Below are 54,991 nucleotides of genomic sequence, written 5' to 3' on the forward strand. Positions count from 1 at the left end.
GTCCGCGAATGTGTTTATAACGAGAGGGGCGGGGGCGCTTAAAGCGCGCGACGGTGCGGGTAACCGCGCTCTACTAAAGCCCCTCTCGGGCCGCTTCGCGGCCACCTCTCCCCCGCTTCGCGGTGGGCGAGGAACCCAGGTCTTGAGAAGTCGGCGGGACAGCACCCCCTGCCGGCCATCTGCCCCTGCAAGGGGAACGCGCGATCACCCCGCGTCGCAGAGGCGCGTTTCGACTATTTCGCACAAATGGTGATAAAGGCACAAATGCCCCTGCTGGATGATCGGCGTCGAGGTCGAGGGCACGTTGAGCAGGATGTCCGACAATGGCTTCAGCTTGCCGCCGGTGTCGCCGGTCAGGCTGATCACCGTCATGTCCATCAAGCGCGCCTGCTCTGCGGCGGCGAGGATGCTTGGCGAATTGCCGCTGGTCGAAATGGCGAGCAGCACCGCACCCGCCGAGCCGTGCGCCTCGACCTGGCGCGCAAACACCGTGTCGAAGCCGTAATCATTGCCCCAGGCGGTCAGCACCGCCGCATTGGCCGGCAGCGCGATGACGTTGTAGGCCTTGCGCTCCCTGAGGAAGCGGCCGACCAGCTCGCCGGCGATGTGGATGGCATCGCTGGCCGAGCCGCCATTGCCGGCTATCAGCAGTGCCTTTCCTTGCGAAAGCGCCGCGACCACGGCGCTCACCGCCCGCTCCATCTCACTGGCAAGGTCGCGCTCGATCATCGCCGAAATCGCGGCCGCCGAGCGGACCAGGTATTCGTTCAGTTCGGACATGAAACCCTCAGTTGCCGGCGCGCAATCTGCCGATGGTGCCGGTCGTGCTTTTGCCGGCGACGAGGTCGACCAGCACGACGCGCCCGCCCGCCTTCTGCACCACATCGGCGCCGACCACCTGATCGACCGTATAGTCGGCGCCCTTGACCAGTATGTCGGGGCTCAGCGCTTCGATCAGCGAAAGCGGCGTATCCTCCTCGAAGATGACAACGGCGTCGACCGAGGCTAGCGCGGCCAGCACGCAGGCGCGGTCATGCTGGTCGTTGACCGGGCGCCCCGGCCCTTTCAGCCGGCGCACCGAGGCGTCGCTGTTGAGGCCGAGCACCAGCCGGTCGCATTGGCTGCGCGCCGCATGCAACAGGCTGACATGGCCGGCATGCAGGATGTCGAAACAGCCATTGGTGAAGCCGACGCTCAAGCCCTCGTCCTTCCAGGCCGCCACCAGCCGTGCTGCGGCGGCGGCATCGAGGATCGCATCCTTGTGGGCAACCGGACCATGCGAGCGAAACAGCGCACCGGTGAGTTCCTCAATCGTCAGCCGCGCGGTGCCGCGCTTGCCCACCACCACGCCGCCGGCGGCGTTGGCGATGGACCCGGCCATGACGCGGTCGGCGCCTGCTGCCAGCGACAGTGCGAATGTCGCGATCACCGTGTCGCCGGCGCCCGAAACGTCGAACACTTCGCGCGCTTGCGTGGCGACATGGCGGGCGTCGTCCGGACCGACGACGCTCATGCCCTTTTCGCTGCGCGTCGCGACCACGAAATCCAAACCGTGCGCCGAAATCAGCTGGCGCGCCGCCGCCTCGATCTCGTCGTCGGCGAACACTGCGCGGCCGACCGCCTCGCCGAGCTCCTTGCGGTTGGGCGTGATTGCCGTCGCGCCAGCGTAGCGCGCATAATCGCTGCCTTTCGGATCGACCAGCACCGGCTTGCCCGCCGCGCGGCAGATCGAGATCAGCTCGCCGGCGACGCCGTCGAGCAGCACGCCCTTGCCATAGTCGGACAGGATGACGATGTCGGCCCGCGCCAGCGCTTCGCGGAAGCGCCCGACCAGCATCGCGCGCTCGGCATTGCCCAAAGGCTTGATTTCCTCTTCGTCGAAACGCAGCACCTGCTGGTTGAGCGCGCTGAAGCGGCTTTTGGACGAGGTCATGCGATCGGCATCCTGTGCCAGCCCGCCGATGTCGACGCCAAATTCGCCGAGCATGCGCATGAGGTTTTTGCCGGCCTCGTCAGCGCCGATCACCGAGACCGGTATCGCGGCAGCGCCGAGCGAAACGATGTTGGCGACGACATTGCCGGCGCCGCCCATCGCCAGCGTTTCGCCGCGCCCGTGCAGCACGGGGATCGGCGCTTCCGGCGAAATGCGCTCGATCACGCCATTGACGAAACGGTCGAGGATTAAGTCGCCGACCACCAGCACGGTGGCGTTGCCGAACCGCGAGATGGCGCGGTGAAGAGGTTCGGGAGGAGGCAGCTTGATCATGTCAACGCGCGGGAGAGCCGATTTCAGTGACAGGGAGACTCGATTGGCAGGGCCGACCATTCATGGCGATGCCGATATACCGCAATTTCAGCCAACGCAACGGCAGGGCAGCGGCAGATCGCGGCGGCGAGACAGTCCGTCAGCTTTTCTGCAACGCGACATGCACGCCTAGCCCGACGAGCACCGCACCGCCGGCGCGTCGCATCAGGCGCTGCGCCCGGCTCGAGCGCCGCAGCCTGGCGATCACCGCGCCGGCCAGCACCACGCAAACGATGTCGGCCGACGAGAACATCAGGTTGACGATCGTTCCAAGCACGACGAACTGCAGCCAGACCGGAAACGCTGCCGAGGCGTCGATGAATTGCGGCAGGAACGCCATGAAGAAAATCGCCGTCTTGGGATTGAGCACCTCGACGGCAACGCTCTCGAAAAAGGCACGGCGGGCGGATTTCGGCTGAATTCCCGGCAAGACGGCATCGCCTTGCGCCTTGGCGCGAAACAGCGAAACACCGAGCCAGATCAGATAGAGCGCACCCACCAGCTTGACCGCCATGTAAAGCACCGGCACGGCATGGAAAAGCACCGACAGGCCGACAGCGGCGGCGAAGACATGCACATAGCCGCCGAGATGGATGCCGAGCGCCGCCATCAGGCCGGACCAGCGGCCGCGCGCCATGGTTTGCGCGGCGGCATAGAGCATGGCCGGGCCGGGGATATAGGCGAAGATCGCCGTGGTGGCGAAAAAGGCGACAAGCAGTTCGGTTGACGGCATTACCTTGCTCCTGTCGCCGATCGGCCGGCAGGCCGACTGAAACGAGACCTTTGCGGCGCCACTATGGCGCTCACCCGGCCGCCCCGCCACCTCTTTGTCGACAGCCCGGCCCGCCTCCCCTATAAGGCCAGAATCCCACAAGGGCTACAATCGGCACAAGATACCAGAGGCTTTCATGATCATCGTCACGGGCGGCGCCGGCATGATCGGTTCCAACATCGTCGCCGCGCTCAACGCCGACGGTTTCAGCGACATCCTCGTCGTCGACGACCTCACCGACGGCCACAAGATCACCAACCTCGCCGACCTCGAGATCGCCGATTATCTCGACAAGGACGATTTCCTGGCGCGGATGGAGGCCGGGGACCTCGGCCGCATCGAGGCCGTCTTCCACCAGGGCGCCTGCTCGACCACCACCGAATGGAACGGCAAGTTCATGATGGAGGTCAACTACGCCTATTCGAAGCGGCTGCTGCACGCCTGCCTGGCGCTGCGCGTGCCCTTCCTCTATGCCTCCTCGGCTTCCGTCTATGGCGGCGGCGCCGAGTTCCGCGAGGAGCCGGAATGCGAACGGCCGCTCAACGTCTATGCCTATTCGAAAAAGCTGTTCGACGACTATGTCCGCCGCACCGTTTTCGATACCGACCATCCGCCGGTGGCGGGCCTGCGTTATTTCAACGTCTACGGGCCGCGCGAGGCGCATAAGGGCGCCATGGCCTCGGTCGCCTTCCATTTGTTCAACCAGGTCGAACGCGGCGAAAACCCGAAGCTGTTCGGCGCCTATGACGGTTTCGGGCCCGGCGAGCAGAGCCGCGACTTCATCCATGTCGGCGATGTCGCCGACGTCAATCTGTGGCTATGGAAACGCGGCTCGAGCGGCATTTTCAACTGCGGCACCGGCAAGGCCCAGCCGTTCCGCGCCATTGCCGAGACGGTGATCGAGGCGCTCGGTAAGGGCCAGATCGAATTCATCGAGTTTCCCGACCACCTCAAGGGCAGCTACCAGAGCTTTACGCAAGCTGATATGTCCCGCTTGCGCGCAGCCGGTTACAATGGCCAGTTCCGCACAGTGGAAACCGGCGTCAGAGACTATGTCGAATGGCTGAAAGCCCAACGATCCTCGTGATCGGCCCACGCTGGGTGGGCGACATGGTGATGGCGCAGTGCCTGTTCCAGGCGCTGAGGGAGCTTCATCCGGATGCCGCCATCGACGTGCTGGCGCCGGCCTGGGCAGCGCCGCTGGTCAAGCGCATGCCCGAAATCCGCCAGCAGATCGACCTGCCGCTGCAATCCGGCGCGTTCGAATTCCGCGTCCGAAGGCGCTTCGGCCGCCTGCTGCGCGGCCGCTACGACATGGCCTTTGTCCTGCCGGGAAGCTGGAAGTCGGCGCTGATCCCGTTCTTTGCCGGCATTCCACGCCGTGTCGGCCATCTCAAGGAAATGCGCTACGGGCTGCTGACCGACATCGTGCCGTTGCCCGATCGCCTGAAACGGCGCACCGCGCAGGCCTATTTCAGCCTTGCCCGGGGCGGCGCGTTCCAGGCGCCGAAGCTTGCCGTCGATCAAGCCAACCAGGCGGCATTGTTCGGCCGTTTCGGGCTGACGGCGGGGAAATTCGTGGCGCTCATGCCCGGCGCCGAATTCGGCCCGGCCAAGCGCTGGCCGAGCGAACACTATGCCGGGCTCGCCCGCGAGATGATGGCGAAAGGGTTTGGCGTGGCACTGTTCGGATCGAAGAACGACGCTGGGGTGACGGCGGAAATCGCCGCGCTGGCTCCGGGCGCCGTCGATCTTGCCGGCCAGACGCGGCTCGAGGATGCCATCGACCTGATCGCGGCGGCGAGGCTCGCCGTCTCCAACGACAGCGGGCTGATGCATGTCGCCGCCGCCGTCGGCACGCCGGTCGTCGCCGTCTACGGCTCGACCTCGCCGCAGAACACGCCGCCGCTCGCCGAGCGCCGCGAACTGCTCTGGCTCGGCCTGTCCTGTTCGCCCTGCCACAAAAAAATCTGCCCGCTCGGTCATCTCAACTGCCTGAAGACGCTGGAGGTCGAACGCGTCGTGGCGGCGGCGGAGCGGCTGCTGGAAATGCCGGCCGCCGCATGAAAGTGCTGATCGTCAAGACATCGTCCATGGGCGACGTCATCCACACCTTTCCGGCAGTCAAGGATGCGCGCCGCGGCCGACCGGATATCTCCTTCGACTGGTGCGTGGAAGAGGCCTTTGCCGGCATCGTCGCCTTGCATCCAGCCATCCAAACCATCCACAGCGTGGCGATCCGGCGCTGGCGCAGGAAGCTGCTTCAGCCCGGCACATGGCAGGAAGTGATCGGCTTGCGCCGCGCCTTGCGCGATTGTCGCTACGACCTCGTTCTCGATGCGCAAGGCCTGCTGAAATCGGCGCTGGTGGCGCGGCTGGCGGCAGCGCCGATCGCCGGTTTCGACCGTTCGAGCGCCCGCGAGCCTTCGGCGAGCCTGTTTTATGGCCATCGCTACGCCGTGCCGCGCGGCCTGCACGCCATCGAGCGCACGAGACGGCTGTTCGGGCTGGCGCTCGGCTACGAGCCGGATTTTTCCCGGCTTGACTCCGGCATCGCGCCGCCGGCCGCAAGATCGACTTTTGCCGGTGAAAAGACAGCCTTCCTGCTGCACGGCACCAGCCGCGAGGACAAGAAATGGCCGGTCGGTGACTGGATCGAAACCGCTCGCCTGCTGGTGGACAAGGGAATGACGCCGGTCACCACCTGGTCGGACGACCGGGAACAGGCGGTTGCCGAAGCGATCGCCGGCGCCGTTTCGCAAACCGTGGTGGTTCCCAGGTCGCCGCTTGCCGAGATCGTCGCCGTCATCGGCGGCTCGACGCTGGTCATCGGCGCCGACACCGGCCTCACCCATCTCGCCAGCGCTTTCGGCCTGCCGACGGTGGCGGTATTCCTCGCCACCGAGCCCGGCCTGACCGGCCCGCGCGGACCATTCTCATCGACGCTCCTGGCCGCGCCTGGGCGCATCGTCACGCCGGCGGAGGTAGTGGCGGAAGCCGAAAGGTTGCTGGCGCTTCGGGAGACTGGTCCGATCAATGTTGGTAGGGGCTGACCGGCAAGATTAGCGCTGCCCCTCATCTGGCTGCCGCCATCTTCTCCCCGTATGTATAGGGACGGGGAGAAGGACGCCTTCACCGAGGATTTCGCCAATCAGCAACGTTGCAGAAACAGCACCGACGTTGCGGCCAGCCCCTTCTCCCCGTCACTATACGGGGAGAAGTGCCCGGCAGGGCGATGAGGGGCAGCGCTAGCTGATGGAATTAAAGGCGCCCTTAAATGAACTGCACCTGGACGATCTCATACCCGCGCGCGCCGCCCGGTGCGTTGACCTCGATGGCGTCGCCGACTTCCTTGCCGATCAGGGCGCGCGCGATCGGCGACGAAATCGAGATGCGGCCGGACTTCACGTCCGCTTCCTGGTCGCCGACAATCTGGTAGGTCTTTTTCTCCTCGGTATCCTCGTCGACCAGCACCACGGTGGCGCCGAACTTGACCTTGTCGCCGCTGAGCTTGGTGACGTCGATCACCTCGGCTCGCGCGATCAGGTCCTCGAGTTCGTTGACCCGGCCCTCATTGAGGCTCTGTGCCTCTTTTGCCGCGTGATATTCGGCATTTTCGGAGAGGTCGCCATGCGAGCGCGCTTCGGAAATCGCCTCGATGATACGCGGCCGCTCCTGTTGCTGGCGCCAGCGCAGTTCTTCCTTCAATGACGCGAACCCCTCGCCTGTCATCGGGACCTTGTTCATAATGCCTGACCTTTCCTGCCGCCGCCCCCGCAATCGGGAGCGACCTTGTCGATGGTACAAAAAGAAAACGGTCCGGCAGCCTCGGGCTAACGGAACCGTCTCACCACAATTTCGCAAGATATAGCAATCTTCGCGGGTTTTTCACGTCCAAAAAGTCGGTTTTTGAAAAATCATCCACCGATGGCACGGTTGACCCAACGTCAAGCGGCGCTTCCAACATTACCGTGATGCCAAATCCCGGTTGGGGGCCAACATGTGCAGCCCAGCAAAAAACCGGCTGCGATTGCTCACAGCCGGTTATGAGGAGCGTTTCGGGGGTCGAATCAACTCCTCATGAAATGATCGATCTGCTCCGACAGCATGCCGTATTCGCGTGATCCCTTGCCCGCGCGCTTCTCGATCTCGCGGAGCTGTTCCTGGGCGCCGGCAAGATCGCCGATCTGCAGGTGCGCCTCGCCGAGATATTCGCGCACCAGCGTGTAATTCGGGTCGATGCGCAGCGCTTCCTCGTAATAGCCGAGGCCGACGGTGACGCGGCCGGAATGGCGGTGCGAATAGCCGAGATAATTGAGGATGCGCGGATCCTGCTTGTTGGCGGCGAGGCTGAGCACGGCGATCGCCTCGTCATAGCGCCCGGCCATCGCCAGATCGTGACCGGCATCATAGATGCTGTCGTCGTCCAGCATGCCTTGCTTCGGCGAGACGCATTTCTTCTGCTTCTTGTCCCAGACCTCCCCCTTCTTGCACTGGGTCTGGCTGCCGCCATTGCCTCCGCCTCCGCCGCCGCCACCTCCCCCACCCTCACCAGCCGAAAACGCCGGGGCCACAAACAGCGGCAGGGCGGCGATAGCCATGACCTGAATCAGCAGTCGTCTGCGCATCGAAGTCTCCTTTGAACCTGACAATGCAACATTAACGCCGGGCCAAAGCCGTTTCGTCCCGGAAATGTCATCCTATCCTACAAACGCCATCCATCCCAGGAACGCACGGCATCGGAAATCATGCTTCAACGATTAACGCCGACGCGCAAGATGACGTGACGAGCGCTGCAAATCCGCTATCATCCGGCAAACCGAGCACGAAGTAGGGAGAGCGCCGGTGCAGCAACGCCTTGAACGGGAATGGGAGCTTTCGATCGGTCCCGATACCGTGCGCCTGTTCATCCTCAAGGCGAAGGCGCTCAGCGCCGCCGTCAACGAAGACTATGCCGACGGCGCCGAGCACGAGATAGAGCTCGACGGCAACGCGCACGACAACCACCATCATGACGGCCTTGCCGAGGAAAGCTCCGAAAATCTCACCGAGGAAGAACTGCGCGAGCTGATCGACGACCTCAATGTCGACGAAGCGGCCGAGCTGATTGCGCTGGCCTGGGTCGGGCGCGGCGACTATGACGCGACGGAATGGACGGACGCGCTGACCGCCGCCCGCGAGCGCGCCAACAAGCGCACCGCAAAATATCTGCTCGGCATGCCGCTGCTGGCGGACTGGCTCGAGGAGGGCCTTGAAGCGATCGGCGCATGACAGCGCGGTTACCGATTGTGATCGGCAGCGCCCCTCGCCCAAAGCAACTTCCCTGCACGCTGGCCGTTGCGAGCTGATGGCGGCGTTTGGTTTTTCCAGATTGTGCAGACTGATGCTCGCCGTTGCGGCGGCGTCGCTGCTGGCCGGGTCCGTATCGGCCGAGGCGCCCAAACTACCGCAAACTGCACCCGTTCCCGAGTTCAACCAGGAAGCCACCCCGCCATCGCCGGCCGACATCCCGGTCCCCGAACCGCGCCCGGCCGCAGAGGCCGAGCAGCCCCAAATCGAGCAGCCGCAAAACGGGCAGCCGCAAAACGGCCAATCCCAAAACGGCCAGTCCCAAAACGGCCAATCCAAGACCGAGCAGCCTGAGCCGCCGGCGATCGCACCACTACCTCCTGAAAAGCCGGCACAGTCAGTGCCGCTGGCAAGCGCACCGGTCGCGCCACAAAACCCGACCGAAGCCGAGGACAAAAAGGAGGAGAAAAAAATCCTTCCAGATCCTCGATCGGCGGCTATTGCCGATAAAGAAATGCCGGACGAGGAGTTGGCCTGCCGCAGGCGGCTGAAGTCGATGGGCGTCGATTTCGAGGAGCGCAAGCCCGAGCAGGATGCGGCGGTCGGTTGCTCTATCCCCTACCCGATCGTGCTGAAGACGCTCGGCAAATCCATCGCCATCGGCCCCAAAACCGAGCTGAATTGCCAAATGGCCGAGGCCACCGCGCGCTTTGCCGCTGCCGTCATCCAGCCCGCGGCCAAGGCGGAGTTTGGCGAGGATCTCAAATCGATCGGCCAGGCCTCCGCCTTCGTCTGCCGGCCGCGCCACGCCGGCGGCAAACTATCGGAGCACGCCTTCGGCAATGCGCTCGATATCGCCAGCTTCAAGCTTTCGGACGGGAAGGAGATCGATGTCGGCCCGGCGCCGCCGCAGAAGGACGCGAAATTTCTGGACACGGTGCGCAAGGCGGCCTGCGGACCGTTCAAAACCGTGCTTGGCCCTGGCAGCGATGCCGATCATTCGCTGCATCTCCACGTCGACCTCGAACCGCGCCGCAACGGCGGTACGTTTTGCCAGTGACATCGAGCCCGCCGACATCGGGCGCCGCAATTTGGCCGCAGGCGTGAACGGCGCCGCTGATTTTTCCTTTACCCTTGGCGATTAAACTCTGTGCCATCTGGGGACAGGATACCTGCCGATGGCCGGAATATTTCGCGCTGCGCTTGCCGCCGCGCGGCAAACAAGGCGCGCGCGTATGGCCGGCAGGCTTGCCGCCATGCTTGCCATTGCGGGGGTCTCCGCCTGCAATACCAGCAGCGTGCTGTCGCTGCAGCCGGCCGTCGATGTCGGCAGCCAGACCGCTGCCGTCCCGCAAACTTCCGGCCCACAAAGTTCCGGCCCAGAATATTCCGGCATGCAGCGCCTCGTCCCATCCAACCCCTACATGACGGCCGCCTATCCGCGCATGGGCGACCCGATGTCGCCGGCCGAACAGATGCCGGCCACCGAGATCGATTGCCGAAAGGAACTGAAACGCCTCGGTGTCGTCTACACCGACATTGCGCCGATCCATGAAGGCCAGTGCGGCATCGATTATCCCGTCAAGATCTCGGCCATCGGCAGCGTCGAGATGAAGCCGGCCGCGACGCTGACCTGCGACATGGCCGCCACTTTCGCCGGCTGGACCAGGAACGAACTCGTCCCGTCGGCCCGCTGGCGCTATTTTTCAGGCGTCAAGACCATCCACCAGGGCTCGAGCTATTCCTGCCGCAGGATCGCCGGCGAAGGCGTGTTGTCGGAACACGGCAAGGGCAATGCGCTCGACGTGATGAGCATCGAGCTCAACAATGGCGACGACATCGACGTCCGCAAGCCCGGCCTGTTCGCCTTCCGCACTCGCGGCTTCCTCAACAATGTGCGCGCCGACGGCTGCCAATATTTCACCACCGTGCTCGGCCCCGGCTATAATTACGACCACCGCAACCATTTCCATTTCGACATCAAGAACCGCAAGAACGGCTATCGCGCCTGCCGCTGATTGGCAGTCTTTCAGATTGGCCGAAACCATATATCCCTTGGTCATCCTTGGGCGGAGCGTGAGCGAAGCGAAGCGCGCAGACCCGAGAATCCATGCCCGTGACCGGCGAGCGTCGCTGCGGTGCGGAAGCTGGGATTTTTGTGAAGACGACGACAATGGCGGTGAAGCCGTCCTTTGTCCGGATGGCAAAGAACAATAAGGACAATGCCCGTTTTCTGGACCGTTGCGCACTTCGTTCCACCTCATGGCATGGATCCTTGGGTCTCCGCGACGTCGCTTCGCTCCTGCTCCGCCCGAGGATGACGAAGGCGTGGTAAGCTCTAGCCAGATACACTTAGGCGCTAAGTTTTCGCATGAGCAAACGAAGCCTTCGACGACGCGCAACGACCTGGCTGGTGGCATGCTGTGCCGCCTATCTATCGCTCGCCTATTTCGCCGCGCCCGAGTTCTGGACGTTGCGGGACCGCAATTTTCGCAGCCGCCAATTCGAGATGGTGACGCATACGCCGCAAGGCATTCCGGGCGATCCGATCAATGTCGGCCTTGTCGGCACGAAGAAGGAGCTTGTCCATGCTTTTGCCGTCGCCGGCTGGGATACGGCAGACGCAATCACGCTGAAGACCGCGATCGAGATCGGCGAAAGCGTGCTGTTCGGCCGCCCCTATCCCGACGCGCCGGTCAGCCGGCTGTTGTTCGAAGGTCGCGCCCAGGACTTCGCCTTCGAACAGCGGGGCGGCGCCAGCCCCGCCCGGCGCCACCACGTCCGCTTCTGGCAGACCGATGCGACCGGCGACGACGGCCGGCCGCTTTGGCTGGGCTCGGCCAGCTTCGATCGTGGCGTCGGCCTCAGCCACGATACCGGCGCGATCACCCATCACATCGGCCCCGACATCGACGCCGAGCGCGATGGGTTGATGCGCGACCTCGCCGCCGCCGGCATGCTGATCTCGACCAGCGAGATACCAGGTGTCGGCGCCACAAAGACCGGGCGCAACGGCGAAGGCGATCCCTATTTCACCGACGGCAAGGTCATCCTCGGCATCCTGCTGCAACTGCCGTAGGCGCGCCGTATGACAGCCTTCGTCCCGACGGGGTCAGGGCACGGTGATCACGATCTTGCCGAACGGTCCCGTCTCCAACCGCTCGAATGCCTGCGGCACCTCGTCGAAGCCGAAGACCTTGTCGATCACTGGCTTGATCGCGAGCGTCTCGATCGCCTGGTTCATCCGCTCGAAGGCGCGTCGATGGCCGATCGATATGCCCTGTACGACGATCCGGTTGCGCAGGAACGGAATGATCGGGAAACTGAGTTCCATGCTGCCCAGAAGGCCTATCACCGACATCCGGCCGTCGGCGCCGAGCGCATTGAGCGAGCGCCGCGCATTGTCGCCGCCGACCATTTCCAGCACGTGCCTGACGCCGGTGCCGTCTGTCAACTCGCGGGCGACCTCGTCCCATGCCGGATGGCTGCGATAGTTTATCGCTTGCCAGGCGCCGAGCGCCTTCGCCCGTTCGAGCTTCTCGTCGCTGCTCGAGGTGACGATGGCGCGCAGGCCGAAGGCGGCGGCGAACTGCAGCGCAAATAGCGACACGCCGCCGGTGCCCTGGATGAGAACGGTCTCGCCCGGGATCGGCTTGGCCGCCTCGACCAGCGCGAACCACGCCGTCAGCGCCGCGATCGGCAGCGTCGACGCCTCGACATCGCTGAACGACGGCGGCGCCGCCACGGCGGCATCTTCATGAAAAAGCACATGCTCGGACAGCGTGCCGGGCAGTGACGATCCCAACGTATGCTTGTGCAGCACCGGCGGTGCGCCGCCGTCCGGCCAGTCGGCGATCACCTGGCCGAGCACGCGCTGCCCGACCCGGAAGCGGCTGACTTCGCCGCCGGTGGCCACCACCTCGCCCACCGCGTCCGATGTCGGCACGAACGGAAAGGTGAGGTCCGGCATCAGCACGCCATCGACGATCATCCTGTCCTTGTAGTTCAAAGATACCGCTGTGACGCGTACCAGAAGGTCATGTGGCCCGGGTTGGGGCACCTTTCCCTTAGCCGGCTTCATCCTGGACAGGCCGAAACCGTTCATCTCCCAGGACGTGTTGTTTTCGGTGCTCATTCGGTTCGCGCTCCGCTGTTGATGGCTGCGCCAGATATTTACGCCGTTTCACTATCGAGAAAAGTGCTTCCATGTGGCATGTTCCGCAACAAATTTAGGAACAAAACTCTACAATAGGAGAGCTTCATTGGAATCGGCCAACCTGCAAGGCATCGTCGCATTCGTTCATACGGTGGAGGCCGGCAGCTTCACCGGCGCCGCTGTCCGGCTGCATGTCACCAAATCGGCGGTCGGCAAATCGATCGCGCAGTTGGAACAGCGATTGGGCGTTCGCCTGCTCAACCGCACCACCCGCAGCCTGAGCCCGACCAGCGAGGGCTTGAGCTATTACGAAGCCTGCGTCAGGGCGCTGGCCGAGATCGAAGCCGCCCGGTCGCTGTTGGCATCGCGCAAGCAGGTGCCTTCCGGGCGGCTGCGCGTCGACCTGCCTTTGGCCTTCGGCCGGCGATGCGTCGCCCCGCTGCTGTTCGACATTTCCAAAAAATTCCCGGACCTGACGATGGAAATCTCGTTCAACGACCGGCGCGTCGACCTGATCGAGGAAGGCATTGACCTGGCGGTGCGTATGGGCGACCTCGACGACAGCCTTTCCATCGCCGCGCGCCGCATCTATGCCCAGCGCTCGGGCATCGTCGCCGCCCCCGCCTATCTCAATGCACATGGCAGGCCGCGATCGATCGAGGAGATCGCCAGGCACAGCCTCATCGGCTACGGCCGCGACGGCACGGTCCATCCCTGGACCATCAGGCATGCCGACGGCCGTCTCGAAAAGTTCGCGCCCAAGGCGCGGCTGGTGCTCGGTCACGGCGAACCGATGCTCGATGCAGCACTGGCGGCCTGCGGCATCGTCTTTCTGCCGACATGGCTGACGGCCGATAGCGTCAGGCGCGGCGAACTCGAAATGGTTCTGTCGGACTGTCTTGTCGAGAACGCCGTGGTGCATGCCATCTGGCCGGTGACGCGCAACCTCGCGCCGAAAGTCCGCGTCGTCGTCGACACCCTGATCGAGCATTTTTCCGCGCCGCCTTGGGATGTCGGAGATCAGCTCCGCGCGCTATCTTGAAAAATCGCGGCCGTCCTATTTTCGAAAACCGCGCGGCAATGCTATGGACCCGGCATGCTTTATGCTGAAATTGCCATCGTGGTCGTCCTCATCTGCGTGAACGGCCTTCTGTCGATGTCCGAGCTCGCTATCGTCTCGTCGCGGCCGGCCCGGCTCAAAGCGATGATCGACCGCAATGTCAAGGGTGCCGGCCGGGCTCTGGCGCTCGGCGCCAATCCGGGAAAGTTCCTGTCCTCGGTGCAGATCGGCATCACTTTGGTGGGCGTTTTGTCCGGCGCCTTTTCCGGCGCCACGCTCGGCCAGCGGCTGGCTACCTTCCTGGCGTCGGCCGGCGTCCGCGAAAGCCTCGCCGATCCCCTCGGCGTCGGCATCGTCGTCGCTGTCATCACCTATGGCTCGCTGATCATCGGCGAACTGGTGCCCAAGCAGATCGCATTGCGCGACCCCGAACGGGTCGCCGTCAGGGTCGCCCCGGCGATGACAATCCTCGCCAGCGTCTCGGCGCCGCTGGTCTTCCTGCTCGATTTTTCCGGCCGTGCCCTCCTGTGGCTGCTTGGCCAGCGCGGCCAGAGCGAGGAGAAGGTCACCGACGAGGAGATCAAGATGCTGGTCGCCGAAGCCGAGCACCATGGCACCATCGAATCCGACGAACGGCGCATGATCGCGGGCGTCATGCGGCTCGGTGATCGTGCCGTGCGTGCGGTGATGACGCCACGCACCGAGGTCGACTGGATCAATTTGCAATCCGACGAGGCGACCATCAGGAAGCTGTTGATGGAAACCCAGCATTCGCGCCTGCCGGCCGGCGACGGCGGCGTCGACGCCATGATCGGCGTCGTCCAGACCCGCGACGTGCTGGCGGCGATGCTGGGCGGCCGCGCGCTGGACCCGCGCCGGCACGTGCGCGCCGCGCCGATCGTGCATGACCAAGCCGACGCGCTGGACGTGCTTGCGACGCTGAAGGAATCCGACGTGCCGATGGCGCTGGTGCATGACGAATACGGCCATTTCGAAGGCATCGTCACCCCGGCCGACATACTGGAGGCGATCACCGGCGTCTTCCGTTCGGACCTCGACGCCGGCGAAGAGGAAAACGCCGTCAAGCGCGAGGACGGCTCATGGCTGCTCGCCGGCTACATGCAGGCCGACGAGATGGCGGAGGTTCTCGGCATCGACCTGCCCGAGAACCGCGACTACGAAACCGTCGCCGGCTATGTGCTGTCGCATATGCACCATCTGCCGGCGACCGGCGAATGCGTCGACGCGCAAGGCTGGCGCTTCGAGGTGGTCGACCTCGACGGCCGCCGCATCGACAAGCTCATCGCCACCCGCCTGCCCGGCGGCCACCGCGAGGTGGTGCGGTAAGACGCGGTGCGGGGTGGGCTGTTCGAATGTCAGCTCTTGACCCAATTGCGGACGTGGAGCCGTATTTTTCGCGCGGCTGCGACGCAGAAATGCGATTGCCGCCGACCGTACGCCAAGGCCAAGCTTGGCAATTCAATCGATCGCCTCGATGCCTTGCGCCTTCAGGCGTTCGAGATGATCCTTCATCTCCTTCAGCCGCTCGGGGGAGTGGCCCTGCCACTCGGTGACCTCGCCGGTGATCCTGAGCGGCTCGCGGGCGCGATAGGACTGCGTCGGATTGCCGGGGAATTTCTTGTCGGTAAGGTTTGGGTCGTCCATGATCGGGCCGGTTGGCTCGACGATGTAGATCCTTTCCCGTCCGTCACCAGTGGCCAGCTCGGCACCCCAGATGGCCGCATCCAGAGTGCCACTCAGATAGACCCAGGCCGCCTGCTTTCGCGCGCCGTAATTGGAACTGTAGCCGGCTTCGATCAGGTCTCCCGGTTTAAGGTCGGCCCGGGTGCCGTGGTAGAATTGGCGCGGGTTGTCGGAGGCTGTCATCGGCTCGCTACTCATCCTCGTTGTCTCAAGCGTCATGGTGTCGTGGTGCGCACTATTTCATGCACGTCACCGAATCAAGCGTCTGGCCGTGCGGTTATCGGACGTCCGCTCTCAGCGCTCCTGACACCCATTCCAGTCATCCCGCCCAATGCACGCTATCGGTCGGCTGCCGGTGCGGCTATTATCGGCGCTCTGCATGTCACCACGGTGGAAAAATGGATCTGCAAACCTTCAGGGATTCGATTGCAAAACCACAGCCACCAGCCGGCTTGAGCCCTGCCCTGCAGGCGCTGTGGTGGGATGCAAAGGGCGATTGGGCTAAGGCGCACGAATGCGCGCAGCAGCGCGACGATACGGCGGGCATGCACGTGCATGCCTACCTCCATCGCAAGGAAGGCGACCAGTCGAATGCGGAATATTGGTATCGCCGCAGCAACGCCGCGCCGTCGACCTCAACGCTTGACGAGGAATGGGAAGAGTTGGCGCGTGCACTTCTTGGGCAAAGCTGACGCGGCTCGGTCCCTCGCAAAATAGCCGGTCCTGCATCCACTCGCCGGGGTTCAGTTGGCGCCCTGTGGCTTGTCCCTGTCGTTCCATTCCGCATTGCGCGCTCGCGCTTCTTCGGCGATCAGCTTGAACTCCCGCATCTTCGCACCCTCGATGGCGAATGCGCGGCTTGGCAGGACGCCGGGGTCCTCCTGACTGTTCTGAAACTGAAAACGGGCCTCCAGTTCGGCCCATATCCGCTCGGGTGGCGTGTCCAGGCGGGCAAGTAGCGCGATGACCAGCGCCAAAGTCTCGCGCTGGGCATTCAGCCGCCCTTCGATCTCTTCATTAGGCAATTCGGACATGCGGATCGCTTCCAATTTCTGGCTCAACGGCAAAATCGCGCCCTTGTTCCGGAATTCAGCGCCGGCATGGCGTCAGCGGCGAGCAGCAGATGCTCGCGATTCTCATAGCGCAAGCGCGCCGATCTTTCTCCTCGGCCCATATTGACACCTAATACACGACGCGTCATATAATGACACGTCATTTAATGGAGAATGAAAATGAAGGTACATGCCATCCGGACCGGATCGGTCCGCATCAAGACGGCCCAGATCGAGGGACGCGGCCATGGGCTTGCCAGCATCTTTGCCGACAGGAACTGGTCCGACTGGCTGCCGACCTTCGCCTGGGCCATCGAGCACGACGAGGGCGTCATCGTTGTCGACACTGGACAGGCGGCACATCTGCTGAACTGGCACGGACGCTCGCTGCATCCGTTTTTTCGCTGGGAAGTACGCTACCGTATCGAGCCGGAAGAGGAGATCGGGCCGCAGCTGCGCAGCCTGGGCATGGGACCGCGCGACGTCAAGTGGGTGGTGCTCACGCATCTGCACATGGACCATGACGCGGGTCTCGTGCACTTTCCACATAGCGAGATACTCGCCGCCCCCAGTGAGATCGACACGGCGTCGGGTTTCATGGGAATGCTCCGCGGCTACCTGCCGCAACGCTGGCCCGACTGGTTCAACCCCACACGGCTCGAGCTCGACGATGGACCATTCGGTCCATTTGCGGCGAGCAAGCGCTTGACCATCGCGGGCGAGGTCATAGCGATCGCTACCCCTGGTCACACTGCCGGTCATCTTTCGGTGCTGGTGGAGGACGGCGACGCGACGCTCTTTCTCGCAGGCGACACGTCGTACAACCAGGCACTGATGCTTGCCGGCAAGGTGGACGGGGTGGGACCCGATACCAAGGTTGCCGCTGCAACCCTGAGAGCCGTCCGGCACCTCGCTGAGCAGCGGCCGACGATCTATCTGCCAACCCATGATCCGGAGAGCGCCGTGCGGCTGGCGACGCGTCAGCTGGTGACCGCTCCGTTCGAACTGGGAGCGGCGGCATGAACCCGGAAGAGGAGCTGCGATTCCTGATTCTCGGTGCCCAGCGCGAAGGCAACAGGCTGCTTACCGACTTGCTCTCCCCGCTTGGCGTCACCCCTTCCCAGGCTGAAGTCATCAGCTGCCTGAAGGCCGGCGAACCAATGTCGCTCAACGCTGTTGGCAAGCTGCTGGTCTGCGAGACCGGCAGTCCCAGCCGGCTGGTAAGCACGCTGGTCGAGCGGGCGCTCGTCGTCAGGCGGGAAAACGCCGAGGATCGTCGGCAGGTGGAGCTGGAGCTGACACAGGAGGGGCACCGGCTCGCCGCCGAAATCCGGCAGGTCGAATCCCGGCTTTATGGATGGCTGGGCCAGCGGCTCACCCTGGACGAGATCACAACCGCCGTCGGGCTGCTGCGAACTCTGGTCGCGGGAACAGCTGCCGGCAACGCAATCGCCCGGCGCAATGGGCCATCATCCGATCTCCCGAAGGAGTAAGTCACAAATGTTCGACACATCAATCGAGATCGACAGGCCTGCCCAGATCGTCTTCCGCCATATCGAGGATATCGAAGCCGCTCCGGCCTGGTACTCGGCGGTACAGTCGGTGACCAAGCTCACGGCCGGCCCGGTCGGTCGCGGCAGCCGCTATCGCTTCAGCCGCGACCTTGCCGGGCAGGTCCTCGAAAATATCGTGGAGGTCACGGAGTTCGACGCCGATGCACTGCTGACTTTATCAAGCTTGGACGGGCCGACACCATTTACCTATCGCTTTCGGCTGGTGCCGACGGGAAACAGAACGCATCTCCATCTTGAGGGTTCGATCAGCGGAAAGGGGCTTCCCGGGCCGATGGCACTTCTCGCGCCGCTTGCGTCCAGCTTCTTCGAACGCGGCATGCGAACGAATCTTGAAAGCCTGAAACGAATTATAGAGACGCCGGCATCTCGAGCGGAGATCATGAAACCTTCTGATTTTTAAGCCGTTATCGCCGGATGTCCGAGGCTAAATTCAAGCCGAAATTGATCGACGGCGCCAAATCGCGCGATACTGAAAAGTCGCGCCAGGAGAAGCAATCGACTGTCGAAGTCGCGTCTGAGGTCGTCGGCGAGGCCGCGCCGCCGCCGGATTTCATCGAACCCGATCCTGAGCTGACACCTGAAGAGGCCGAGCAGGCGCGCAAGAGATACCTGCTGAAGCGTTTCTGGATCAGCGCGCGCGGTTACTGGGGCAGCAGTGGCGATAGGCTCGCTTGGCCGTGCACGATCGGGCTGTTGGTCCTGATCGTCACCAATGTCGGCTTCCAGTACGGGATCAATGTCTGGAACCGCGCGATTTTCGACGCCATTGAGCAACGCAATGCCCATACCGTATATTGGCTGAGCGGCGTATTCCTGCCACTCGTGCTCGGAAGCGCAAGCCTTGTGGTGGCACAAGTCTTCTTTCGTATGACGATACAGCGCCGCTGGCGTTCCTGGCTCACCACCGCGGTCATCGCGCGTTGGCTCGCAAGCGGCCGCTACTATCAGCTGAACCTCGTCGGCGGCGACCACAGCAACCCCGAAGCCCGCATCGCGGAGGATTTGCGGATTGCCACCGAATCGCCCGTCGATTTCATCGCCGGTGTCATCGTCGCATTTCTGTCGGCCTCGACCTTCATCGTGGTGCTCTGGACGATCGGCGGGGCCCTGACCCTGACGATTGCAGGTTCGACCGTCACCATTCCCGGCTTCCTGGTCATCACCGCAGTGCTGTATGCCGCGATCACGTCCACCTCGATGGCGGTCATTGGCCGCCATTTCGTCCACCTCTCCGAGGAAAAAAATCAGGCGGAAGCCGAGTTCCGCTACACGCTGACGCGGGTGCGGGAAAACGGCGAGAGTATCGCATTGCTCGGCGGCGAGGAGGAGGAGCGTAGCGGCATCGACAAGACATTCGCCCATGTGCTCAGGCAATGGGCGCTCCTTGCAGGCCAGCACATGCGCACAGCGCTGGTGTCGCAGGGGTCGAGCCTGTTTGCGCCAGTCGTGCCGGTTTTGCTTTGCGCCCCAAAGTTTCTCGAAGGCAGCATGACACTTGGACAGGTAATGCAGGCTGCCTCTGCCTTTGCCATCGTGCAGGGCGCGTTCGGATGGCTGGTCGACAACTACCCCCGTCTCGCTGATTGGAACGCCTGCGCACGGCGCATCGCCTCGCTGATGATGTCGCTCGACGGGCTTGAGCGTGCGGAACAGAGCAACACCCTTGGACGCATAAAGCGCGGCGAAACAGAAGGCGATGCGATGCTCGGCCTGAACAATCTCTCCGTGTCGCTCGACGACGGCACCGCCGTGGTCAAAGAAACCGAGGTCGTGATCGATCCAGCCGAGCGGGTGCTCGTTGCTGGCGAATCCGGCTCAGGCAAGAGCACGCTGGTGCGGGCCGTCGCAGGTCTGTGGCCGTGGGGTAGCGGCAGCGTCAACATCCACGCCAACCGACGGTTGTTCATGTTGCCGCAACGGCCTTACATACCCACCGGGACCCTTCGCCGCGCAGTCGCCTATCCAGGCGCCGCCGACAACTGGACGCTGGATATGATCAAGGCTGCCCTCGACAAGGTGGGACTCGGCTATCTCAACGATAAGATCGAGGTCGACGCGCCATGGGACCAGACCTTGTCGGGTGGCGAAAAGCAGCGGCTCGCCTTCGCGCGTCTTCTGCTGCACAGCCCCGATATCATAGTGCTGGATGAAGCAACCTCAGCACTCGATGAAAAGAGCCAGGAGACGATGATGGAGATGATCATTCGCGAATTGCCAAAGGTCACCATCATCAGCGTAGCGCATCGCGCCGAGCTGGAAGCCTTCCATAGCCGCAAGATCACATTGGAGCGGCGCGAGGGCGGCGCAAAACTTGTCAGCGATATCGATCTCGTCCGGCGCAAGGGCAGACGGAACTTGCTTGTGCGCCTTCTGAGGCACCGCCGCTCCCAACTGAAAGGCAGCACGACCTTGAGCAAAGCGGCGCTGCCCCAGACAAAAAAGTGAAGTCCGCCGGTCGAGGCCCCGGCGGACCGTCGCCCGTTCGAGTCACTGCCCGCGTCTGGTCTTAAAAGCACCAGCCGTGATACCTTGCTACCGTTCAGGTGTTGCTGTCGGAACGTCAGATGGCACAAGCGCATTCCATGTTCTGGTGCAAAGCCGAGGCTGGCTGTGAAACGGCCCGAGGGTGGGAAAATGGCCGGATCGGCTTCAAAAGCCCGGGTTAACTTCAAAAGCCAGGTTGATTTCAAAAGCAAAGGGACCAGCAATGACAATCGCCAAGAACACGATCTGCCTTTGGTACGACAAGGACGCCGAGGCTGCAGCCCGCTTCTATGCCGAGACCTTTCCTGACAGCTCGGTGAATGCCGTCCACCGCGCCCCCAGCGACTATCCGTCCGGCAAGGCGGGCGACGTGCTGACGGTCGATTTCACGGTCGCCGGCATCCCCTGTCTCGGCCTCAATGGCGGGCCGGCGTTCAAACACAACGAAGCCTTCTCCTTCCAGATCGCCACCGACGATCAGCAGGAGACCGACCGCTACTGGAACGCCATCGTCGGCAATGGCGGCCAGGAAAGTGCGTGCGGTTGGTGCAAGGACAAATGGGGCATCTCCTGGCAAATCACGCCGCGCGTGCTGACGGAGGCAATGGCCGCCGGCGGCGATGAAGCAAAGCGCGCGTTCGAGGCGATGATGGAGATGAAGAAAATCGACGTCGCAGCGATCGAGGCGGCGCGGCGCGGCTAACACTCTTGCGGTGACCCGAGGCGGAAGCCGGTGCATCGCCCGGCTGAGGAGGTCATCGATAAAATCAGAGCGGCGCCAGGAACGCCGCCGAGCCAGACAGGCGTGCGAAGGTGTTGAACTGCGCTGAGTTTTACGACGCCGAACTGCGACGGCACAACGAGGTCTTCAGGGCTGCCGTCAAGGCGGGAACGCATGCTGGCCCGCGCGGATGTGGATGTTGATGCGGCGCTGCGGCGGTTGCGCGATCTGTTGGATGCGCACTTGACCGCGGACGGTGTGCTTTTTGACTCGCGTGCCTGGATCATCACCGCATTTCGGGCGAGCAGATTGTAACCGCTCGGTTTGGCGGACATTGACCGGTAGGCGATCCTGTCCCCTCGGCTCGGCCTTCCCGTCAGTCCATTTGCGGCGTGACTTCTGAAAGCAGCCAATCCCGAAAAGCCCTGACTTTGCGCTGACGGATCGCCTCCGGCGGGTAGACGAGATAGAAGCTGGAGGGGGATTTCAGGGCGTGCCGAAGGGGCGGACAAGTCGCCGGGCGGCGAGGTCGGCTGCAACGAGCATGGTTCGGCCGAGCACTACCCCTTCGCCTTGTGCTGCCGACTCCATGGCAAAGGTGGCAGAGTCAAAGGTAATCCCGCTCTGTGGGTCCACGCCCTCGACCCCGGCGCTCGCCAGCCAGGTCGCCCAGTCGATCGGAAAGCTGTCACGGATCAGCGTGTGATGTTTGAGATCCTGAGGGGTGCGGAGCGGATGAGGGCCGGCGGCTCCATGACATTCACGTCGGGTATCAACAAGGACAAGCCGGCGATTCCGGGAGACTCAGTCGTCTCCGCGATTGCCGGCTCGTTCAGCTTTTTCGCCCGGGCCCTGGCGCTCGAACTGGGTCCGACGCGCGTCAATGTCGTGTCACCCGGATGGGTCGACACACCGATGTGGGATGTCGTTGGAGAAGCCAAATCCGGCTTCTTTGCCGACATGGCTGCCCCGGTTGCCCTCGAGAAAAATTCCGACCGCTGCGGATGTCGCCGCCGCCTACCTCTACCTCATGGAAAGCGACTTCACGACCGGCGAGACAATCCGCCTCGATGGCGGCCATAACCTGATCTAGCCGCCATTTGCACGCCGCCTGAATGGGTAGAGCCGGTATGACTGCTAGACCGGCGCACTCCTGCCGAAGGCGACGAACGCCGGCGGATCATGCCGGCGTAGCCCAATCGGGGTTTACATCGGCAGCCAGGTCCCTAGTTTTAGCGTTTCGCGCCGCGCACCCGAGTGCGTGGATGATCGAGGACGGGACCGTGAGCTCTGGCCGGCCCCTCAAAACCTTTCAAAGGATGACTACCATGACACAGGCCAAGAATGGCGACACCGTGCGCATCAATTACAATGGACGCCTGGCAGACGGCACCCAATTCGATTCTTCCGGCAACGAACCGCTGCAATTCACGCTGGGTGAAGGACAAGTGATCCCCGGTCTTGAAACCCATGTCGAGGGCATGGAGGTGGGCGCGAAAAGCACCGTCACTGTTCCCGCCGACGCCGCCTATGGCCCCCACCGCCCCGAAGCGGTCATGACCATCGACCGCGCCCGCGTGCCAGACAACATCAACGTTGATATCGGCACTCGATTGCAGGTCAGAACCTCAGAAGGGCGCCCCATGCCGGTAACGGTCGTCGGCGTGGACGACGCCAGCGTCAAGCTCGACGGCAATCATCCGTTGGCCGGACGGGATCTGGTGTTCGACGTTGAACTGGTCGAGATCGTTCAGGCGGCGTAGGGCTGGGCCAAGGCCGTGTTGGCTATGATTTCGGGTGACGCACCTCCGCCGGAGATTTCGGCGGTGCGTCACCTGCCGGAGGGAAAGACCGCGAGCAGCGCGGCTACTTTGAGCGGCGATTGTGGAAATCGTGTAGCTTGCAGCAATCATAGAGATATTCGGCGTCTGTTTCGAAATTTCTACTTCGGCGTCGCAGTTTCGAGAACTGTGCCTTGCCTCGCTTGACATGGACTTCTAGCGACCGCAAAGTCTCGTGATGCGGGCGATTGGTTGGAATAGAATTGCGCGTGTCGGGGCAATCGTGCTGATGATTGGCACAAATGTTCCTGCGCCGGCGCGTTCCGACTCGCTCCTTCTCACAAGCCCGTCCCAGCCAGCCAATGTCGGCGATGCGATGCTGGCGGCTGCCAATTATCATGATTCCGGCGACTATGATCGCGACCTTGCCGCAGTGGCGAAGCAGGCAGGTGATTGGGTCGTCAAGCGCGCAATGGAGGTGCCTCGCCCCGCACTGGTGCTCGATATCGACGAGACGGCTTTGGCCAACTGGGAAGTGATCACACGTGACAACTTCGGCCGCCCGATCGGCGGCGCCTGCGACATCGCAATCGACGGTCCCTGTGGCTGGGCCGCCTGGGATCAGCTTGCGAAGGATCCGGCTATCGACCCTGTGCTGGAGGTCTTCCGGCAGGCGCGAGCGGTGAAAGTCGCAGTATTCTTTATCACCGGACGTCCGGAGGATCAGCGTCAGGCAACCGAACAGAACCTGCAGTCGGCGGGCTATGCCGGCTATGAGCAACTCTACATGGTCCAGCCTGGAGCCAAATATGGTTCCGCCGCAGATTTCAAGTCACCCATAAGAGCCGAAATCGAAAAGGCCGGCTACACGATAATTGCCAATGTCGGTGACCAGCCATCCGACCTGTTCGGAGGGCATGCCGAGAAGCTGTTCCTGCTGCCGAATCCGTTCTACAGGGTTCGCTGACGGTCTGTACGGCACAAGCCCCGGACCCTGGGCTCCTTGCCGAGCACCGTGTCTGCGCTGCCAACGAATGCATCGTAACGTCGCAGCATCACGGCGAGAGTGCCGCGCAAAACGGTCAGAATCGACGATCGGCGTGTGGACGGCTCTAGCCGATCACGACACTAAGCTATCAAGACGACCTTGCCGGTCGCGCCGCGCTCCTCCAGCAGGCGATGCGCCTGGCTGGCCTGGTCGAGCGGGAAGCTGCCGCCTTTGGTCATCACGAGCTCACCACCGGCGGCCAGATCGAAAAGCTCCGAAAGGCTGGCTCTCAGCACATCGGCAGACAGCAGCGGCAGCAGCGCAAAACCTCTCAGCGACTGGTTGCGGCCGATCATCGTCTCCATCTCCGGGGCGCCGAGCGCGTATCTACCAAGTGCTGCAAACACCACCTCTCCGCACGGCGCCAGAGCCTCCAGCGCGGCCGCCGTCAGCGGGCCGCCGACAATGTCGTAGACGATGTCGACGCCGGCGCCGCCTGCCGCTTCCCGGACGCGCCCCGGCCAATCCGCGTTGCTGTAGTCGACGGCAGCGTCGGCTCCCAGCGACAAAGCAAGCTCGAGCTTGGCCTTGCTGCCGGCAGCCGCGAAGACGAGGCCTGCGCCCTGGCGCCTCGCAAGCTGGACAAGCAGGGAGCCGACGCCGCCCGCGGCAGCCGCGACCAGCACCGATTTGCCGCTGGGCGGGCTTTGCCGCGATAGATGCAATGCCGTCAGCCCTTGCACCATCAATGCCGTCGCATCTTCGAACGACAGAGCATCGGGCAACGGCACGGCCAGGCTTGCGTCGATCGTCACATAATCGGCATAGCCGCCAAACGGGCGGCTTGAGGCAAACAACGGCGCCGCGACGCGCGCGCCGAGCAAGGAAGCATCCACCCCTTGCCCGAGCGCCTCCACGATCCCGGTAGCCTCGACGCCAAGGAACATCGGCAATTGCGGCGTCACGGCATAGCGATCCGCGCGCATCAGCACTTCGAAGAAATTCACCCCCGCCGCATGAACGCGGACCAGGACCTCGCCGGCTTGCGGCCCAGGCTTCGGCACCTCGACTATTTCGAGAACGTCGGGCCCGCCGAAACGGCTTAGTTGAATGGCTCTCATCGCACGCACCGATCGCTATTGGCATCGGCCGCTGTTTGCCACTATCTGCCTGGCTTCGACTACACACCGATTTGTGCGCTGCTGACCGGGAGGTGACCATGCCCAAGCTGATCAAGAGACTGCCGATGCTGCCGGCGGAGCGCGCGCTCAAAGTGATTTCGGGCCGCTGGAAGGCGGTCATCCTCTACCATCTCTTCGACAGGCCCCGGCGGCTGTCGGCGCTGCAGGCGCTGATGCCCGATATCACCCAGAAAGTGCTGATCCAGCAGCTTCGCGAAATGGAAGAGCACGGCCTCGTCCGCCGCGAAATCTTTGCCGAGATCCCGTCGCGCGTCGAATATTCGGCGACGCGGCTCGGCGTCAGCCTCGAGCCTATCCTGTTGGCACTTTGCGAATGGGGCCAGCACCACGCCGACGAGCTGAATGAGATGGACCGCCTTGCCGATTGCATCATCAGGCCACGGCAAGCGCAGGGCGCACATGCCGTGTGAACAAAAAGGGCGGCGCATGCGCCGCCCTAATGCTTGGGAGAATTAATCCTTGGGAGGACTGTTCGAACCTGCTCTCAGGCCGCCTTGACTTCCTCGGCGACGGCATCGGCCTGACGCGCCGCTTTCAGCACCCTGGCCCACCATGCAATGTCGTTGACCAGCGCGGTTGCCGCCTGGTTCAGGTGCTCGAAATCGTCGAGCTTCTTGTCACCTTGCTTGACGGCAAGGAAATCGCCCCAGGCGATGTGGACGGCGGACTTGACCGGCGCCATCTGCAATTCGACCGCATGCAGCCTCAGCTGCTCGACCGCACGCGCGCCACCGACGCTGCCATAGCCGACGAAGCCGGCCGGCTTCTTGTTCCACTCGTTGGCGGCGTAGTCGATGGCGTTCTTCAGCACGGCCGTCGGGCCATGATTGTATTCGGCGGCGGTGAAGATGAAGCCGTCGAATCCGGCGACCTTCTTTTGCCAGCGCTGCGCCACTTCGTTCTGCGACGGCGCCCAGGCGGAGGATGCAACCTCATCGAAGAACGGCAGCGGGAAGTCGCGCAGATCGACGACTTCGACGTCGATGTCGGCATGCGACCTGGCGATCTTGGCAATCCATTGGGTCGGGACGTCGGCAAAGCGCGCCGCGCGGGTTGAACCAATGATGATGGCGATTTTGGGTTTTGACATAGAGGGCTCTCCTTGCAGGGAATACTGGTATCATTTAGATACCTGAGCTATATGAGTAACTGGTCGCTCAATGTGCAAGGAGGCACTTTTTTGTTACCAAGGCACCCGCACCGCACCGAGGATTGCCGCGCCGTCTCGGAAATCCTGCAGCGCGTCGGCGATAAATGGACGGTGCTCGTCGTCGGCAAGCTCGGTAACGGACCGTTCCGTTTCAATGAACTGCGCAGCGCCGTCGGCGGCATTTCACAGAAGATGCTGACCACCACTTTGCGCGGGCTCGAGCGCGACGGCTTCGTCACGCGCACGGTGTTCCCGACCATCCCGCCGCGTGTCGATTACGAATTGACCGATCTTGGCTACGAGCTTCTGGTGCCGGTCGGTGCGCTCGGCGAATGGGCGCGCAAGAACACCGAGCGCGTCAAGGTCGCGCGCGAAAAATTCGACGCCATGCATAGCTGAACCCTTGCGCTGCAAGGGGTTCAGCTTGTCGGGACCTTCCGGATGAGCGCTACTTCTTCAGTTGCATCTTGCCCTTCGGCAGCTTCTCGATCTGGTTCAATTTCGGGTTGGGGTTGACCACCCTGCCGCCGACCGTGCAGGTCGTGGTCGTCTCTGTGCGGCAATTGCTCACAGTCGTGCCGCTGGTGTCGCACTTCGTCGCCTTGCAGATCTCGCACGTGGCCGCTTGCCCGTTGATGGTGCGGTTTTCCGACGTGCAGGTGGCGCCTGGATCGCCTTTTTTGACCTCGGCAAAAGCGCTTGCGGACGACAGGCAGAGCAAGGCTGCAAAGGCACCCGCCAGGGCAGCGTTCAGCATGTGTTGACGCATTGTCTTTCCTCCCAAGATCCCGTCGGTCGCGCTGCAGGCGCGCATGCGGGAACCCGTTAGCCAAAGACCACGCGGGATCGCTGTCCGCATCCCCCGCGCGGGAGAGACGGCTGTTTAAATCCGTCTTCTGGAATCAGGCCGGGTCAGCCTTCGGCCGGAACAGCCTTCGGCTTGCCTTCGCCGTCCAGCGCCACCATGACGAAGTCGGCATGGGTGACCTTCTCCATCAGGTCGGAGAGATAGCGCTGCGCCCAGGCCTCGACCTTGAGCGTCATCGAGGTGCGGCCGACGCGTTCGACATGCGTATAGATGCATAGCGTGTCGCCGATCTTCATCGGCTTGGCGAAGGACATTTCCTTCACCGCCGCCGTCACCACGCGGCCCTTGGCGCGCTCGGCGGCGCGGATGCCGCAGGCGAGATCCATCTGCGCCATCACCCAGCCGCCAAAAATGTCGCCTGCCGCATTGGCGTCGGAAGGCATGGCCAGCGTCCTGAGCGTCAGATCGCCGATCGGCCGCCCGTCCGCATAATGCACCATGCTGAAAAACCTTTGCGATCGATTGTCCCGATCCGTATCGGCGGGACGATGATACGTCAACGCGCTCTCCGCACCTGGGTTGCCGGTATGGTGCGCGGCGCACGTACTAACGATAGAGTGCGTAATCGATGGACTTCTCACTTGCTTCTAGGGCGATACACCCCGCCATCACGTGCGAAAGGCTCTATATCTCGACAATCAGGAGCGGCTTTAACGGCGGCCATCCTTGCTAATAGGTATGGGACTCGAAACTCGTCCCTATTACTTTTTTGGATCTTATCCACGGCGTTCGAACTGACATAGTAATCGGGACAGGTGATGAAACCTTGGAGATACCCACCCCATGCCGTCGCCGCTGCGTAGATTTGGTACTGTGAACTGCCACGCGGCGCCGCATTGAGTAGGCTTAGCATCTCGTCGCGGGGATTCGGAGTTCCAATATCGAAATTTAGAATTTCATAGCTAAGGTCATCACACTCTGTTCCGGGTATCCCGCCGCCTTTGGCGCTCCAAGTGGTTTGTGCGTCGGAGTAGTGCTTTTGTACCAGCGCGAGGTCTGAAGGACTAAGGCTCCAAGTCAGCTTCTTGTAGTAATTTTCGAATGCCTTCATGTCTATCAGCGGAACCAAGTCGCACTTGTCGTCAAATTCTTTGTGTCTCGTCAGCGCGTTCATCATGCGGCCGAGTATGTCGGCGCGAGCCAATGAATCTTGGCTGGCCACGTTGTGATAGACCTCCTCCGCCAAAACGGTCGACGACGCGAGAGATGCGAGAAGCGGCAATAAAAAGATGAGGCGCATTTGAGACTCTTCACGTGAGCGTCGCCGATTTTGTCAGATGCAGCAGACCCTAACGAAGGACTGAGATAACAACAATATAGGAATTACGGTTCTACCTACGGATAGACTGAACGGCCTCGAAGAATTCACTCGATGCCGAGCCCTTGCTTTGCGTGCCGGATAGGTGTCCGACGTTCGAGCGCTCGGCGCAACGTCGGCGCCTCTTGCTCGATATAATCCCACAGACGGTTCGAGATCGGCCCGTGCGGCCGGTCGCGGCGGCGCGCCACCACCAACTCCTCAGTACGGCCTGGCAGATGACGACCGGCAATGGATTGCAGGCGTCCGTCGCGCAGTTCTTCCTCGATCAGGAAACGGGGCATGTGGCCCCACCCGAGGCCCTGCAGGATAATTTCCTTCTTCATGCCCTGATCGGCCACCATGCATTGAGGCGCACCCTCGATCATGAAGTAGTCTTGTTGCGGTGAATGGCGGGCCGTGTCGCGCATGACACATTGGGTGAGCGCGTGCATCTGATCCGGTGTGATTGGGTGCTTGATGCGCTCCGGCAGAAAGCCCAACGCCACTACGGGAAGGAATGGCACCTTGCACAGATCGATCCATTCCACCCGCGGGTCGCTCCTGTCGATCCAGTGCAGAATCAAATCGGCTTCGTCATCGAAGAGGCGCTCCCATGGGCCGCCCACCGCCTCGAAATGCAGATGCAGGCGTGTGCCCGGACACTGGGCGAAGAATCGTCCGAGCATGCCCAGTGCCTGCGGGCGCGGGCACAGGTCGCCGACCACCACATGGATCTCGCTTTCTTCGCCCATTGACAGCTGAGCAGCATGAAGCCGCAAGCCCTCGAGCTCGCGCAGCAGCGATTGTGCCCTGCGATGGAACGACAGCCCTGCCTCGGTGGGGCGCACGCGATAGCCGCCGCGATCCAAAAGGACGAGGTCGAGCTGCCGCTCCAGCTTTGCAACGGCTGCGAACACCGCCGGGTGCGAGCGATGCAGCATGGCCGCCGCAGGCTGAAAGCCGCCGCAGCGGATCACGGCATCGAAGCATTGCAGGTCGTGCAGGGTGAATTCAGCCATGTCAGCCTCTATTACAGAGATAGTCCTATCTTTGTAATATAATCAAAAGCGCGCCGCAGCTAGGCTTGCCACATCCAACGCTTCAAAGAGGAAGGTATATTCACCATGAATGAGCTGGATTTCGTGACCGTCGGCGATGGCGCGCGCATCGCCTATCGCATCGACGGCGACGCCGGGAAGCCCGTGCTGATGCTGTCGAATTCCATCGGCACCACGCTGCGGATGTGGGACATGCAAGTCGACGAGCTGTCGAAGCATTTCCGTGTTCTGCGCTATGATTTTCGCGGCCACGGAGGGTCAAGCGTTCCGGCCGGTGCTTATTCGCTCGACCGGCTTGGCCGCGACGTGATCGAGTTGCTCGATGCCCTGAGCATTGAACGCGTACACTTCCTCGGCTTGTCGTTGGGCGGCTTCGTCGGGCAGTGGCTCGGCATCCACGCGCCGGAGCGGATCGAGCGATTGATCCTGAGCAACACCTCATCCTACCTCGGACCGGCAAAGCAGTTTGACGAGCGGATTGCCGCCGTGCTGCAGGCGCCGGACATGTCCGAAACCGCCGAGATGTTCCTGGGTAACTGGTTCCCTGCAAAAATGCTGGCGGCCGGCGAGCCCGTCATCGAGGCATTTCGCACCATGCTGCTGGCCATAGATCGGCAAGGCCTGGCTGGTCTGTTTGCGGCGGTTCGCGATGCGGACCTTCGCCGAACCATAGCGCTGATTTCCAGGCCAACGCTCGTGATAGCCGGCCAGCACGACACTGTGACAGCCGTCAGTCACAGCGAGCTAATCGCGGCGACGGTGCCCGGCGCGAAGCTGGTTGTCCTGCCCGCGGTTCACTTGTCGAACGTCGAGTACCCTGCCGAGTTCATGGAGGCCGTGCTCGGTTTTCTGCGCTGAGTTGGAGCACGACAGGGATGCTGAGTGAAACCCCGTTTTCGAACATCGCGCGCATGGACCGCAACCTATGATGCATTAACGCGTAGCTCAGGCTAGACTGGGTAACATAGGTAGCGGATGACGGTTGATATGGAACTCAGCATTCGCCCATTAACGCCCGATCTGTGGCCGGCGCTCGAGGGCCTGTTCGGTGACAGCGCCGTCTGCAGTCGCTGTTGGTGTATGTACGGGCGGATCGGTCGTTCTTATCGAAAGCGACTCGGCGAGGAAACCAGGGCAGCGTTCCGGCAGGCCGTCCAGCATGGTCCGCCTCCGGGCATCCTCGCCTTCGACGGCGATACGGCTGTCGGATGGTGCCAGGTGAAACCGCGAGATGCCCTGCCCTGGCTCGATCGGCTATGGCAGCTCAAGCGCGTGGACGACAGGCCAGTCTAGTCCCTGTCCTGCCTCTACGTGCGAAAACGATACCGCAAGGCGGGGCGTAACATCCCAGCTGGTTGCACAGGCCCTGGAAGTCGCAAGGCGCGCAAATGCTCCGGCACTCGAAGCCTATCCTTTCGACGCCGACGTATCGCCGAGCGCTTCCGGCAGCGGATACGCCTCCGCCTTCGCGCGCGCCGGGTTCAAGGTCGTTGCCCGCAGGACGCCGGCCCGCCCGATCATGCGCTATCATTTCAAGCAGATTGCCGATCATCGCCCGTGATGCTCGGACGGGCTTGCCGACAAAGCACAGGCGAAGGCGTGGCCAACGTCCTGAGTTCAGATGGCGGGGCTTGAAATTCGGCAATGGGTCGACGCGGTCGCAGTGCCATCGCGCAGCCGACGTGATCCCGGTATACAGATGTTTCAACTTTGGTCAGGGGCACAACGTGGATTGGTTCACACGACGAAAGCCGTTCTCAGGCGTTGCGAAGTGGGCTTTCCCATTCAGCACGTTGACCACCATGGCAGAGGAGGAGCTGACGCCCTTTGTCGACGACACTTACCGAACGACGTCCCGGCATCTCATTTCTGATGGAGCGGGCATCTATATTCCTTATCGGTTACATTTTCTGCCAAGCGTGCGAGAGCATCACCTTGGCTTTTCGTTTCCGTCGCATTGCCTGCTGACACGATCGACAGATGGCTTTTTGCGGCAGAAATCAGCCAGGGTGATCCTTTCGCTGAACGAAAGTTGGAGCATCGCCTTCGTCGTTCTGCTGTTGGGCGAATATGTCGTCGAAATCGCCGAAGATATCTACGCGGCAGTACCTGATCTGGACGCATCAGCCTATGCCAGCTTTGTCCGACAGAACCGAAACATAACGCGTACGATGCGCACCAGGGCCACAAGCTATTGGAATGCCTATTATAGGCATGCTTATCCCAACCGAAAATCCTATCCAGCGATTGCTGTCCTCAATCAACTCGATGCGTGGGCAAGTTAGGTCTTCATCAATCTTCTTGGCGCTGAAAGTCGAAATTCAAACGAAGTTACCAGTCGCTTTTTTCACATCGGATGCCGGAAGACCCGGCGACGCCGCGCCGCGCCCAAGTCTAGGTTAGAGCCCGAATTCCGGAGCCGCCCGTAGCCACTATGCAGACCTATGATTTCATCATCGTCGGCTCCGGTTCGGCCGGCTCGGTCCTGGCCGAAAGGCTGTCGGCTTCCGGCCGCTTCTCGGTGCTGGTGCTCGAGGCCGGCGGCAGCGACCGCCGCTTCTACGTCCAGATGCCGCTCGGCTACGGCAAGACCTTCTTCGACCCGGCGGTCAACTGGAACTACAAGACCGAGCCTGACCCCGGGCTTGCCGGCAATGTCGACCACTGGCCGCGCGGCAAGCTGCTCGGCGGCTCGAGTTCAATCAACGCCATGGTCTGGATCAGGGGCGCGCGCGAGGATTTCGACGCCTGGCGGGATGCCGGCAACCCCGGCTGGGGCTTCGACGACCTGCTGCCCGCTTTCAAGGCGCTGGAGGACAACCAGGCCGGCGCCGATCAATGGCGCGGCGTCGGAGGGCCGCTGCATATCACCGACTGCTCGACCTCTGTCCATCCGCTCACCAAGCGCTATCTCGCAGCCGCCAACCAGGCCGGCCTGCCGCTCAACCCGGATTTCAACGGCGCCACGCAAGAAGGCGTCGGCGTCTATCAAATCACCACCAGGAACGGCCGCCGCATGTCGGCGGCGCGCGCCTTCCTGCGCCCGGCGATGAAGCGCAAAAATGTCCGCGTCGAGATCAACGCGCTGGCGACAAAAATCCTGTTCGAGGGCAAGCGCGCCGTCGGTGTCGAGTATCTCCAAAATGGAGAGACGAAAACCGCCCGCGCCGGCCGCGAGATCATCCTGTCGGGCGGTTCGGTCAATTCGCCCCAATTGCTGCAGCTTTCAGGCATCGGCCCATCGGCGTTGCTTGGTGCGCTCGGCATTCCCGTCATTTGCGCCAACGAGAATGTCGGGGCAAACCTGCAGGACCATGTCGGCATCAACTACACCTTCAAGGGCAGGCAGCCGACGCTCAACCAGATCCTGCGTCCGTGGTGGGGCAAGCTCCTGGTCGGCATGCAATATGTCCTCCTGCGGTCGGGTCCGCTGTCGCTGTCGATGAACAATGCCGGCGGCTTCTTCCGCACCGACCCGGCCGCGGCACGGCCCAACATGCAGCTCTATTTCCAGGCCTTTTCGACCGTCATTCCGAAGAGCGGCGAGCGCCCGATCCTGACGCCCGATCCGTGGCCGGGCTTTTCCATCGGCCTCTCTAATTGCCGGCCGTCGAGCCGCGGCGAAATCATGATCCGCTCCGCCAATCCGCGCGATCATCCCAAAATCGTCGCCAACGCGTTTTCGACCGAGGCAGACGTCGCCGAAATGCTGGCGGCGGTGAAATTCGTCAGGAAGATCGCATCGATGCCGGCGATGGCGGAGATCATCGAGGAGGAGGTTTTGCCGGGTCCGTCGATCACCTCCGATGCGGATCTCATCCAGGATTTCAGGAAGCGCTCCGGCACGGTCTATCATCCGGTCTCGACCTGCCGCATGGGGCCGGACCCGGCGCGCGCCGTCGTCGATCCGCGCCTGAAGGTGCATGGCCTCGAAGCCCTGCGCGTCATCGATGCCTCGATCTTTCCCGACAATATCACCGGCAACACCAACGCCGCCGCTATCATGACCGGATGGAAAGGCGCCGAACTGGTTCTGGAGGATCAAAAATGAAAATCACCGACGTCAAGACCTGGGTGGTCGGCAATCCGCCACCTGGCATCGGCGGCAAGTATTTCATCTTCGTCAAGCTCACCACCGATGGCGGCGTTGTCGGTTATGGCGAGGCCTACAACGCCACTTTCTCGGCCCATGTCACGGCGAGGATGATCGAGGACATGGCCGAGCGTTATCTCGTCGGCCGCGATCCGCACGATGTCGAGAACTTCTTCCGCCGCGCCTATTCGTCCGGCTTCACCCAGAGGCCCGACGTGTCGGGCATGGGCTGTTTCTCGGCGCTGGAAATCGCCTGCTGGGACATTATCGGCAAGGAGGCCGGCAAGCCGGTCTACAAGCTGCTCGGCGGCCAGGTGCACGAAACGCTGCGTTCCTATACCTACCTCTACCCGCACAGCGGCAGCGTCCATTCGGAGGATGCGCGCGGCAAGAACGTCTACAACGATCCTGATCTGGCTGCAGCCTGCGCGCTCGAATATGTCGAGCAGGGTTTCAACGCCGTCAAGCTCGACCCGGCCGGTCCCTACACCGCCTTTGACGGCCACCAGCCGCGCCTCGTCGACATCGACCTCTCCGCCCGCATGGTCAAGGCGATCCGCGAGGCGGTCGGCACTCGCGCCGATATCCTGTTCGGCACCCACGGCCAGTTCACAGCTTCGGGTGCGCTGCGCCTCGCCCGCGCCATCGAACCCTACGATCCGCTGTGGTTCGAGGAGCCGGTGCCGCCCGACATGCCCGAGGTCATGGCTCAGGTGGCGCGCGGCACGTCTATCCCGATTGCCACCGGCGAGCGGCTGACGACCAAGTTCGAATTCGCCCGCGTCATCGAGAACCGTGCGGCGACCATTCTTCAGCCGGACCTTGGGCGCTCCGGCGGCATTCTCGAAACCAAGAAGATCGCCGCCATGGCCGAGGCCTATCACATCCAGGTCGCGCCGCACTGCTATTGCGGACCGATCGTCGGCGCCGCCAACATCCAGCTCGCGGTGACGCTGCCCAACTTCCTCATTCTGGAATCGCTGAAGCAGTGGGACGGTTTTCACGAGAAGCTGCTCAAGAAGAAAATCGAATGGCAGGACGGCAACGTCATCCCGTCTAAGGAGCCAGGCCTCGGCGTCGAGCTCGACGAAGCCGTCTGCGAGGCGCATCCCTGGACCGGCAAGGACCTGCATTTGCAGATGATGCAGACGCCGTTGATGCCGTGAGCACGCGCCGGAGCTATGCCTTCATCGGTCTTGGCCATCTCGGCAGCCAGCTCGCCGCCAACCTGATCCGCAACGGCTTTGCCGTCACCGTATTCGACCGCGACCCGGCGGCCGTCGAGCGGCTGGTGGTGCTTGGTGCCGATGCCGGCGGGAGCCCGGCCGAGGCCGCCGCTCTGGCCGGCAATGCCATCACCTGCCTGCCATCGCCACAGGTCAGCGAGGCGGTGCTGGCCGGCCCCGGCGGATTGCTCGAAGGCCTCCCCGCAGGCGGCGGCTGGATCGAGATGTCGACCAATGGCCAAGACGAGATCGTGCGCCTTGCATCCCTCGCCTCGGCAAGAGGCGTCGAGACGCTCGAATGCCCGGTCACCGGCGGCGTGCATCTGGCAGCCGTCGGACAGATCACCGCGCTGGTCGGTGGCGACGCAGCACTCTACGCTCGCCACCGCCCGGCCGTCGAGGCGATGTGCGCGCGCTCGTTCCTGATGGGTCCGGTCGGCTCGGCGGCGGTGATCAAGGTCATCACCAACATGCTGGCCTTCATCCATCTGGTCGCCGCCGGCGAAGCGCTGATGCTGGCCAAAAAGGGCGGGCTCGACCTTGCCCAGTCCTATCACGCCATCGTCGCCTCCTCCGGCAACAGCTTCGTCCATGAGACCGAAAGCCAGCTGGTGCTGAACGGCTCCTACGACATCGGCTTCACCATGGACCTGGCGTTGAAGGATCTCGGCTTCGCCCTCGGCATGGGTGAAAAATTCGGCGTGCCGCTCGAGCTTGCCTCGCGCGTCGACGCAATCTTCAGGCAAGGCAAGCAGGCCTATGGCGGCAGCGCCTGGTCGACCATGATCGTCAAACTGCTCGAGGATGCCGTCGGCACCGACCTGCGCGCACCCGGTTTCCCGGCTAAACTCGCAAGTTGATATTGGCCGGATTATCAATCGATTTCAGTCGATTGGAGAGATCGCCGGAACCAGAGCCGCAGTCAACTGAATCAAAGTTTTAACAGCTTGATTCAATATCTCAGCGTCAATGCGCCGGGCAGGATCTCGAAGGTTGCCGGTATGCGACCCGGCGATTCGCCGTCTATGTCGATCAGCGCGGCGTTCTTTTGCACATCGCCGAGCGGCTCGACAACCACTTTCTTGCCGCGCAGGATGGTGATCGCCGGATGGTTGCGGTGCCGCCCGCCATAGAGCAGGCGAATGTCCCAGATCAGCTTCAGCTTGCCGGCGGCGCGCAGGATGACGATGTCGAACTCGCCGTCGTTAAGCTCGGCGTCGGGCGCGATCATCATGCCGCCACCGAAGAATTTTCCGTTGGCCACCGCCACCAGCGCCATGCGCGCCTCGACCGGGGCACCGTCGTCGACGGTGATCGCAACCTCCTGGAACCGGTAGCGGAGGAACTCCCAGACCGTGCGCCAGTAGAACAGTGCCTTGGCCGAAACCTTGCCCTTGCGCTTGTCGGCGTTGACCGCGCGGTCGGTGGCGCCGGAAAGCCCCAGGCTGGCGATGTTGATGAAATGGCGGCTGGCCAGCGCGCCGTGGTCGTCGACATAGCTGATGCAGCCGGCATCGACCTTGCGCCCTTTGGCCTCGGCAATCCGCTTCAGCGTCAGGTCGACGTTGTTCGACAGGCCGAGCCCGCGCGCGAAGTCGATGCCGGTGCCGCACGGCCGCAGCCCGAGCTCGGCCGTCCGGCCGCTTTCCCGGAAAGCTGTCAGCAGCCCGTCGGCACCCTCGCTGGCGGTGCCGTCGCCGCCGGCCGCGATCACCAGCTCGAAGCCGATGGCGGCAAGGTCGAGCGCCAGCCTTTCGGCATCGCCCTCGGCCTGCGTTTCACGCAGCTCGAAATCGCCGAAATGTCTTTTCAACGAAGCCGCAACCTCGGGCCAATGCCGCTTGAGCCTGCCGCCGCCGGCGATCGGATTGAGAACCACCGCGACCTTCAAGCCTGCCTCCCCAAGGCCATCGAACACGCCTTCCAATCATTTGCCGGCATTGAAGCCCACGCCGGCCCGCGGGGCAAGATCGAATGTCCGACAATGCGGCTTCCGCATCGAGGCGGCAAATCCCGGCCGGCGGCGGCAGAGATCGGAAAGTCGCTATTTTGGCAGGGTCAGTCCCCGATAATCCCGCTATTCACAGGCTTGCGGCAGTTTCGCCAAACGCTTATCCCCCGTACATTAAACCCATCTCAGGCGGCTACCGATCGCCACGCCGAAAGGCAAAGCGGAACGGCGGATTTCCTGAGGCCCGTACGGCCCTGAACGAGAACAGGCTTGCCTGTTGGAGGGATGGAAGCCGAGACCTACGGGGCCGCGGAAAGCGTGCGAACGCCGACGGCGGACCGATGCTGCCATGAAGGACGGCAAAAACCTTCGATGGCGCGCTGGGCAAAGCTCGCAAGAGTGGAGACCGGCGTGGTCCGGAACGGACGCTGCCCTCGGGCGGCGACTGGCAGGACCGTCAAAATCAAGGCCGGCATGGCGCGACATCTTTCGGGAGTTGCTGCCGCGACCGTGTCCTGATCTGACAGGGAGGCGCTGGGAGAAATCCCGGCGCCGACTGTCTTTGTGGCTCCGCCTGACGATTTTGCCGGCGACGCTTCACCCCACGCCAAAATCAGCTACTATCCATTGGCCGTCGGGGGCCGTTTGAAAGGGCTGACGGCAGGGGGACATTTCATGACGCTCATCCAAAAGCTTGCTGTTGCCTATGCTTTCCTGTTCTTCGGTGTTGTTGCCATCGGCTATGTGCCGGCCTTCAACGATGCCGGCGGCAATCTGTTCGGCCTGTTCTCGCTGCAGTGGTATGATGATTTGCTGCACGCCTTCTCCGGCGTCTGGGCGCTGGCCGCCGCCTTCATCTCGCACCGCCAGGCGGTGTTCTATTTCAAGCTGTTCGGCTCGGTCTATCTGTTCGACGGCGTGCTCGGGCTGGTCACCGGTTCCGGCTGCCTCGATGGCGGCATCTTCATCAACGGCTTCCGCTCCTTGAACGACATCGAATTTCCGGCCCGCTTCTTCGCCAACCTGCCGCACATCGTCATCGGCGGCTTCGCCGTCTATGTCGGGTTCTGGCTGTCGAAACGCGTCTACGACCATTTCGCCACGGCCTGACCGGCCATGTTCCTGTTCCGCTGGCTGAAGCGCATCATCAAGGCGATCCTCTGGCTCGTCGTCATTGTCGTGTTGATCCCGATCGCCGGGCTGGCCTACGGCTTTCTCACGACGCCGTCGCTGGACACAACACCATTGCCGGGCATCGCCGTGGGTGCCCCGCCGAAGGCGCTGGCCGACAAGGTCCGTGCCGAAATCCCCGGCTACCAGCGGCCGGAGGAATCGACCTTTCTCACCTATCCGGAATGGGCCATCGTCTACGCCGCCCGCGAATATGCCGGCTTCGTCGACAAGAACCAGCCGAGCGGTTTTCCCTATCTCTCCTATATCGGCCGCTTCTGGCAGGACTATGCGACGGTCATCCGCGCCAGTTCCGCCTACAAGTTCAACCTCGACAACCACCAGATGCTGGTGATCATCGGCACCAGCCACACGATCGAGCACGCCATCCAGTGGGCGTATGAGAATACGGTCGGCCGCATCACCGAGGCGACCGCCGGCAAGCGAACCGCCGTCGACATCTACCAGGCCAAGGTGGCGGCCGATTATGCCGGCTTTCTCGACCAGGTGCCGTGGTACCAGTTTCCGTACGCCGAAAAGCGCGCCGGCCTGTTTGGCGTCCAGCCGGCAGCGGACGACAGCGCCGTCCGCACCGGCGAACGCAAGCTCGCCTTCGGCCTCGCCGACACGATCAAGCAGGGCTATGCCGATCTGATCAAGTCGGCGCTCGCCGCCACCACCGATCCGGCCTTGCTTGACATTCATGTCTGGGCCAAGGGTCCGGTCGGCGAAGTGACGCGCAACGAACCCGACACCTTGCTGGAGCGCGATCTCGGCGCCGACGGCGCGATCTTCGTCACCAAGCGCTATCAGGTGTTCACCGACATGATCCCGCGCCTGATCGACAAGGGCGTCTCCTTCGTCGAGATCGGCGGCAATGACGAGATCATGCTCACCATGCTTTCCAATGACGAAATCAATGTTCCCGAAGGCGCGCGCGCTTTGTTCAGCTATCCGCTTCCGGCAGAGCCAGCGACGCGCCGCACCGGGCTGACCGTCGCCGTGCGCAAGCTGCACATCGTGCTGCCGGCGCTGATGACGGCAGGCGCCAGGCTCGAACACGTCTACGATTACTGAGGCCTTTCGGTCACAGCCGGCCTCCGCAAGACGTTGCGTGATGCTCCGCCACGCTCATTCCACAATCGCGGCCAAATCCCGCCTTGTTCCGCAACGATTGATGACGCCGTAGCACTTTGATCTTGCGCACATGCGCCAGGCAACTCGAAGGGACAAGACCGTGATCAAGACCGCCCTTGTCGCCATGACCATCGTCGGCTGCGACTGCGACGCCAGGCTTTGCGAGTATATCGGCGAGACGCCCGCCAAATGGTCGACCATCGCAGAATGCGAAGCGGCGATGAAAAGCCAGATGCTGCACGAGCGCAATTTCGATTATCCGCTGGTCTCGGGCATCTGCCGGACACAGAACTCGTCTTCGTCATCGCAGCTCGCGACCGCTTCCGAGCCTGAATTGACGACGGCTAGCACGGCCGCGACAGATCCGCTGCCATCGGAACTGAGCCATCGGCCCAGCGCTGCGGTCGGAACGCAGGCGACGGCGACGGAAACAGAAGCCGTCCGGCCGGTCGCCTACGAAGCGGCGGTCGATGGCGGCCGCGCCATGCTCTACCGCACGACGACCGGTTACGCCGTGGTCAAGAGCGATCTCGGCCGCGCCGCATCGGCAACGATCGGCATCGCCAAGCGCTCGGCGAACTGGCTGGCGGCGAAACTGCCTGACGGTCTGTAACCGGCCCTCAGGCCGTTCCGATCAGTGCTTTGATGGCGCGATAAAAAGTAGACGAAAACAGCTCGCCCGGATCGTATTGCCGCTTCTTCGCCAGGAAAGACGGCAGTTCCGGATAGGAGGCAAGCAGCTCCTTGCCCGTATAATGGAGCTGGTAAGGCAGGAAAAACCGCCCGCCATGCTTGATCGTCACGTCGATCAGCGCCCTTGTCAGCGCCCGCATCCTGGCATTGCCGTCGGCGTCGGTCGGCTGATTGATGTAGAGCACGAGCGAATAGGCCGGCTCCGGCGCATAATTCAGCGCCACATCCTCTTTGTGGACGATGCGCACCGAGGCGTTGAGCACCGGCAGGCTCTGGTTGCGCAGGATCTCGCGCGCTTCCGCGATGAACGGGTTATAGGCTGCCCGCGGGATAAAATATTCATGCAATATGTCGGTTTCGTCGAGCAGGTCGTTGAACAGATAGGGCACTGAATCGTGCATCGGGTTGTTGCGCGTGACCAGGCAGGCCTCGCCTTCGGCCATTGCCGTCGTCCGCGCCACAGTGCAGCTCTCGAATTTCGGCTCCAGCGTCTTTTCGGTGAACCATTTCAGCTCCTGGAACAGGCTGCCCCATTTCGCCAGGTTGATGATCACCCGCTTGAGCCCAACCGAACCCGGTTCGCCGATTGCCGGCTGGTCGGCCGGCGGCTGGTCGGCCACCTTGTCGTAGCGGTAGACGATCATGTCTTCGAGGAAGTTGCCCGGTGCCGTCGACAAATGGCCGTAGAACAGGCCGATGTCCCTGTTGGGCTCCAGCACCTCGGCAAAGAATTTCGGAAAATCGTCCGATTTGATGATCGCGCGCGAGGTCCGGTAGACGGCGTTGTCGACGATGTCGAGCGTCGCCTCCAGCACCACGCCGAACAGGCCGTAGCCGCCGACGACGTGGCGGAACAGCTCGGTGTTTTCGGTCGGTGAGCAGGTCGTCACCGAGCCGTCGGCCAGAATCACCCGCATCGAGCGGATCGAGCCGGCGACCGAGCCGGCCTGATGGTCCATGCCGTGGGCGTTGACCGACAGCGAGCCGCCGACCGAAAAGATGTCGGTCGACTGCATCGCCTTCACAGCGAAGCGCGGGTGCAAAAGGTCCTGGATGTCGTGCCAGCGCGCGCCCGGCTGCAAGGTCATCGTCTTCGCCGCCGCATCGACGCCGACTTTGTTGAATTTGCGCATGTCGAGCACCAGCGCATTGTCGTCGAAGGCGTGGCCGCCCATCGAATGGCGCACCGCCGCGACCGAGATCTTTAGGCCATTGGCCCGGGCAAAGCCCAGCGCGCTCGCAATGTGGTCTTCCTCGCTGACTTCGACGACGCCGTAGACCGGCGTCACCGACAGGCCGCTGGCATCGTTGATGTCGCCACCCTTGGTCAGCCATGGCAGCGATGGATCGTACGCCGGCGCGTTCTCCAGCGGCTTCAGCGCCAGGTCGATGCCGTCAATGTCGGCGATGCGCCCGGAATTCTTCTGCCCCGACGGACCACGCGCCAGCCGCGCCACGGTCGTCCCGCCCCACAGCATCGCGCCGCCGACTACCGCCGCACCCAGCAGCAACCGCCGCGACAGGCGAAACCCCTTGCGTTCCTCGACCGTAGCCCCACCCCACTGTCCCATCGATAGCGCCGGATTGAGACAAAAACCATACCGGCGCTTGACGGGAGCGCCGATACGACATGAAATCGGTGGCCAAAGAACAGATAAAGCAAGCATATCGGCTGTCGCGCCGCCCCTCATCCGCCTGCCGGCACCTTCTCCCCGTATAGTGACGGGGAGAAGGGAGTAACTGCAACCTTCGCGCTCATCTTGCGACGTCGAAAACTGGCGAAAGCGTTGATGAAAGCGCCTTTCTCCCCGTCACTATACGGGGAGAAATGCCCGGCAGGGCAATGAGGGGCGGCGCTAACGCGGAAAAACGATGCCTTCCGGCTATTCCACCGCCTAGTCCTTCACACCGATCTTGCGCACCAGCGCCGCGGTCGCCAGGATCGCGCCCATGTCGGCGATCATCGGCGCGACATGCTTGGTGTAGTCGAGGCGCGTGGAGATGTCCGGCAACTCGAAAAAATTCCTTTCCTGCGGCAACAGCAGGAAACCGTCGCTGCCGTTGAGCGCAACGCGTGCCGGATCGTTCGGCCGGGTTTCGCCGAGCCATTGCAGTGCCTGCGCCAGCCGGCCGGTCACCAGCGGCCGCGCCGCCTCGATATTGTCGGTGCGGAACTCGTAGGCGGCATCGAGCTCCGGCACGCCGCAGGACAGCTCCTGCATCTTGCTGCCGAAAATGCCGCGGAAGAAGCCGACGGCCCTGTTGGTCCGGCGCGCGGCCACCAATGTGCCGGGGAACGGCACGATCGTCTCGAAGGCGACGATGACGCCCTTGAACACTGCCGTCGTGCTCTTGCCCGTCCCTTCCCGGAGATCTGCTTCGTAAAGCTCGAACGGAAACTCTTCGTAGCGGCCGGAGAAAACATCGTCGAAAGACTGTCGGTTGAACGGACCAACCGTCTCGCGCGGCAGCCGGTCGAACGAATTCGGCTTGACGTTGTGCCGGTACTGCATGTCCTCGATGAAGCCGAAGATGACCGGCAACAGCGTGCTGCGAAACGACTGCTGCAATTTGCTCGCCGGCTTGATCGCTTGGAAATAGAGCAGGATCGCAGCCAGGAATCCGCCGATATAGAGGAACACATGTGGGGTCGAGAACCACTGCTCGTTGGGGTCGGCAACCCCGTTGAAGAGCCAGGCCACAAACGCGACGAACACCAGCACCAGCCCGATGAACAGCGGCACCCGCCAGCCCGTCTGACGATGGGCCGAAGCCCTTTCGGCCTCATAGGCCTCGATGTCCTTCTTGATGCCGGCGATCACCGCTTCGCTCGGCATGAAATCCGCAGTTTCCATCGCCAACCCGCCGTCACAAGCCTGCCCGTGTGGGGCATGATAGCCGGTTTTGCGGGCTGCGTCAGCGCAGCCATCAACGCGCGGCACCGAGGATCGCATCGAGGCGGGCCTGAGCCTTTTGCCTCGATTTTCCCGCCAGCGCTTCAACCGGCACCAGCCGCTCATGGTCGCCGGCGCGCAGCCGCATGAAGGCATGCAGCCGGTAGGCGGCGATGGCCCCGCGGGTGCTGGGATCGGCGCTGATATCGACGACGAAAATGGCGCCGATGCGGCCGGGCCAGGGCTGGCGCGCCAAGGCAGTGCCGAAGAAATCGCCGAGTCCATAGGCGACGAGCGTCTTGCCGATCCGCTCGATCGGCTGCACGACATGGGCATGATGTCCGGCGACCAGGCCGACGCCATGTTCGGCCAGAAGCCGCGCCAGTGTGCGCGTTTTCGCACGCGGAAAATGTCGGAATTCCCAATCCCAGTGCGGTACCACGCATAAGAGGTCGACACCCTCAGCGGCGTCGCGCGGCCATTGCGCCGGATTGCTTGCCATCGAGACACGGCCCCCGAACTGAGCCGCGTCGGCATTGCGCCAAAGGGTGAAGGCGGCAAAGCCTATTGTCAGCGCTCCGACCGCAAACCGCTCGACTGGAGCCCCAGCACCGATCGTGCGGATGCCGAGCCGCGCCACCGCGGCGACCGTCTCGTCGAAGCCCGCAATGCCCTGGTCGAGCACATGGTTGTTGGCCAGCGACAGCACCAGTTTTTCGCGCGAGATACCGGCGGCTGCCAGCGCCTCGGCAAGAAACCGCTCGCTCATCGCATGGCGCGTGCCAAGCCTGGTGCCCAAGACAGCACTTGGCCGTTCCACCACCGGACTTTCGCAATTGCCGACCACGAGATCGGCCGAGGCGAGCAGTGCCGCAATCGCCGGATCGCATTCCGGCGTATCGCGATTGGCGACTGCCGAGATATCGCCGACGAAAGCCAGCCGCACCACCCGTGCCGGCATCGGCTCGAGCAGGGTCGCTGCCGCCGGCGCGAAGCCGCGGTCGTCGCCGTCGAGCGAAGGCCGGAGGAAGCGCGGCAGCCATGACAGTTTGTAGGAAAGCGGATAATTCGACACGCGACGCCCAATGGTTTGCCCTGTGTAGACCGTCTGCCGGATCGGTTGAAGCGTCGACTCTCAGCACAGATGAAATACAAATGAAATGATGACCGGCCTGTCCGAAGGTAACAGGCACCGTGAACCAAATGGGTGTATGGTTCGTGCGGAGCGACAAAGAGGGGCGACCAAGATGACGCGTTTTTCGAGGCTGATGGCAGGCGCCATCGTTCTTTTCCTGCCGCTGTCTTCGGCCAGCGCCGCGGCTCCCGAACCGGCGGCCCTGTTCGAGGCAAAAACCGTGGCCGAACGCGACAGCGCCCTTGCCGCGCTGGAAGCCGCAGCGCCCGGCGATCCGGCATCGGCCTATGCCGCCGGCGCCGGCGAATTCTTCACCGCGTTGGAGATCCTGGCCAGCGGTCTGCACCGCCACGGTTTCGACAGCCCGCAATCGTTCATGCTGCCGCTGATGCGGCTGCCGGTGCCGGACAATGCCAATCCCGAGCCGCTAACCTACGAACAATTCCGCGCCATTCTCGTCGCCTTCCGCGACCGGTTGGAGAAATCCGCCGCCACGCTCGGCTCCGTGCCCGCCGACGCGGAGATCGGCATGGTCATCGACCTCACCCGTCTCGGCATCGACCTCAACGAGGACGGCACGATTGCGCCGGACGAAAGCGCTGCGGCGATCATGGCGTCGCTGTCACGCGGCGGCGGTGCGCCAGACGCGGCCGCACCCGCCCTCACCTTCCGCTTCGACCGCGCCGACGGCTATTGGCTGCAGGGCTATGCCGAGTTCCTGATGGCGCAGGCCGATTTCTGGCTGGCACATGATTTCAGCAACACGTTCGACGGCTCGTTCCACATGCTGTTTCCGCGCGCAAAACTGCCGCTGCAGGACACGCTCGTGCCGCTGGACGGCGGCATGAATGGCGGCATTCTGTCGTCCGAATGGCGCCTCGCCGATTTCATTTCGCTGGTCCATCTGATCAACTGGCAAGTGGTCGAGCCAGAGCGCCGGCAAGCGGCACGCCGCCATCTCATGGAAATGATCCGGCTGTCGCGCGAGGACTGGAAAGCCATTCGCACCGAAACCGACAATGACCGCGAATGGCTTCCCGGGCCGCAGCAGAAAGGCGCCAGCCCACTCACCGGCCTCGAAGTCGGTGAGCAGCAGGTGCAGGCCTGGCTCGGCGCCCTGGCTATGGCCGAGGATCTTCTGGAGGGCCGCACCTTGCTGCCGCATTTCCGCATCGCCGACAAAGGCATCAACATGAAGCGCTTCTTTGATGAGCCAAAGCCCTTCGACCTGGTGCTGTCGATCACCGGTCCAGCCATCGCGCCCTATCTCGAACGCGGGAAGATTCTCACCAGCGAGGAGTTCAACCAGATCCAGCGTCAGTTCGGCGGCGCCGGGTTTCTGACATTTGCGCTGTGGTTTAATTGAGGGGCATATTTGGACGCGCCTCCTGACACCCTGCTGTCAGCAGCCAAATTGCGCCTCGCGCCCCTCACCACTCCGCTCTTTCCATTTTGGCCGATACCTCCCATATTCGGGGCCATGGCCAGACTCTCCGACAAGAAAACGCCGCCGCCGGCGAATGACGATCGCGCTTCGCCCCCCAAGCGGCGCAGCCCGCTGACCGATTTCCTCGATGCCTCGGAGCCGCTGCACAAGGGCGGCTTTGCCGAAGCGCCGCAGGCCGAGTTCACCGGCGCGCCGCTGACCGGCTCGATCGCCGACTGGGCCGAGCAGATCGAGCAGGAAGCCGAGAAGGAAGGGCGCCTTTCCGGCAAAGACGGCGGCAAATCGCCGAAGCCGGCGAAGAAAATCCCCGAGCGCTCCTCTTCCCCCGGCCGTACGGCACGCGGTACCTCGATGGGCGGGGCGGCCTCGGCGCGGGAGCGCACTGCGGCCGGTCTCAATCCTGTCGCCGGCCTCGACGTCTCACTGGAAGAGGCCGAGACGATGGCCTCGGGCGGCGTCACCGCCACCGTCGCGGCGCTGTCGGCGCTGATCGAATCCGGCAATCCGCTGCACAAGGACGGGGTGCTGTGGACGCCGCACCGCCCTGCCCGGCCGGAGAAATCCGAAGGCGGCATCGCCATCAAGATGGTTTCGGATTTCGAGCCGGCCGGCGACCAGCCTACGGCGATCAAGGATCTCGTCGAGGGCGTCAACAGCAACGACCGCACCCAGGTTCTGCTCGGCGTCACCGGCTCCGGCAAGACCTTCACCATGGCCAAGGTGATCGAGGAGACGCAGCGCCCCGCTCTGATCCTGGCGCCCAACAAGACGCTTGCCGCGCAGCTCTATTCCGAGTTCAAGAAATTCTTCCCGGAAAACGCCGTCGAGTATTTCGTCAGCTACTACGACTATTACCAGCCGGAGGCCTATGTGCCCCGGACCGACACCTATATCGAGAAGGAATCCTCGATCAACGAGCAGATCGACCGCATGCGCCACTCGGCGACGCGTTCGCTGCTCGAGCGCGACGACGTCATCATCGTCGCCTCGGTCTCCTGCATCTACGGTATCGGCTCGGTCGAGACCTATACCGCGATGACCTTCCAGATGCAGATCGGCGACCGGCTCGACCAGCGCGCGCTGCTCGCCGACCTCGTCGCCCAGCAATATAAGCGCCAGGACATCAACTTCGTCCGCGGCTCGTTCCGGGTGCGCGGCGACACGATCGAGATCTTCCCGGCCCACCTTGAAGACCGCGCCTGGCGCATCTCGCTATTCGGCGACGAGATCGAGGCGATCACCGAATTCGATCCGCTGACCGGACAGAAGACCGGCGAGCTGAAGAGCGTCAAGATCTACGCCAATTCGCACTATGTGACGCCGCGCCCGACCTTGAACCAGGCCATCAAGTCGATCAAGGACGAGCTCAAGCACCGGCTGGTCGAACTTGAACGGGCCGGCCGCCTGCTCGAAGCGCAGAGGCTTGAACAGCGCACCCGCTTCGACCTGGAGATGCTGGAAGCGACCGGCTCCTGCGCCGGCATCGAGAATTATTCGCGTTATCTGACCGGCCGCCAGCCTGGCGATCCGCCGCCGACCTTGTTCGAATACATCCCCGACAATGCGTTGGTCTTTGTCGACGAAAGCCACGTCACCATACCGCAGATCGGCGGCATGTATCGCGGCGACTTTCGCCGCAAAGCGACGCTGGCCGAGTATGGTTTCCGCCTGCCGTCCTGCATGGACAACCGGCCGCTCCGCTTCGAGGAGTGGGACGCCATGCGCCCGCTTTCCGTCGCGGTTTCCGCAACGCCCGGCGGCTGGGAGATGGAACAGTCCGGCGGCGTTTTCGCTGAGCAGGTCATCCGCCCGACCGGCCTGATCGACCCGCCGGTCGAAGTGCGCCCGGCCAAGAGCCAGGTCGACGATGTGGTCGGCGAGATCCGCGAAACGACGAGGGCAGGCTACCGCACGCTGGTCACCGTGCTGACCAAGCGCATGGCCGAGGACCTGACCGAATATCTGCATGAGCAAGGCATTCGCGTGCGCTACATGCACTCCGACATCGACACGCTGGAGCGCATCGAGATCCTGCGCGATTTGCGGCTCGGCGCCTTCGACGTGCTCGTTGGTATCAACCTGTTGCGCGAAGGCCTCGACATTCCCGAATGCGGTTTCGTCGCCATCCTCGATGCCGACAAGGAGGGCTTCCTGCGCTCCGAGACATCGCTGATCCAGACCATCGGCCGCGCCGCCCGCAACGTCGACGGCAAGGTCATCCTCTACGCCGACCAGATCACCGGCTCGATGGAACGAGCGATGGCCGAGACCAGCCGCCGCCGCGAAAAGCAGATGGAGTGGAACCAAGCCAACGGCATCACGCCGGAATCGGTCAAGTCGCGCATCTCCGACATCCTGGACTCGGTCTACGAGAAGGATCATGTCCGCGCCGACATCTCGCAGTTCACCGACAGCGCCGGCGCGATGATGGGCAACAATCTGAAAGCCCATCTCGACGCGATGGACAAGCAGATGCGCGACGCCGCCGCCAACCTCGACTTCGAAAAGGCGGCCCGCATCCGCGACGAGATCAAGCGGCTGCGCGAGATGGAACTGTCGATCTCCGACGATCCGCTGGCCAAATATGCCGACATGGAAAGCCCCGTCTCCGGCCGCGAGAAGGGCAAGCACAACAAGGGCGTGGCCAAACATCGTACATCAGAGGAACAGGAGCGTTTCCGCAAACTCGACGAGGCACGTGCCGCCGAAGAGGCGGCCCGGCCCAACCTCTTTCGCAAGCCCGCGCTCGACGAGATGGGCGCCGACGGCGCCGTACCGGTCAAGAAGCCGCTCTTTGCCAAACCGTCGCTCGACGCAATGGGGCCGGGCACCGACATGCCGACGCCGGCCGGCGCGGTGTCGCGTTCACTGTTCAAGAAACAGTCGGCCGAAGAAGCGCACGGCTCCGATTTCGGCATCCCCGGAGAGCCGACCAAACCGCTGTTCAAGAAAAACTCGCTCGACGAGATGACAGTGCGCCGGACCGAGAAGCCGGTTGAAGGAAAGGTGCCGGCCAAGCCACAGCCGATCTCCCCCCGTGTGGGGGAGATGCCCGGCAGGGCAGAGGGGGGCGCGAAGGATCGCAATGATTCTGCCAAACCCATTGTCCGCGAACGTGCCGGCATCGGTTCCTACGAAGACCCCGCCGACGCCCGCCGCGAAAAGCGCCGGCCCGGCAAGACGGGGCGGCCGGGGCGGTAAGGCTTCGGAGATCAGTAGCGGTTGCGGACTTTCAGCGCCCGCGCCTAGAATGAACGATGGTGGTCGTTCGCAGACTTGAAGAGGAAGAGTTCAAGGCTTGCTTTGTGCAGCCTATGGCAGACGTCACCGCCACGGCGGACGCTGCCGTAGACATTTGGCAGTATGTCGATGCGCTGGATCTCGATGAACTTGGCGTGCCTTATTTGAACGACGTCCACTATGTCTACCGCGACGCCCGGAACCGGTTCGACCAAGTTTTGATCGGCACAGGCCGGTTCAACACCGTTCTCGTGATTGTTGTCGAGCTCGGCAGAAGCACGGTGTTCGGGCATTTCCTGCTTGACCTGAACAAGGAATTCGGAGCAAGCGGTGGCCACTTGAGGTCCGTCTAATGTCGTCCGTTTTCCCTGAGACAATGGTATGATGCTACTTCCAGACAGTTCCACTGAAGTCTCTTTTGAACCGTCGATCGACGCTCGCTTTCCATATGCGGACGCAAGTTCGGCTTCAGCTATAATCGCGCAGGGGTGGTCGATCTCGCTCAACGCAGCCTTTTGTGTTCTCCACGAGCTATGCCGCCCACCGGTCGGCAAGGCAGTTTCGAAGGAAAGATTGCTTGAACTTGTCGAGGAATGGTCGATGGGACCTGATCATCCACTAAAACAACCAGTGCTTCGCTGCGCACAAGCTCTCATTCAGGACGAGCCGCTGCCGTGGCGCGAAGCTTCTGCCGTGATGCAACAAATCGGGCTACACGAAGGCCAGCGGGCGGCACTCGCGATCGCTTACTTTGCTGGCGATAGTTCCAGCAATGAAGGCGATACTACCCTAGGCAACACTGATCATCGCATTCGTCAAACTTGGGCGATCAAAGGCGTCTAGAGAGCGCAAAACCGTCGTGTCGAATCAGCCGGGCCCGACCAGCCGAACACGCCCCCTTGCCATCGACCCTGCCCTTGGTGTAGCCTAGTTCCCACACTGGAACGTCTTGAAAGGGCGTGTTATTTTCTCACCACCGTCAGCGCGGCCCTGTCTCTGCCCTGCGAGCTTGCTTGCAGGGCTGACCAGAGACGGTCCGGGTTTTTCTTCCCGCTTCGATTTTTTGGTCCGCCCTTTGTGGTGCTGCAACGCCGAGCCTGATGGCCAGCCTGCGCACCGTCAAAGTGCATTGAACCGGAACTCACTCCGGCCAGACCAGAGAAATCGACATGGCCCTGATCAGCCTCAAGTCTCTCGGCGTCACCATGCGTGCGCCGCTCTTTTCCAGCCTTGATCTCGGCACCGGCGACCGGCTCGGCATCGTCGCCGCCAACGGGCGCGGCAAATCCACTTTGCTGAAGTGCCTGACCGGCGAGATCGAAGCCACCACCGGCGACATCACCCGCACGCGCGGCCTGCGCGTCGGCTATGTCGAGCAAGTCGCCCCGGCAGCGCTGGCCGGGCGCAGCTTTCATGAGGTGGTGGCAGATGCCTTGCCGTCCGAGCAGGCCGAAAGCGAGCTGTGGCGCGTCGATGTCGTTCTCGATTCGCTCGACGTGCCCGAGCCGATGCGTGAGCGGCCGATGCGGGCCTTGAGCGGCGGCTGGCAAAGGCTGGCGCTGATTGCCCGGGTCTGGGTCACCGACCCCGACGTCCTGCTTCTCGACGAGCCGACCAATCACCTCGATCTCGCCAAGATCAGTCAGCTCGAGATCTGGCTGAACGCGCTGCCGCGCGAGGTGCCGGTGGTGATCGCCAGCCACGACCGGGCGTTTCTCGACGCGACGACCAACCGCACCCTGTTCCTTCGCCCCGAACAATCGCCGGTGTTTTCGCTGCCCTATTCGCGGGCGAGGCTTGTGCTGAACGAGGTCGACGCCTCGACCGAGCGCAAATTCCAGCGCGACATGAAAGTGGCGCAGCAGCTGCGCCGGCAGGCCGCCAAGCTCAACAATATCGGCATCAATTCCGGCAGCGACCTTTTGACGGTCAAGACCAAGCAGCTCAATCAGCGAGCAGAGCGCCTGGAAGACGCGGCAGCGCCGGCACACCGCGAGAGATCGGCGGGCGCCATCAAGCTCGCCAATCGCGGCAGCCATGCCAAGGTGCTGATCACGCTCGACGATTTGGGGGTCGAAACACCTGACGGCACGCTGTTGTTCAGGACCGGCAAGCGCCACATCTGCCAAGGCGACCGCATCGTCCTGCTCGGCCGTAACGGCGTCGGCAAATCACGGCTGATCAGCCTGATCCGGAACGCCATCGTCGAGCCGGAAACGGCGGCGCAAAGCCTGAAGGTGACGCCGTCGACGGTGCTCGGCTATAGCGACCAGGCGCTGTCGGGCATTAGCGGCGACGATACGCCGCTGGCCATGCTGTCGCGCAGATTCGACGTCGGCGAGCAGCGTGCCCGCTCGCTGCTGGCGGGCGCCGGCGTCAGCATCGACATGCAGGAGCGCAGGATCGGCGTGCTGTCGGGCGGACAGAAGGCGCGGCTGATGATGCTGGCGCTCAGGCTCGCCAATCCCAACTTCTATTTGCTCGACGAGCCGACCAATCATCTCGACATCGATGGCCAGGAAGCGCTGGAAGCGGAATTGCTGGAACATCAGGCGAGCTGCCTGCTCGCCTCGCACGATCGCTCCGTCATCCGCGCGGTTGGCAACCGCTTCTGGCTGATCGAAAAACGCCGGCTGACCGAGGTCGACAGCCCGGAGGAATTCTTCCGGGAGGTTGCCGAAGCGGGCGGTTGAAGGATTGCGGAAAAAAATTCCGGCGCTCTGTCGGATGATGATCGCATGCCACGTCCTTGGGACGCCGACACGGTGATGCCGGCGCCAATCGAGGAGAAAGCATCATGTCTATTCTGTCATCCATAGGTCACGCCGTGACCCGTTACTCGGCGGCTCGCGCCCGTTATCGCAGCGAACGCGCCATCCTTTCATTGCCGATGGAATTGCGCAAAGATATCGGCTGGCCGGAGATTGTCGTCGACGCGCAAAACAGCCCGCGGATTCGCATCGCAGGATGAAGGAGACCAACTGGCCATCGCGGCAAGCGCCATTTCGAGCCCGCACTCGGCATTTAAAAAAAACATCGGCCGTGTAGGACTGTCACCGTCTCATTCGTCCTGTGGTTCGCAAAGGCAAACCAAACGCAAAGAGGAGCACGACATGAATGACCAGCCGCAGACCCAGCCCGCCGCCAAAGTTCTTGGCGGATTGACTCCCTACCTTCAGCTGGACGGCGCTTTCAAAGCCGCCGAATTTTACCAAAAGGCCTTCGGTGCCGAGCAGGTCTTTGCCTATCCGCCGGACGAACAGGGCCGCACCATGCATATCCATCTCCACATCAACGGCTCGACGCTGATGCTTTCCGATTTCTATCCCGAGCACGGAATGGCCGCTGTGAAGCCGCAGGGCTACACAATGCAGCTCCATCTCGGCAGCGACGACATCGACGACTGGTGGAAACGGGCCGTCGAGGCAGGCTGCAAGGTCGCCATGCCGCTGCAAGTGATGTTCTGGGGCGACCGCTGGGGCCAGCTGACTGACCCCTTCGGCGTGGAATGGGCGATGAACGCGCCGGTGAAGAAAGCCTGACCTTTCGCGAATGGCGAGGCGCCCTCACCGGCCGATGCCGGTGAGGCATCTCTTCGAAAAATCTCCCAGGAGGAGTCCCCCATGTCCTATGTCGATGGTTTCGTACTCGCCGTGCCGAAGGCAAAGCTCGATGCCTACAAGAAGCTGGCGGGAACCGCCGGCGCCGTCTGGAAGGAGCACGGTGCGCTTGCCTATGTCGAATGTGTCGGCGATGACGTGCCCTATGGCGAGATCACCTCGTTCCCGCGCGCCGTGCAGGCCAAGGACGACGAGATCGTCGTGTTCTCATGGATCGTCTATGAATCTCGGCAGAGCCGCGACGCGGTGATGGCCAAGGTGATGGCCGACCCGCGTCTCAAGCCGGACTGGTCGACGATGCCGTTCGACGGCAAGCGCATGATCTTCGGCGGCTTTCAGCCGTTCATGGAGCTTTAGGCGCAGCGGCGCTTTAAGCCAGCCTGTCGAGCAGCGGCTTCAGCCGGTCGCCATAGCGCTTCCACAGATCGACCGAGCCCTGGTACATCGGCTGGCGCACCTGCGCGGCGGACGCCGTGCGCACCGGCCGGTCGGTCTGGTGGAACGACAGCACGGCGTCGTCCCACGGCAGGCCGAGATGGGCAATCAGCGCCCGCGACTGGCCTTCCTGGTCGGCGACGAAATCCTCGTAGTGAACGTCGTGCACGACGCCCGGCAGCACGGTGTGCCAATGCGCCATGATGTCGGTGTAGAGATTGTGGAAATCGGCGAGTTCGTCGAGATCGTAGCCGTAGCGGTGGCTGTCGCCGCGGAAGTGCACCTTGTAGATCGACAGGCAGGTCGCCGCCGCATCGCGCGCGCAATGGATGACCTTGGCCTTCGGCAGCATCAAATGGATGAAGCCGACCAAGAGGAAATTGCCGGGCATCTTGTCGGTGACGTGCCGGAAACCCGGATAGCGGGCGTGTAGCATGTCAAGGTAGGCTTGGCCGGCCTCGGCATAGGCCTTGTCGAGCATGTCGGCGATGCCCCAGGGAAAGCCGCCCTTTATGCTGAGCGGAAACTGCTTGCCGACCGCCGTCTTCAATATGCTGAGCTCGCCGGCGCCATAGACCTGCGGATGGCTGGCGATGATCTGCTCGACCAGCGTGGTGCCGGAACGCGGCATGCCGACAACGAAGATCGGCGTGTCGTCGGCGATCCCGCTCGGCCGGTGCTTTTCAAAAAAGGCCCTGTCGAACACCGCCTTCATCGCCTCGAACTCGCCGCGCGTCTTGCCGGCGTCGTAGTCGATGCCCTGGCGGCGGATCGCGTTGCCTTCGGCGAAATAGTCGAAAGCGCGGCCATAATCCCTGAGGTCGTCATTGGCCTTGCCGAGGCCGAAGGAAAGCTGCATGCGCGCCAGGCTGCCTTGCGGCGCCTTGGCGTGCTCCGCCTCCATGCGGGCAAGCTCGGCGTCGCGCTCCTTCTGGCGCTTGACCTGGGTGAGCATCAGCCAGGCCCTGGCCAAGCCGGGATCCACCGCCAGCGCCTGCCTGAAAAGATCCGCAGCCTCGTCGAGACTGCCCTTCTCCATCAGCCCGACGCCTAGGCCGTGCAAAAGATCGGCATCCTTCGGCCGTATCGTCAGCGCCTCGCGGAAGGCGGCGAGCGCGTCATCCAGCCGGCCCGCCTCCTGCAGCGTTTCGGCAAGCCCGATGCGGGCGCGGACATGGAACGGGTTGCGGCCAATCGTGCCGCGATAAATATCCTCGGCGCCTTCGAACTGGCCGAGCTGCTTCAGCGCCGAGCCGAGATTGTCGCGCGCCGCCAGCTGGTCCGGCCGAATTGCCACCACTTTGCGGAAGAGATCGGCGGCGGCCGCGACCCGGCCGCGGTCGCGCAGCACGGTGCCTAGATTGTTGAGGAAATCCGGATTGTTCGGCTGCAGACGCACCGATTGTTCGATCAGCGCCAGCCCCTCGGCGCTGCGCCCGGTCTGGTGCAGCAAAAGCCCGAGAAAATGCGCCGCCGCGGCATGGTTTGCCTTTTGCGCCAGCACCTGCCGGTAAAGCGTCTCGGCTTCCTGCCGGCGTCCTGCCTGGTGCAGCTGCAGCGCCTGCTGCACGTACTGGTCGAGCCCCAGGGGCGGCTGCCCGCCTGAGCCGTAACGTGCGCCTGCCGGTTGTCTTGGATTTCTGTTGATGGGAAACCTGCCGTGTTGTCTGCCTGCCGCGATCTAGGCCATCGCTGCGGCGCGTGCAAGAGCAGGCGGCGGTCGCTACGAAGCGAATCCCCCGGACCGGCGGCCTAGCGGAAGTCGGCCGGCGTCAGCACATACACGGTCTTGCGGCCATACGAGTAGGCCTTGCGCGCAGCATCGTGGATCGACGAACGCTGCGCATCGAAAGCGCTGAGATATTCGGCTTCGGTTCCGCTTGCAGCCGGGCTTGCAGCCGAAAGTGCCGCAACCTCGACGAAGAACGGGACTTCGGCCATGCCGTCATGGCCCACGAAACGAATGCGCTTAGCCGCCGCGTCATAGGAGCGGCTGGGATTGGGGAAATTCAGTGTCATCGCCGCGCGTCAAATCAGGCGGTTGCTTTCGGCAAGCTGGCGCGCCCGCCGCGCCGTGCCGTCTGTGTCGGCAATCCTTCGCCTTGCCGCCTCGTCGCTTCTTATCGTGAGGCGCGGCGACATGACCTTTGTCGGCTTGACGACAGGATTGACAACAACTGTCGGGACATCCGGTGTTCTTGCGGAATTCATGACTCTATTCCCTTCATACCTAAATAAACACAAATGCCGGAGGAATTCTTCCGGAACTTCTTCAAACAATTTTTGGTGCCCCGGGGGGATCGTATCATCGTTTCGCAAATAACCATAGAAGAGTAATTTTACGCTGGTAGGGGCAAGAAGCCGGAATCTTCTTGAATACGCCGCATTTTCAGACTATTGGTATGGAACCGTTTTTGGGCCATACTTGGCCCCTCGCGGCGTCAGGGGTTCTCGGCCCGCCAAACTCATTCCAGATCGCCGACACC

The 54,991-nt window shown here is 62.9% G+C and carries 56 protein-coding genes and 2 pseudogenes; 36 read left to right on the plus strand and 22 right to left on the minus strand.

Annotated elements, in window-relative coordinates:
• Nucleotides 1–204: 204 nt before the first annotated feature.
• From NKJ08_RS21905 to NKJ08_RS21915, 3 genes are all read right to left on the minus strand, one after another.
• Nucleotides 205–780 (minus strand): D-sedoheptulose-7-phosphate isomerase, encoded by a 576-nt coding sequence (locus tag NKJ08_RS21905; RefSeq protein ID WP_352523273.1) that lies wholly within the window; start codon nucleotides 778–780, stop codon nucleotides 205–207.
• A gap of 7 nt (nucleotides 781–787) precedes the next feature.
• Entirely contained in the window at nucleotides 788–2,266 is a 1,479-nt protein-coding gene (gene rfaE1, locus NKJ08_RS21910; RefSeq protein WP_352523271.1) for a D-glycero-beta-D-manno-heptose-7-phosphate kinase, read from the minus strand.
• A gap of 139 nt (nucleotides 2,267–2,405) precedes the next feature.
• Entirely contained in the window at nucleotides 2,406–3,038 is a 633-nt protein-coding gene (locus NKJ08_RS21915; protein WP_352523270.1) for a LysE family translocator, read from the minus strand.
• 175 nt (nucleotides 3,039–3,213) lie between these two features.
• Between NKJ08_RS21915 and rfaD the strand changes: the two genes are divergently transcribed.
• Genes rfaD through waaC form a run of 3 tightly spaced genes read left to right on the plus strand, consistent with a single transcriptional unit; the run spans nucleotide 3,214 to nucleotide 6,130 of the window.
• A complete protein-coding gene (rfaD, locus tag NKJ08_RS21920; protein ID WP_352523269.1) occupies nucleotides 3,214–4,164 on the plus strand; it encodes an ADP-glyceromanno-heptose 6-epimerase in 951 nt (316 codons plus the stop codon).
• Nucleotides 4,137–5,144 carry a lipopolysaccharide heptosyltransferase II gene (waaF, locus tag NKJ08_RS21925; protein ID WP_352523268.1) on the plus strand — a complete coding sequence of 336 codons (1,008 nt, stop codon included), beginning with the start codon at nucleotides 4,137–4,139 and terminating at the stop codon, nucleotides 5,142–5,144. The genes rfaD and waaF overlap by 28 nt, the downstream gene beginning before the upstream one ends.
• Nucleotides 5,141–6,130, plus strand: a complete 990-nt coding sequence (waaC, locus tag NKJ08_RS21930; RefSeq protein ID WP_352523267.1) for a lipopolysaccharide heptosyltransferase I — start codon at nucleotides 5,141–5,143, stop codon at nucleotides 6,128–6,130. Before waaF ends, waaC begins: the two co-directional genes overlap by 4 nt.
• A gap of 220 nt (nucleotides 6,131–6,350) precedes the next feature.
• On the opposite strand, the gene greA is transcribed toward waaC, so the two are convergent.
• The gene (gene greA, locus NKJ08_RS21935) at nucleotides 6,351–6,824 is read right to left on the minus strand and encodes a transcription elongation factor GreA (RefSeq protein WP_023719113.1); all 474 of its coding nucleotides are present in this window, start codon (nucleotides 6,822–6,824) and stop codon (nucleotides 6,351–6,353) included.
• Between the two features lie 323 nt (nucleotides 6,825–7,147).
• Nucleotides 7,148–7,705, minus strand: a complete 558-nt coding sequence (locus tag NKJ08_RS21940; protein WP_352523266.1) for a tetratricopeptide repeat protein — start codon at nucleotides 7,703–7,705, stop codon at nucleotides 7,148–7,150.
• Nucleotides 7,706–7,922: 217 nt separating this feature from the next.
• Here NKJ08_RS21940 and NKJ08_RS21945 point away from each other — a divergent pair, with 217 nt between their 5' ends.
• The 4 genes from NKJ08_RS21945 to NKJ08_RS21960 all read left to right on the plus strand — a co-directional run bounded on the left by NKJ08_RS21945 (nucleotide 7,923) and on the right by NKJ08_RS21960 (nucleotide 11,445).
• Nucleotides 7,923–8,348, plus strand: a complete 426-nt coding sequence (locus tag NKJ08_RS21945) for a DUF3775 domain-containing protein (RefSeq protein ID WP_352523265.1) — start codon at nucleotides 7,923–7,925, stop codon at nucleotides 8,346–8,348.
• Between the two features lie 112 nt (nucleotides 8,349–8,460).
• Nucleotides 8,461–9,426: an extensin-like domain-containing protein gene (locus tag NKJ08_RS21950; RefSeq protein WP_352783286.1), complete on the plus strand. Its 966-nt coding sequence runs from the start codon at nucleotides 8,461–8,463 to the stop codon at nucleotides 9,424–9,426.
• A 118-nt stretch (nucleotides 9,427–9,544) separates the two neighbouring features.
• Nucleotides 9,545–10,384, plus strand: a complete 840-nt coding sequence (locus tag NKJ08_RS21955; protein ID WP_352523262.1) for an extensin-like domain-containing protein — start codon at nucleotides 9,545–9,547, stop codon at nucleotides 10,382–10,384.
• Between the two features lie 353 nt (nucleotides 10,385–10,737).
• Nucleotides 10,738–11,445, plus strand: coding sequence for an LssY C-terminal domain-containing protein (locus tag NKJ08_RS21960; RefSeq protein ID WP_352783289.1), 708 nt, complete (start codon nucleotides 10,738–10,740; stop codon nucleotides 11,443–11,445).
• 33 nt (nucleotides 11,446–11,478) lie between these two features.
• On the opposite strand, the gene NKJ08_RS21965 is transcribed toward NKJ08_RS21960, so the two are convergent.
• Nucleotides 11,479–12,501 (minus strand): zinc-dependent alcohol dehydrogenase family protein, encoded by a 1,023-nt coding sequence (locus tag NKJ08_RS21965; RefSeq protein WP_352523258.1) that lies wholly within the window; start codon nucleotides 12,499–12,501, stop codon nucleotides 11,479–11,481.
• Between the two features lie 127 nt (nucleotides 12,502–12,628).
• On the opposite strand from NKJ08_RS21965, the gene NKJ08_RS21970 reads away from it, so the two are divergent.
• Both NKJ08_RS21970 and NKJ08_RS21975 read left to right on the plus strand, forming a co-directional pair.
• Nucleotides 12,629–13,564 (plus strand): LysR family transcriptional regulator, encoded by a 936-nt coding sequence (locus NKJ08_RS21970; protein ID WP_352523257.1) that lies wholly within the window; start codon nucleotides 12,629–12,631, stop codon nucleotides 13,562–13,564.
• A 54-nt stretch (nucleotides 13,565–13,618) separates the two neighbouring features.
• Nucleotides 13,619–14,929, plus strand: a complete 1,311-nt coding sequence (locus NKJ08_RS21975) for a hemolysin family protein (protein WP_352523255.1) — start codon at nucleotides 13,619–13,621, stop codon at nucleotides 14,927–14,929.
• A gap of 132 nt (nucleotides 14,930–15,061) precedes the next feature.
• Here the strand turns inward: NKJ08_RS21975 and arr are convergent, their stop codons facing one another.
• On the minus strand, nucleotides 15,062–15,469 hold the full coding sequence (gene arr / locus NKJ08_RS21980; protein ID WP_502896062.1) for an NAD(+)--rifampin ADP-ribosyltransferase: 408 nt from the start codon (nucleotides 15,467–15,469) through the stop codon (nucleotides 15,062–15,064).
• Between the two features lie 215 nt (nucleotides 15,470–15,684).
• Between arr and NKJ08_RS21985 the strand changes: the two genes are divergently transcribed.
• Nucleotides 15,685–15,978, plus strand: coding sequence for a hypothetical protein (locus tag NKJ08_RS21985; protein ID WP_352523252.1), 294 nt, complete (start codon nucleotides 15,685–15,687; stop codon nucleotides 15,976–15,978).
• A gap of 51 nt (nucleotides 15,979–16,029) precedes the next feature.
• On the opposite strand, the gene NKJ08_RS21990 is transcribed toward NKJ08_RS21985, so the two are convergent.
• The gene (locus tag NKJ08_RS21990; RefSeq protein WP_352523251.1) at nucleotides 16,030–16,335 is read right to left on the minus strand and encodes a hypothetical protein; all 306 of its coding nucleotides are present in this window, start codon (nucleotides 16,333–16,335) and stop codon (nucleotides 16,030–16,032) included.
• Nucleotides 16,336–16,518: 183 nt separating this feature from the next.
• Here NKJ08_RS21990 and NKJ08_RS21995 point away from each other — a divergent pair, with 183 nt between their 5' ends.
• The 6 genes and pseudogenes from NKJ08_RS21995 to NKJ08_RS22020 form a co-directional block, all read left to right on the plus strand.
• The gene (locus tag NKJ08_RS21995; protein ID WP_352783294.1) at nucleotides 16,519–17,361 is read left to right on the plus strand and encodes an N-acyl homoserine lactonase family protein; all 843 of its coding nucleotides are present in this window, start codon (nucleotides 16,519–16,521) and stop codon (nucleotides 17,359–17,361) included.
• On the plus strand, nucleotides 17,358–17,831 hold the full coding sequence (locus NKJ08_RS22000) for a MarR family winged helix-turn-helix transcriptional regulator (RefSeq protein WP_352523248.1): 474 nt from the start codon (nucleotides 17,358–17,360) through the stop codon (nucleotides 17,829–17,831). The genes NKJ08_RS21995 and NKJ08_RS22000 overlap by 4 nt, the downstream gene beginning before the upstream one ends.
• Nucleotides 17,800–18,312 (plus strand): SRPBCC family protein, encoded by a 513-nt coding sequence (locus tag NKJ08_RS22005; RefSeq protein WP_352776686.1) that lies wholly within the window; start codon nucleotides 17,800–17,802, stop codon nucleotides 18,310–18,312. Before NKJ08_RS22000 ends, NKJ08_RS22005 begins: the two co-directional genes overlap by 32 nt.
• A 14-nt stretch (nucleotides 18,313–18,326) precedes the next feature.
• The gene (locus NKJ08_RS22010; protein ID WP_352523245.1) at nucleotides 18,327–20,357 is read left to right on the plus strand and encodes an ABC transporter ATP-binding protein/permease; all 2,031 of its coding nucleotides are present in this window, start codon (nucleotides 18,327–18,329) and stop codon (nucleotides 20,355–20,357) included.
• Between the two features lie 268 nt (nucleotides 20,358–20,625).
• Nucleotides 20,626–21,099, plus strand: a complete 474-nt coding sequence (locus NKJ08_RS22015) for a VOC family protein (protein WP_352523401.1) — start codon at nucleotides 20,626–20,628, stop codon at nucleotides 21,097–21,099.
• 225 nt (nucleotides 21,100–21,324) lie between these two features.
• Nucleotides 21,325–21,432: pseudogene (locus tag NKJ08_RS22020) on the plus strand (alpha/beta hydrolase); the annotation flags it as partial.
• 171 nt (nucleotides 21,433–21,603) lie between these two features.
• Here NKJ08_RS22020 and NKJ08_RS22025 read toward each other — a convergent pair.
• Complete coding sequence (locus tag NKJ08_RS22025) at nucleotides 21,604–21,816, minus strand: LysR substrate-binding domain-containing protein (protein WP_352783318.1); 213 nt, start codon at nucleotides 21,814–21,816, stop codon at nucleotides 21,604–21,606.
• Between the two features lie 54 nt (nucleotides 21,817–21,870).
• Between NKJ08_RS22025 and NKJ08_RS22030 the strand changes: the two are divergent.
• The 3 genes and pseudogenes from NKJ08_RS22030 to NKJ08_RS22040 all read left to right on the plus strand — a co-directional run.
• A pseudogene (locus NKJ08_RS22030) lies at nucleotides 21,871–22,038 on the plus strand (SDR family oxidoreductase); the annotation flags it as partial.
• A gap of 407 nt (nucleotides 22,039–22,445) precedes the next feature.
• On the plus strand, nucleotides 22,446–22,880 hold the full coding sequence (locus tag NKJ08_RS22035) for an FKBP-type peptidyl-prolyl cis-trans isomerase (RefSeq protein ID WP_352523244.1): 435 nt from the start codon (nucleotides 22,446–22,448) through the stop codon (nucleotides 22,878–22,880).
• 307 nt (nucleotides 22,881–23,187) lie between these two features.
• Nucleotides 23,188–23,865, plus strand: coding sequence for an HAD family acid phosphatase (locus NKJ08_RS22040; RefSeq protein WP_352523243.1), 678 nt, complete (start codon nucleotides 23,188–23,190; stop codon nucleotides 23,863–23,865).
• Nucleotides 23,866–24,026: 161 nt separating this feature from the next.
• On the opposite strand, the gene NKJ08_RS22045 is transcribed toward NKJ08_RS22040, so the two are convergent.
• Nucleotides 24,027–25,007 carry a quinone oxidoreductase family protein gene (locus NKJ08_RS22045; protein WP_352776684.1) on the minus strand — a complete coding sequence of 327 codons (981 nt, stop codon included), beginning with the start codon at nucleotides 25,005–25,007 and terminating at the stop codon, nucleotides 24,027–24,029.
• Nucleotides 25,008–25,105: 98 nt separating this feature from the next.
• Between NKJ08_RS22045 and NKJ08_RS22050 the strand changes: the two genes are divergently transcribed.
• The gene (locus NKJ08_RS22050) at nucleotides 25,106–25,498 is read left to right on the plus strand and encodes a winged helix-turn-helix transcriptional regulator (protein ID WP_352523239.1); all 393 of its coding nucleotides are present in this window, start codon (nucleotides 25,106–25,108) and stop codon (nucleotides 25,496–25,498) included.
• 74 nt (nucleotides 25,499–25,572) lie between these two features.
• On the opposite strand, the gene NKJ08_RS22055 is transcribed toward NKJ08_RS22050, so the two are convergent.
• Entirely contained in the window at nucleotides 25,573–26,178 is a 606-nt protein-coding gene (locus NKJ08_RS22055) for an NADPH-dependent FMN reductase (protein WP_352523237.1), read from the minus strand.
• 90 nt (nucleotides 26,179–26,268) lie between these two features.
• Between NKJ08_RS22055 and NKJ08_RS22060 the strand changes: the two genes are divergently transcribed.
• Entirely contained in the window at nucleotides 26,269–26,637 is a 369-nt protein-coding gene (locus NKJ08_RS22060; protein WP_352523235.1) for a winged helix-turn-helix transcriptional regulator, read from the plus strand.
• Between the two features lie 49 nt (nucleotides 26,638–26,686).
• On the opposite strand, the gene NKJ08_RS22065 is transcribed toward NKJ08_RS22060, so the two are convergent.
• The 4 genes from NKJ08_RS22065 to NKJ08_RS22080 form a co-directional block, all read right to left on the minus strand.
• Nucleotides 26,687–27,007 (minus strand): hypothetical protein, encoded by a 321-nt coding sequence (locus NKJ08_RS22065; RefSeq protein WP_352783298.1) that lies wholly within the window; start codon nucleotides 27,005–27,007, stop codon nucleotides 26,687–26,689.
• Nucleotides 27,008–27,150: 143 nt separating this feature from the next.
• A complete protein-coding gene (locus NKJ08_RS22070; protein ID WP_023678380.1) occupies nucleotides 27,151–27,546 on the minus strand; it encodes an acyl-CoA thioesterase in 396 nt (131 codons plus the stop codon).
• Nucleotides 27,547–27,683: 137 nt separating this feature from the next.
• On the minus strand, nucleotides 27,684–28,346 hold the full coding sequence (locus tag NKJ08_RS22075; protein ID WP_352523232.1) for a hypothetical protein: 663 nt from the start codon (nucleotides 28,344–28,346) through the stop codon (nucleotides 27,684–27,686).
• Between the two features lie 125 nt (nucleotides 28,347–28,471).
• Nucleotides 28,472–29,425, minus strand: a complete 954-nt coding sequence (locus NKJ08_RS22080) for a LysR family transcriptional regulator (protein WP_352523231.1) — start codon at nucleotides 29,423–29,425, stop codon at nucleotides 28,472–28,474.
• Nucleotides 29,426–29,530: 105 nt separating this feature from the next.
• Between NKJ08_RS22080 and NKJ08_RS22085 the strand changes: the two genes are divergently transcribed.
• The 5 genes from NKJ08_RS22085 to NKJ08_RS22105 all read left to right on the plus strand — a co-directional run bounded on the left by NKJ08_RS22085 (nucleotide 29,531) and on the right by NKJ08_RS22105 (nucleotide 35,643).
• A complete protein-coding gene (locus NKJ08_RS22085) occupies nucleotides 29,531–30,322 on the plus strand; it encodes an alpha/beta fold hydrolase (RefSeq protein WP_352523230.1) in 792 nt (263 codons plus the stop codon).
• Nucleotides 30,323–31,191: 869 nt separating this feature from the next.
• Nucleotides 31,192–31,749 (plus strand): hypothetical protein, encoded by a 558-nt coding sequence (locus NKJ08_RS22090; protein WP_352523229.1) that lies wholly within the window; start codon nucleotides 31,192–31,194, stop codon nucleotides 31,747–31,749.
• A gap of 149 nt (nucleotides 31,750–31,898) precedes the next feature.
• Nucleotides 31,899–33,515, plus strand: a complete 1,617-nt coding sequence (locus tag NKJ08_RS22095; protein ID WP_352776683.1) for a GMC family oxidoreductase — start codon at nucleotides 31,899–31,901, stop codon at nucleotides 33,513–33,515.
• Nucleotides 33,512–34,723 carry a mandelate racemase/muconate lactonizing enzyme family protein gene (locus NKJ08_RS22100; protein ID WP_352523227.1) on the plus strand — a complete coding sequence of 404 codons (1,212 nt, stop codon included), beginning with the start codon at nucleotides 33,512–33,514 and terminating at the stop codon, nucleotides 34,721–34,723. The genes NKJ08_RS22095 and NKJ08_RS22100 overlap by 4 nt, the downstream gene beginning before the upstream one ends.
• A complete protein-coding gene (locus NKJ08_RS22105; RefSeq protein ID WP_352783303.1) occupies nucleotides 34,720–35,643 on the plus strand; it encodes an NAD(P)-dependent oxidoreductase in 924 nt (307 codons plus the stop codon). The genes NKJ08_RS22100 and NKJ08_RS22105 overlap by 4 nt, the downstream gene beginning before the upstream one ends.
• Nucleotides 35,644–35,735: 92 nt before the next feature.
• On the opposite strand, the gene NKJ08_RS22110 is transcribed toward NKJ08_RS22105, so the two are convergent.
• The gene (locus tag NKJ08_RS22110; RefSeq protein ID WP_352783305.1) at nucleotides 35,736–36,674 is read right to left on the minus strand and encodes a diacylglycerol/lipid kinase family protein; all 939 of its coding nucleotides are present in this window, start codon (nucleotides 36,672–36,674) and stop codon (nucleotides 35,736–35,738) included.
• A gap of 735 nt (nucleotides 36,675–37,409) precedes the next feature.
• Here NKJ08_RS22110 and NKJ08_RS22115 point away from each other — a divergent pair.
• The 3 genes from NKJ08_RS22115 to NKJ08_RS22125 all read left to right on the plus strand — a co-directional run bounded on the left by NKJ08_RS22115 (nucleotide 37,410) and on the right by NKJ08_RS22125 (nucleotide 39,654).
• On the plus strand, nucleotides 37,410–37,844 hold the full coding sequence (locus tag NKJ08_RS22115; RefSeq protein ID WP_023719157.1) for a DUF4383 domain-containing protein: 435 nt from the start codon (nucleotides 37,410–37,412) through the stop codon (nucleotides 37,842–37,844).
• A 6-nt stretch (nucleotides 37,845–37,850) separates the two neighbouring features.
• Entirely contained in the window at nucleotides 37,851–38,981 is a 1,131-nt protein-coding gene (locus NKJ08_RS22120; protein ID WP_352523224.1) for a hypothetical protein, read from the plus strand.
• Nucleotides 38,982–39,141: 160 nt separating this feature from the next.
• Nucleotides 39,142–39,654: a hypothetical protein gene (locus NKJ08_RS22125; RefSeq protein WP_352523222.1), complete on the plus strand. Its 513-nt coding sequence runs from the start codon at nucleotides 39,142–39,144 to the stop codon at nucleotides 39,652–39,654.
• A gap of 7 nt (nucleotides 39,655–39,661) precedes the next feature.
• Here NKJ08_RS22125 and NKJ08_RS22130 read toward each other — a convergent pair whose 3' ends face one another.
• From NKJ08_RS22130 to NKJ08_RS22140, 3 genes are all read right to left on the minus strand, one after another.
• A complete protein-coding gene (locus tag NKJ08_RS22130; protein WP_352783308.1) occupies nucleotides 39,662–41,305 on the minus strand; it encodes an FAD-binding oxidoreductase in 1,644 nt (547 codons plus the stop codon).
• A 324-nt stretch (nucleotides 41,306–41,629) separates the two neighbouring features.
• The gene (locus NKJ08_RS22135; protein ID WP_352776679.1) at nucleotides 41,630–42,589 is read right to left on the minus strand and encodes a hypothetical protein; all 960 of its coding nucleotides are present in this window, start codon (nucleotides 42,587–42,589) and stop codon (nucleotides 41,630–41,632) included.
• Between the two features lie 73 nt (nucleotides 42,590–42,662).
• Nucleotides 42,663–43,703, minus strand: coding sequence for a CapA family protein (locus NKJ08_RS22140; protein WP_352523217.1), 1,041 nt, complete (start codon nucleotides 43,701–43,703; stop codon nucleotides 42,663–42,665).
• A 172-nt stretch (nucleotides 43,704–43,875) separates the two neighbouring features.
• Here NKJ08_RS22140 and NKJ08_RS22145 point away from each other — a divergent pair, with 172 nt between their 5' ends.
• The 7 genes from NKJ08_RS22145 (at nucleotide 43,876) to NKJ08_RS22175 (ending at nucleotide 52,427) form a co-directional block, all read left to right on the plus strand.
• On the plus strand, nucleotides 43,876–45,129 hold the full coding sequence (locus tag NKJ08_RS22145; protein ID WP_352523216.1) for a hypothetical protein: 1,254 nt from the start codon (nucleotides 43,876–43,878) through the stop codon (nucleotides 45,127–45,129).
• 114 nt (nucleotides 45,130–45,243) lie between these two features.
• Nucleotides 45,244–48,411, plus strand: coding sequence for an excinuclease ABC subunit UvrB (gene uvrB / locus NKJ08_RS22150; protein WP_352523214.1), 3,168 nt, complete (start codon nucleotides 45,244–45,246; stop codon nucleotides 48,409–48,411).
• 56 nt (nucleotides 48,412–48,467) lie between these two features.
• On the plus strand, nucleotides 48,468–48,803 hold the full coding sequence (locus NKJ08_RS22155; protein ID WP_352523213.1) for a hypothetical protein: 336 nt from the start codon (nucleotides 48,468–48,470) through the stop codon (nucleotides 48,801–48,803).
• A 28-nt stretch (nucleotides 48,804–48,831) separates the two neighbouring features.
• Complete coding sequence (locus NKJ08_RS22160) at nucleotides 48,832–49,293, plus strand: hypothetical protein (RefSeq protein ID WP_352523212.1); 462 nt, start codon at nucleotides 48,832–48,834, stop codon at nucleotides 49,291–49,293.
• Nucleotides 49,294–49,619: 326 nt separating this feature from the next.
• Nucleotides 49,620–51,143 (plus strand): ABC-F family ATP-binding cassette domain-containing protein, encoded by a 1,524-nt coding sequence (locus tag NKJ08_RS22165; RefSeq protein ID WP_352776677.1) that lies wholly within the window; start codon nucleotides 49,620–49,622, stop codon nucleotides 51,141–51,143.
• Nucleotides 51,144–51,563: 420 nt separating this feature from the next.
• Nucleotides 51,564–51,992, plus strand: a complete 429-nt coding sequence (locus NKJ08_RS22170; protein WP_352523208.1) for a VOC family protein — start codon at nucleotides 51,564–51,566, stop codon at nucleotides 51,990–51,992.
• 81 nt (nucleotides 51,993–52,073) lie between these two features.
• Nucleotides 52,074–52,427 carry a DUF1428 domain-containing protein gene (locus tag NKJ08_RS22175; protein WP_352523207.1) on the plus strand — a complete coding sequence of 118 codons (354 nt, stop codon included), beginning with the start codon at nucleotides 52,074–52,076 and terminating at the stop codon, nucleotides 52,425–52,427.
• Between the two features lie 13 nt (nucleotides 52,428–52,440).
• On the opposite strand, the gene NKJ08_RS22180 is transcribed toward NKJ08_RS22175, so the two are convergent.
• From NKJ08_RS22180 to NKJ08_RS22190, 3 genes are all read right to left on the minus strand, one after another.
• Nucleotides 52,441–54,075, minus strand: coding sequence for a sulfotransferase (locus NKJ08_RS22180; protein WP_352783313.1), 1,635 nt, complete (start codon nucleotides 54,073–54,075; stop codon nucleotides 52,441–52,443).
• Between the two features lie 182 nt (nucleotides 54,076–54,257).
• Nucleotides 54,258–54,524 (minus strand): DUF1488 family protein, encoded by a 267-nt coding sequence (locus NKJ08_RS22185; RefSeq protein WP_352523204.1) that lies wholly within the window; start codon nucleotides 54,522–54,524, stop codon nucleotides 54,258–54,260.
• A gap of 9 nt (nucleotides 54,525–54,533) precedes the next feature.
• Nucleotides 54,534–54,716: a hypothetical protein gene (locus tag NKJ08_RS22190; RefSeq protein ID WP_352523202.1), complete on the minus strand. Its 183-nt coding sequence runs from the start codon at nucleotides 54,714–54,716 to the stop codon at nucleotides 54,534–54,536.
• Between the last annotated feature and the right edge of the window lie 275 nt (nucleotides 54,717–54,991).

It is taken from the genome of Mesorhizobium sp. M0244 (assembly GCF_040321795.1).
Lineage (GTDB): Bacteria > Pseudomonadota > Alphaproteobacteria > Rhizobiales > Rhizobiaceae > Mesorhizobium.

Coding starts and splice junctions, on each gene's coding strand:
- rfaD (WP_352523269.1), top strand. CDS start 3,214: ATGATCATCGTCACGGGCGGCGCCGGCATGATCGGTTCCAACATCGTC.
- NKJ08_RS22155 (WP_352523213.1), top strand. CDS start 48,468: ATGGTGGTCGTTCGCAGACTTGAAGAGGAAGAGTTCAAGGCTTGCTTT.
- NKJ08_RS22165 (WP_352776677.1), top strand. CDS start 49,620: ATGGCCCTGATCAGCCTCAAGTCTCTCGGCGTCACCATGCGTGCGCCG.
- NKJ08_RS22185 (WP_352523204.1), bottom strand. CDS start 54,524: ATGACACTGAATTTCCCCAATCCCAGCCGCTCCTATGACGCGGCGGCT.
- NKJ08_RS21995 (WP_352783294.1), top strand. CDS start 16,519: ATGAAGGTACATGCCATCCGGACCGGATCGGTCCGCATCAAGACGGCC.
- NKJ08_RS22035 (WP_352523244.1), top strand. CDS start 22,446: ATGACACAGGCCAAGAATGGCGACACCGTGCGCATCAATTACAATGGA.
- NKJ08_RS22115 (WP_023719157.1), top strand. CDS start 37,410: ATGACGCTCATCCAAAAGCTTGCTGTTGCCTATGCTTTCCTGTTCTTC.
- NKJ08_RS21975 (WP_352523255.1), top strand. CDS start 13,619: ATGCTTTATGCTGAAATTGCCATCGTGGTCGTCCTCATCTGCGTGAAC.
- NKJ08_RS22120 (WP_352523224.1), top strand. CDS start 37,851: ATGTTCCTGTTCCGCTGGCTGAAGCGCATCATCAAGGCGATCCTCTGG.
- NKJ08_RS22095 (WP_352776683.1), top strand. CDS start 31,899: ATGCAGACCTATGATTTCATCATCGTCGGCTCCGGTTCGGCCGGCTCG.
- NKJ08_RS22005 (WP_352776686.1), top strand. CDS start 17,800: ATGGGCCATCATCCGATCTCCCGAAGGAGTAAGTCACAAATGTTCGAC.
- NKJ08_RS22190 (WP_352523202.1), bottom strand. CDS start 54,716: ATGAATTCCGCAAGAACACCGGATGTCCCGACAGTTGTTGTCAATCCT.
- NKJ08_RS22055 (WP_352523237.1), bottom strand. CDS start 26,178: ATGTCAAAACCCAAAATCGCCATCATCATTGGTTCAACCCGCGCGGCG.
- NKJ08_RS22075 (WP_352523232.1), bottom strand. CDS start 28,346: ATGCGCCTCATCTTTTTATTGCCGCTTCTCGCATCTCTCGCGTCGTCG.
- NKJ08_RS21950 (WP_352783286.1), top strand. CDS start 8,461: ATGCTCGCCGTTGCGGCGGCGTCGCTGCTGGCCGGGTCCGTATCGGCC.
- rfaE1 (WP_352523271.1), bottom strand. CDS start 2,266: ATGATCAAGCTGCCTCCTCCCGAACCTCTTCACCGCGCCATCTCGCGG.
- NKJ08_RS21965 (WP_352523258.1), bottom strand. CDS start 12,501: ATGAGCACCGAAAACAACACGTCCTGGGAGATGAACGGTTTCGGCCTG.
- waaC (WP_352523267.1), top strand. CDS start 5,141: ATGAAAGTGCTGATCGTCAAGACATCGTCCATGGGCGACGTCATCCAC.
- NKJ08_RS21905 (WP_352523273.1), bottom strand. CDS start 780: ATGTCCGAACTGAACGAATACCTGGTCCGCTCGGCGGCCGCGATTTCG.
- waaF (WP_352523268.1), top strand. CDS start 4,137: ATGGCTGAAAGCCCAACGATCCTCGTGATCGGCCCACGCTGGGTGGGC.
- NKJ08_RS22045 (WP_352776684.1), bottom strand. CDS start 25,007: ATGAGAGCCATTCAACTAAGCCGTTTCGGCGGGCCCGACGTTCTCGAA.
- NKJ08_RS21940 (WP_352523266.1), bottom strand. CDS start 7,705: ATGCGCAGACGACTGCTGATTCAGGTCATGGCTATCGCCGCCCTGCCG.
- NKJ08_RS22170 (WP_352523208.1), top strand. CDS start 51,564: ATGAATGACCAGCCGCAGACCCAGCCCGCCGCCAAAGTTCTTGGCGGA.
- NKJ08_RS22050 (WP_352523239.1), top strand. CDS start 25,106: ATGCCCAAGCTGATCAAGAGACTGCCGATGCTGCCGGCGGAGCGCGCG.
- NKJ08_RS22065 (WP_352783298.1), bottom strand. CDS start 27,007: ATGCGTCAACACATGCTGAACGCTGCCCTGGCGGGTGCCTTTGCAGCC.
- NKJ08_RS22100 (WP_352523227.1), top strand. CDS start 33,512: ATGAAAATCACCGACGTCAAGACCTGGGTGGTCGGCAATCCGCCACCT.
- NKJ08_RS22135 (WP_352776679.1), bottom strand. CDS start 42,589: ATGGAAACTGCGGATTTCATGCCGAGCGAAGCGGTGATCGCCGGCATC.
- NKJ08_RS22070 (WP_023678380.1), bottom strand. CDS start 27,546: ATGGTGCATTATGCGGACGGGCGGCCGATCGGCGATCTGACGCTCAGG.
- NKJ08_RS21960 (WP_352783289.1), top strand. CDS start 10,738: ATGAGCAAACGAAGCCTTCGACGACGCGCAACGACCTGGCTGGTGGCA.
- NKJ08_RS21985 (WP_352523252.1), top strand. CDS start 15,685: ATGGATCTGCAAACCTTCAGGGATTCGATTGCAAAACCACAGCCACCA.
- arr (WP_502896062.1), bottom strand. CDS start 15,469: ATGACAGCCTCCGACAACCCGCGCCAATTCTACCACGGCACCCGGGCC.
- NKJ08_RS21915 (WP_352523270.1), bottom strand. CDS start 3,038: ATGCCGTCAACCGAACTGCTTGTCGCCTTTTTCGCCACCACGGCGATC.
- NKJ08_RS21955 (WP_352523262.1), top strand. CDS start 9,545: ATGGCCGGAATATTTCGCGCTGCGCTTGCCGCCGCGCGGCAAACAAGG.
- NKJ08_RS22130 (WP_352783308.1), bottom strand. CDS start 41,305: ATGGGACAGTGGGGTGGGGCTACGGTCGAGGAACGCAAGGGGTTTCGC.
- uvrB (WP_352523214.1), top strand. CDS start 45,244: ATGGCCAGACTCTCCGACAAGAAAACGCCGCCGCCGGCGAATGACGAT.
- NKJ08_RS22040 (WP_352523243.1), top strand. CDS start 23,188: ATGATTGGCACAAATGTTCCTGCGCCGGCGCGTTCCGACTCGCTCCTT.
- NKJ08_RS22080 (WP_352523231.1), bottom strand. CDS start 29,425: ATGGCTGAATTCACCCTGCACGACCTGCAATGCTTCGATGCCGTGATC.
- NKJ08_RS22085 (WP_352523230.1), top strand. CDS start 29,531: ATGAATGAGCTGGATTTCGTGACCGTCGGCGATGGCGCGCGCATCGCC.
- NKJ08_RS22145 (WP_352523216.1), top strand. CDS start 43,876: ATGACGCGTTTTTCGAGGCTGATGGCAGGCGCCATCGTTCTTTTCCTG.
- greA (WP_023719113.1), bottom strand. CDS start 6,824: ATGAACAAGGTCCCGATGACAGGCGAGGGGTTCGCGTCATTGAAGGAA.
- NKJ08_RS22160 (WP_352523212.1), top strand. CDS start 48,832: ATGATGCTACTTCCAGACAGTTCCACTGAAGTCTCTTTTGAACCGTCG.
- NKJ08_RS22010 (WP_352523245.1), top strand. CDS start 18,327: ATGTCCGAGGCTAAATTCAAGCCGAAATTGATCGACGGCGCCAAATCG.
- NKJ08_RS22000 (WP_352523248.1), top strand. CDS start 17,358: ATGAACCCGGAAGAGGAGCTGCGATTCCTGATTCTCGGTGCCCAGCGC.
- NKJ08_RS22175 (WP_352523207.1), top strand. CDS start 52,074: ATGTCCTATGTCGATGGTTTCGTACTCGCCGTGCCGAAGGCAAAGCTC.